This window comes from Lentzea alba (assembly GCF_011067745.1).
GTDB lineage: Bacteria > Actinomycetota > Actinomycetes > Mycobacteriales > Pseudonocardiaceae > Lentzea > Lentzea alba.
The window spans coordinates 238,117-294,694 of record NZ_JAAMPJ010000011.1 but is presented as its reverse complement, the minus strand read 5'-3'; the positions used below and the strand labels follow the sequence as shown (position 1 = coordinate 294,694).

General features: G+C 68.4%; 56 protein-coding genes (2 of these 56 running past the window's edge). 25 read left to right on the top strand and 31 right to left on the bottom strand.

Features of this window, described 5'->3' with window-relative positions; genetic code table 11:
• Positions 1-870, bottom strand: partial view of a chitobiase/beta-hexosaminidase C-terminal domain-containing protein gene (locus tag G7043_RS34495; RefSeq protein ID WP_207312092.1) — the beginning only. Its footprint begins 1,611 nt before the window's first position; only the first 870 of its 2,481 coding nucleotides appear in the window; it begins with the start codon at positions 868-870; its stop codon lies beyond the left edge, outside the window.
• 394 nt (positions 871-1,264) lie between these two features.
• On the opposite strand from G7043_RS34495, the gene G7043_RS34490 reads away from it, so the two are divergent.
• Positions 1,265-1,501 (top strand): hypothetical protein, encoded by a 237-nt coding sequence (locus tag G7043_RS34490; protein WP_166052836.1) that lies wholly within the window; start codon positions 1,265-1,267, stop codon positions 1,499-1,501.
• 663 nt (positions 1,502-2,164) lie between these two features.
• On the opposite strand, the gene G7043_RS34485 is transcribed toward G7043_RS34490, so the two are convergent.
• The 4 genes from G7043_RS34485 to G7043_RS34470 are packed head-to-tail and all read right to left on the bottom strand — an operon-like array spanning position 2,165 to position 6,283.
• Complete coding sequence (locus tag G7043_RS34485; RefSeq protein ID WP_166052835.1) at positions 2,165-3,829, bottom strand: PAS domain-containing protein; 1,665 nt, start codon at positions 3,827-3,829, stop codon at positions 2,165-2,167.
• A gap of 1 nt (position 3,830) precedes the next feature.
• Entirely contained in the window at positions 3,831-4,589 is a 759-nt protein-coding gene (locus G7043_RS34480) for an amino acid ABC transporter ATP-binding protein (RefSeq protein WP_207312091.1), read from the bottom strand.
• Positions 4,576-5,391, bottom strand: coding sequence for an amino acid ABC transporter permease (locus G7043_RS34475; RefSeq protein WP_166052833.1), 816 nt, complete (start codon positions 5,389-5,391; stop codon positions 4,576-4,578). The genes G7043_RS34480 and G7043_RS34475 overlap by 14 nt, the downstream gene beginning before the upstream one ends.
• Positions 5,381-6,283 (bottom strand): ABC transporter substrate-binding protein, encoded by a 903-nt coding sequence (locus G7043_RS34470; RefSeq protein WP_166052832.1) that lies wholly within the window; start codon positions 6,281-6,283, stop codon positions 5,381-5,383. Before G7043_RS34470 ends, G7043_RS34475 begins: the two co-directional genes overlap by 11 nt.
• 135 nt (positions 6,284-6,418) lie before the next feature.
• On the opposite strand from G7043_RS34470, the gene trxA reads away from it, so the two are divergent.
• The 8 genes from trxA (at position 6,419) to G7043_RS34430 (ending at position 10,952) form a co-directional block, all read left to right on the top strand.
• Positions 6,419-6,790: a thioredoxin gene (trxA, locus tag G7043_RS34465; protein WP_166052831.1), complete on the top strand. Its 372-nt coding sequence runs from the start codon at positions 6,419-6,421 to the stop codon at positions 6,788-6,790.
• 40 nt (positions 6,791-6,830) lie between these two features.
• Positions 6,831-7,220: a phage holin family protein gene (locus G7043_RS34460; protein ID WP_166052830.1), complete on the top strand. Its 390-nt coding sequence runs from the start codon at positions 6,831-6,833 to the stop codon at positions 7,218-7,220.
• Positions 7,217-7,504, top strand: a complete 288-nt coding sequence (locus G7043_RS34455; protein WP_166052829.1) for a DUF3618 domain-containing protein — start codon at positions 7,217-7,219, stop codon at positions 7,502-7,504. The genes G7043_RS34460 and G7043_RS34455 overlap by 4 nt, the downstream gene beginning before the upstream one ends.
• A complete protein-coding gene (locus G7043_RS34450) occupies positions 7,501-7,770 on the top strand; it encodes a DUF4235 domain-containing protein (RefSeq protein WP_166052828.1) in 270 nt (89 codons plus the stop codon). Before G7043_RS34455 ends, G7043_RS34450 begins: the two co-directional genes overlap by 4 nt.
• 75 nt (positions 7,771-7,845) lie before the next feature.
• Entirely contained in the window at positions 7,846-8,694 is an 849-nt protein-coding gene (locus G7043_RS34445) for a chorismate transformation enzyme, FkbO/Hyg5 family (protein WP_166052827.1), read from the top strand.
• 38 nt (positions 8,695-8,732) lie between these two features.
• The gene (locus tag G7043_RS34440) at positions 8,733-9,251 is read left to right on the top strand and encodes a VOC family protein (RefSeq protein ID WP_166052826.1); all 519 of its coding nucleotides are present in this window, start codon (positions 8,733-8,735) and stop codon (positions 9,249-9,251) included.
• Positions 9,252-9,264: 13 nt separating this feature from the next.
• Entirely contained in the window at positions 9,265-10,353 is a 1,089-nt protein-coding gene (locus G7043_RS34435) for an S-(hydroxymethyl)mycothiol dehydrogenase (protein ID WP_166052825.1), read from the top strand.
• Positions 10,353-10,952, top strand: a complete 600-nt coding sequence (locus G7043_RS34430) for an MBL fold metallo-hydrolase (RefSeq protein ID WP_166052824.1) — start codon at positions 10,353-10,355, stop codon at positions 10,950-10,952. Before G7043_RS34435 ends, G7043_RS34430 begins: the two co-directional genes overlap by 1 nt.
• 7 nt (positions 10,953-10,959) lie before the next feature.
• On the opposite strand, the gene G7043_RS34425 is transcribed toward G7043_RS34430, so the two are convergent.
• Positions 10,960-11,718: an enoyl-CoA hydratase/isomerase family protein gene (locus G7043_RS34425; RefSeq protein ID WP_166052823.1), complete on the bottom strand. Its 759-nt coding sequence runs from the start codon at positions 11,716-11,718 to the stop codon at positions 10,960-10,962.
• 103 nt (positions 11,719-11,821) lie between these two features.
• Here G7043_RS34425 and G7043_RS34420 point away from each other — a divergent pair, with 103 nt between their 5' ends.
• The gene (locus G7043_RS34420) at positions 11,822-12,790 is read left to right on the top strand and encodes a DUF2332 family protein (RefSeq protein WP_166052822.1); all 969 of its coding nucleotides are present in this window, start codon (positions 11,822-11,824) and stop codon (positions 12,788-12,790) included.
• Between the two features lie 5 nt (positions 12,791-12,795).
• Here the strand turns inward: G7043_RS34420 and G7043_RS34415 are convergent, their stop codons facing one another.
• The gene (locus tag G7043_RS34415) at positions 12,796-13,752 is read right to left on the bottom strand and encodes a serine hydrolase domain-containing protein (RefSeq protein ID WP_166052821.1); all 957 of its coding nucleotides are present in this window, start codon (positions 13,750-13,752) and stop codon (positions 12,796-12,798) included.
• Positions 13,749-14,618 (bottom strand): alpha/beta hydrolase, encoded by an 870-nt coding sequence (locus G7043_RS34410; RefSeq protein WP_166052820.1) that lies wholly within the window; start codon positions 14,616-14,618, stop codon positions 13,749-13,751. Before G7043_RS34410 ends, G7043_RS34415 begins: the two co-directional genes overlap by 4 nt.
• 95 nt (positions 14,619-14,713) lie before the next feature.
• Here G7043_RS34410 and G7043_RS34405 point away from each other — a divergent pair, with 95 nt between their 5' ends.
• Positions 14,714-15,703 (top strand): helix-turn-helix domain-containing protein, encoded by a 990-nt coding sequence (locus G7043_RS34405; RefSeq protein ID WP_166052819.1) that lies wholly within the window; start codon positions 14,714-14,716, stop codon positions 15,701-15,703.
• A gap of 76 nt (positions 15,704-15,779) precedes the next feature.
• Positions 15,780-17,159: a glycoside hydrolase family 28 protein gene (locus tag G7043_RS34400; RefSeq protein WP_166052818.1), complete on the top strand. Its 1,380-nt coding sequence runs from the start codon at positions 15,780-15,782 to the stop codon at positions 17,157-17,159.
• Between the two features lie 77 nt (positions 17,160-17,236).
• On the opposite strand, the gene G7043_RS34395 is transcribed toward G7043_RS34400, so the two are convergent.
• On the bottom strand, positions 17,237-17,932 hold the full coding sequence (locus G7043_RS34395) for an esterase/lipase family protein (RefSeq protein WP_313888216.1): 696 nt from the start codon (positions 17,930-17,932) through the stop codon (positions 17,237-17,239).
• 341 nt (positions 17,933-18,273) lie between these two features.
• On the opposite strand from G7043_RS34395, the gene G7043_RS34390 reads away from it, so the two are divergent.
• A complete protein-coding gene (locus G7043_RS34390; RefSeq protein ID WP_278185938.1) occupies positions 18,274-19,836 on the top strand; it encodes a WS/DGAT/MGAT family O-acyltransferase in 1,563 nt (520 codons plus the stop codon).
• 185 nt (positions 19,837-20,021) lie between these two features.
• Entirely contained in the window at positions 20,022-20,390 is a 369-nt protein-coding gene (locus G7043_RS34385; RefSeq protein WP_166052815.1) for a hypothetical protein, read from the top strand.
• Here the strand turns inward: G7043_RS34385 and G7043_RS34380 are convergent.
• Genes G7043_RS34380 through G7043_RS34370 form a run of 3 tightly spaced genes read right to left on the bottom strand, consistent with a single transcriptional unit; the run spans position 20,300 to position 22,720 of the window.
• Positions 20,300-21,214 (bottom strand): alpha/beta fold hydrolase, encoded by a 915-nt coding sequence (locus G7043_RS34380; RefSeq protein WP_166052814.1) that lies wholly within the window; start codon positions 21,212-21,214, stop codon positions 20,300-20,302. The two genes, G7043_RS34385 and G7043_RS34380, sit on opposite strands and share 91 nt — an antisense overlap.
• A gap of 40 nt (positions 21,215-21,254) precedes the next feature.
• Positions 21,255-22,148, bottom strand: coding sequence for a hypothetical protein (locus G7043_RS34375; protein WP_166052813.1), 894 nt, complete (start codon positions 22,146-22,148; stop codon positions 21,255-21,257).
• Positions 22,145-22,720, bottom strand: coding sequence for an RNA polymerase sigma factor (locus G7043_RS34370; protein WP_166052812.1), 576 nt, complete (start codon positions 22,718-22,720; stop codon positions 22,145-22,147). Before G7043_RS34370 ends, G7043_RS34375 begins: the two co-directional genes overlap by 4 nt.
• 82 nt (positions 22,721-22,802) lie before the next feature.
• On the opposite strand from G7043_RS34370, the gene G7043_RS34365 reads away from it, so the two are divergent.
• Complete coding sequence (locus G7043_RS34365) at positions 22,803-23,708, top strand: phosphotransferase (protein ID WP_313888215.1); 906 nt, start codon at positions 22,803-22,805, stop codon at positions 23,706-23,708.
• Here G7043_RS34365 and G7043_RS34360 read toward each other — a convergent pair.
• From G7043_RS34360 to G7043_RS34345, 4 genes are all read right to left on the bottom strand, one after another.
• Positions 23,705-25,834 carry a discoidin domain-containing protein gene (locus G7043_RS34360; protein WP_390828756.1) on the bottom strand — a complete coding sequence of 710 codons (2,130 nt, stop codon included), beginning with the start codon at positions 25,832-25,834 and terminating at the stop codon, positions 23,705-23,707. The two genes, G7043_RS34365 and G7043_RS34360, sit on opposite strands and share 4 nt — an antisense overlap.
• 163 nt (positions 25,835-25,997) lie before the next feature.
• Positions 25,998-28,178 (bottom strand): hypothetical protein, encoded by a 2,181-nt coding sequence (locus G7043_RS34355; protein ID WP_166052811.1) that lies wholly within the window; start codon positions 28,176-28,178, stop codon positions 25,998-26,000.
• 109 nt (positions 28,179-28,287) lie between these two features.
• Positions 28,288-29,148, bottom strand: coding sequence for a patatin-like phospholipase family protein (locus G7043_RS34350; protein WP_166052810.1), 861 nt, complete (start codon positions 29,146-29,148; stop codon positions 28,288-28,290).
• An 11-nt stretch (positions 29,149-29,159) separates the two neighbouring features.
• Entirely contained in the window at positions 29,160-30,251 is a 1,092-nt protein-coding gene (locus tag G7043_RS34345) for an alkaline phosphatase family protein (protein WP_313888214.1), read from the bottom strand.
• A 48-nt stretch (positions 30,252-30,299) separates the two neighbouring features.
• Here G7043_RS34345 and G7043_RS34340 point away from each other — a divergent pair, with 48 nt between their 5' ends.
• Positions 30,300-32,624 carry a Tex family protein gene (locus tag G7043_RS34340; RefSeq protein ID WP_166052809.1) on the top strand — a complete coding sequence of 775 codons (2,325 nt, stop codon included), beginning with the start codon at positions 30,300-30,302 and terminating at the stop codon, positions 32,622-32,624.
• A 51-nt stretch (positions 32,625-32,675) separates the two neighbouring features.
• Here G7043_RS34340 and G7043_RS34335 read toward each other — a convergent pair whose 3' ends face one another.
• The gene (locus G7043_RS34335; protein ID WP_166052808.1) at positions 32,676-33,629 is read right to left on the bottom strand and encodes a hypothetical protein; all 954 of its coding nucleotides are present in this window, start codon (positions 33,627-33,629) and stop codon (positions 32,676-32,678) included.
• 107 nt (positions 33,630-33,736) lie between these two features.
• Entirely contained in the window at positions 33,737-34,975 is a 1,239-nt protein-coding gene (locus G7043_RS34330; protein WP_166052806.1) for an ABC transporter substrate-binding protein, read from the bottom strand.
• A 206-nt stretch (positions 34,976-35,181) separates the two neighbouring features.
• Between G7043_RS34330 and G7043_RS34325 the strand changes: the two genes are divergently transcribed.
• The 3 genes from G7043_RS34325 to G7043_RS34315 are packed head-to-tail and all read left to right on the top strand — an operon-like array spanning position 35,182 to position 38,127.
• Positions 35,182-35,718, top strand: a complete 537-nt coding sequence (locus tag G7043_RS34325; protein WP_166052805.1) for a hemerythrin domain-containing protein — start codon at positions 35,182-35,184, stop codon at positions 35,716-35,718.
• Between the two features lie 10 nt (positions 35,719-35,728).
• Complete coding sequence (locus tag G7043_RS34320; protein WP_166052804.1) at positions 35,729-36,592, top strand: NAD-dependent epimerase/dehydratase family protein; 864 nt, start codon at positions 35,729-35,731, stop codon at positions 36,590-36,592.
• Complete coding sequence (locus G7043_RS34315; RefSeq protein ID WP_166052803.1) at positions 36,589-38,127, top strand: phytoene desaturase family protein; 1,539 nt, start codon at positions 36,589-36,591, stop codon at positions 38,125-38,127. The genes G7043_RS34320 and G7043_RS34315 overlap by 4 nt, the downstream gene beginning before the upstream one ends.
• A 10-nt stretch (positions 38,128-38,137) precedes the next feature.
• On the opposite strand, the gene G7043_RS34310 is transcribed toward G7043_RS34315, so the two are convergent.
• From G7043_RS34310 to G7043_RS34295, 4 genes are all read right to left on the bottom strand, one after another.
• Entirely contained in the window at positions 38,138-38,575 is a 438-nt protein-coding gene (locus tag G7043_RS34310) for an SRPBCC family protein (protein ID WP_166052802.1), read from the bottom strand.
• Positions 38,576-38,596: 21 nt separating this feature from the next.
• Positions 38,597-39,226: a DUF4041 domain-containing protein gene (locus G7043_RS34305; RefSeq protein WP_166052801.1), complete on the bottom strand. Its 630-nt coding sequence runs from the start codon at positions 39,224-39,226 to the stop codon at positions 38,597-38,599.
• 75 nt (positions 39,227-39,301) lie between these two features.
• A complete protein-coding gene (locus G7043_RS34300) occupies positions 39,302-40,060 on the bottom strand; it encodes an LLM class flavin-dependent oxidoreductase (RefSeq protein ID WP_166052800.1) in 759 nt (252 codons plus the stop codon).
• Positions 40,061-40,106: 46 nt separating this feature from the next.
• Positions 40,107-40,574: a hypothetical protein gene (locus G7043_RS34295; protein WP_166052799.1), complete on the bottom strand. Its 468-nt coding sequence runs from the start codon at positions 40,572-40,574 to the stop codon at positions 40,107-40,109.
• A gap of 145 nt (positions 40,575-40,719) precedes the next feature.
• On the opposite strand from G7043_RS34295, the gene G7043_RS34290 reads away from it, so the two are divergent.
• Positions 40,720-41,271 carry a hypothetical protein gene (locus G7043_RS34290; RefSeq protein WP_166052798.1) on the top strand — a complete coding sequence of 184 codons (552 nt, stop codon included), beginning with the start codon at positions 40,720-40,722 and terminating at the stop codon, positions 41,269-41,271.
• Positions 41,272-41,274: 3 nt separating this feature from the next.
• Here the strand turns inward: G7043_RS34290 and G7043_RS50095 are convergent, their stop codons facing one another.
• On the bottom strand, positions 41,275-44,103 hold the full coding sequence (locus G7043_RS50095) for an AfsR/SARP family transcriptional regulator (protein ID WP_166052797.1): 2,829 nt from the start codon (positions 44,101-44,103) through the stop codon (positions 41,275-41,277).
• Positions 44,104-44,294: 191 nt separating this feature from the next.
• Positions 44,295-44,789: a G/U mismatch-specific DNA glycosylase gene (gene mug, locus G7043_RS34280; protein ID WP_313888213.1), complete on the bottom strand. Its 495-nt coding sequence runs from the start codon at positions 44,787-44,789 to the stop codon at positions 44,295-44,297.
• A 37-nt stretch (positions 44,790-44,826) separates the two neighbouring features.
• Here mug and G7043_RS34275 point away from each other — a divergent pair, with 37 nt between their 5' ends.
• Positions 44,827-45,288, top strand: coding sequence for an HAD domain-containing protein (locus tag G7043_RS34275; RefSeq protein ID WP_166052795.1), 462 nt, complete (start codon positions 44,827-44,829; stop codon positions 45,286-45,288).
• Here the strand turns inward: G7043_RS34275 and G7043_RS34270 are convergent.
• From G7043_RS34270 to G7043_RS34255, 4 genes are all read right to left on the bottom strand, one after another.
• Positions 45,285-45,593 carry a sunset domain-containing protein gene (locus G7043_RS34270; RefSeq protein WP_166052794.1) on the bottom strand — a complete coding sequence of 103 codons (309 nt, stop codon included), beginning with the start codon at positions 45,591-45,593 and terminating at the stop codon, positions 45,285-45,287. The two genes, G7043_RS34275 and G7043_RS34270, sit on opposite strands and share 4 nt — an antisense overlap.
• A gap of 10 nt (positions 45,594-45,603) precedes the next feature.
• Positions 45,604-46,059 carry a hypothetical protein gene (locus G7043_RS34265; RefSeq protein WP_166052793.1) on the bottom strand — a complete coding sequence of 152 codons (456 nt, stop codon included), beginning with the start codon at positions 46,057-46,059 and terminating at the stop codon, positions 45,604-45,606.
• Positions 46,060-46,133: 74 nt separating this feature from the next.
• Positions 46,134-47,786 carry a bifunctional metallophosphatase/5'-nucleotidase gene (locus G7043_RS34260; protein WP_313888212.1) on the bottom strand — a complete coding sequence of 551 codons (1,653 nt, stop codon included), beginning with the start codon at positions 47,784-47,786 and terminating at the stop codon, positions 46,134-46,136.
• An 89-nt stretch (positions 47,787-47,875) separates the two neighbouring features.
• The gene (locus tag G7043_RS34255; protein WP_166052791.1) at positions 47,876-48,397 is read right to left on the bottom strand and encodes a hypothetical protein; all 522 of its coding nucleotides are present in this window, start codon (positions 48,395-48,397) and stop codon (positions 47,876-47,878) included.
• A 109-nt stretch (positions 48,398-48,506) separates the two neighbouring features.
• Between G7043_RS34255 and G7043_RS34250 the strand changes: the two genes are divergently transcribed.
• Genes G7043_RS34250 through G7043_RS34235 form a run of 4 tightly spaced genes read left to right on the top strand, consistent with a single transcriptional unit; the run spans position 48,507 to position 54,158 of the window.
• Positions 48,507-49,232, top strand: coding sequence for a response regulator transcription factor (locus G7043_RS34250; protein ID WP_278185936.1), 726 nt, complete (start codon positions 48,507-48,509; stop codon positions 49,230-49,232).
• Entirely contained in the window at positions 49,210-50,598 is a 1,389-nt protein-coding gene (locus G7043_RS34245; RefSeq protein WP_166052789.1) for a sensor histidine kinase, read from the top strand. Before G7043_RS34250 ends, G7043_RS34245 begins: the two co-directional genes overlap by 23 nt.
• An 18-nt stretch (positions 50,599-50,616) precedes the next feature.
• Positions 50,617-52,338, top strand: a complete 1,722-nt coding sequence (locus G7043_RS34240; protein WP_166052788.1) for an ArnT family glycosyltransferase — start codon at positions 50,617-50,619, stop codon at positions 52,336-52,338.
• On the top strand, positions 52,335-54,158 hold the full coding sequence (locus G7043_RS34235) for an ArnT family glycosyltransferase (RefSeq protein ID WP_166052787.1): 1,824 nt from the start codon (positions 52,335-52,337) through the stop codon (positions 54,156-54,158). The genes G7043_RS34240 and G7043_RS34235 overlap by 4 nt, the downstream gene beginning before the upstream one ends.
• Here the strand turns inward: G7043_RS34235 and G7043_RS34230 are convergent.
• The 3 genes from G7043_RS34230 to G7043_RS34220 form a co-directional block, all read right to left on the bottom strand.
• Positions 54,134-54,904 carry an SGNH/GDSL hydrolase family protein gene (locus G7043_RS34230; protein ID WP_313888211.1) on the bottom strand — a complete coding sequence of 257 codons (771 nt, stop codon included), beginning with the start codon at positions 54,902-54,904 and terminating at the stop codon, positions 54,134-54,136. The genes G7043_RS34235 and G7043_RS34230 overlap by 25 nt on opposite strands.
• A 53-nt stretch (positions 54,905-54,957) precedes the next feature.
• Entirely contained in the window at positions 54,958-56,130 is a 1,173-nt protein-coding gene (locus G7043_RS34225; protein WP_166052786.1) for a hypothetical protein, read from the bottom strand.
• A gap of 102 nt (positions 56,131-56,232) precedes the next feature.
• Positions 56,233-56,578, bottom strand: partial view of a DUF389 domain-containing protein gene (locus G7043_RS34220; protein WP_166052785.1) — the 3' portion only. The gene runs 596 nt beyond the window's last position; the window shows 346 of its 942 coding nt (coding positions 597-942); the start codon falls outside the window, past its right edge; its stop codon occupies positions 56,233-56,235.

Below are 56,578 nucleotides of genomic sequence, written 5' to 3'. Positions count from 1 at the left end.
CGCGGACATGCTCGGATCGAAAACGCGCGTGTTCGGCCCGAAGTTCGGGTTGTCCGGCTGCGTGCAGCCCGGCTGCGTGCCGATCGTGTAGGTCGCGCTCGCCACCGCCGAGTTCGCCAGCCCCGACTTGATGCCGATCGCGCTGACAGTCCTGTTGCTGGACACGGAAATCGGCCCGCTGTACACCGGCGAACTGGCCGTCGGCGTCGATCCGTCCACTGTGTATCGAATCGTCGCACCGGACGTCGTGGTCGAGATCGTCACCGTCTGCGCGGACGCGTACGCCCCACCCGGCGGACTGAACGTCGGCGTCGCAACCGGCGTCCCGATCACGTACGACGCACTGCCGACCGCCGAGTTGGGCTGGCCGGCCTTGATGCCGATCGCGTTGACGGTCCTGTTGCTGGGCACCGAGATCGGCCCGCTGTAGACAGGCGAGCTAGCGGTCGGCGTCGACCCGTCCGTGGTGTACCGGATCGTCGCACCGGACGTGGCGGTGGAGATCGTCACCGTCTGCGCCGTCGCGTACGTGCCACCCGGCGGGTTGAACGTCGGCGTCGCGACCGGTTGCGGCGCGCTGTTGTGGGTGTAGCTGAAGTGCGGCGTGTCGTACTGCGGCCCGCTCTTCTCGTAGGTGAACCAGTAGTCGATCACCGTGCCGGCCGACAGCGACCCGACGGTCTTCTGCCAGGTCCCGCCGTTGTTGGTCATCCGGAAGTTCTGCTGCGGCGTGCCGGTGATCAGGTAGTGCACGTCGACGTACAGGGCAGGGGTCGTCGGCGTGAAGTTGATCCGAGCTTGAGTCGCGTCGATCGCGGTCACGTTCTGCGTGTAGTCGTCGGCTGCCTGGGCAGCCCCGACCGTCGCCAATGACGACAGGGCAATCGCTACGGCGGCAAGTCCACGCCGCCATCTCACCTTTGAGAGCGCTCTCACACCTTGAACGGTAAAGCCCGGATGCCGGGGAAGGGAAGACAAAAGTTTCAGGAGAGGCCCAGCACTCCACCGGAACCCGAACCGGAACTGTTTTCACCCGAACGAGCAGAGGCTTGAACCGAATACAAGCCATAGCGTTGGCGTATGACTGCCTCCACGGCTTACAGCAGGGACCTGGGCGACCAACTCCGGCACCTGCGCGAGACCTGCACGGGCCTCAAGGGTCACGAACTCGCCAAGAAACTCGGCTGGGACCCAGCAAGATCTCCACGGTAGAGCACGGCAAAGCGCGCGCCAGCGAGGTCGACCTCACCCCCAGTACTTGTCCATGTGCGGCAAGGACATCGACTTCGTCAACGACTTCAAGAGCCGCTACCAGCACGCGTTCGACGAGTACATCGTGCAACTGCCCGGCAACCTCCGCACGCGCGTGTTCGTCCAGGACCTCGGCGCGATCGCCAAGGCGAGGCAGCACTTCAAGCAACTGTCGAAGGTCGCGTTGGACGTGGAACGAACACGCCAGAAGCTGAGCCAGTACATCAACCGGCCGATCAACATGGGTTGAGTCCGCCGGCTGCAAGGCCCACCGCCACAACGACATCAATGCCCCGTGACTCAACCTGCGGGAATCCGAGAAGGCGAGCGGCGACGTCCTCGCGTTCTCGCCCCCCACCTGGCAGCAGCTACTCGGCTTCATCGCAAAGCAGTGACCGCGGATGGCCCTGTTGGCGTCTGCAAGTACCGAGCCTTTTCCATCCTGTTTCAGCTGGTCATGCCATCGGAGCGGGAGTGTCGGGCTGGTCGCGCTCTCATGGTGTTGATGAGGGAAGTTGGTAGTAGCTGACGTGATCAGCAAACGCTTGCGTCGGCAGTTTTCTACTACCAACTCGCCATCAGCGTGTGCGTGGGAGCGCGTTCATCACGTGCGGAATCCGGCTCGTGGGCCGCGGTGACGCCAGAGGTGCCGCGCGGCCGATCTGCTGGTGAGGGAACATCGCGGACCAGCACGAACAAGTTGGAAAAGGCTCACCACCAACTCATGATCCAATCGCCGCTAACTACACCCAACTGCCCTGCGAACCTGGCAGCCGCCACGAACCGGCCGCCACGGCGGCCAGCGAGTTGGCTGTAGGAAAACGCTGGCTGATCTTGAGTTGGCGGTACTTGCAGACGCCATCGGCAACAGCGGGGGTGCGGGCACACTCCTTGGAATCAGCCATCTGGTCGCTCAGGTCCCTCGGTTCTCGTTGAGGTAGTTGTAGATCGTGTAGCGGGTGACCCCCAGGACGCCCGCCAGGTGGTCGACCGAGTCCCTGATCAGGAAGAACCCGGCCTCGTCCAACACCCGCACGACCTGCGACTTGTGCACCTTCTTCATCAGCTCAACGGGCACACCCACGTCCGCGATCGCCTTCTCCACCAACACCCGTTGCAACGTGTCCACGTCCTGCGGAAACGACTCCACCGGCCCGGAAGCCTCGTGCGCCGCCAGCTTGTTGACGCACAAACAGCCCACCGCAACCCCAGCCGCATCCCGCACGAACGTCGTCGAAGACCAGATGGCCCGCCCGTCCGGCGCGTACGTCTCGTAGCCGGGCATGTCGGTGGTGGTCCCGCGCCGCACCAGCCCCAGCAACAGGTCGGTCATCGGCCCGCCCACCTGCCGGCCGGTCAGCGACCCGGCGATCGCGATGATCGAGTTCGGCAGCCGGGACAGGTCGTGCACCACGACCTCGGTGTCCGGTCCCAGAGCCGACGCCAACGAGTCCACCGTCGGCACCAGAGCCGACAACGCTGCCGGCACCGGCGACACTGCCGAGCCGGACAGCGACTTCAAGGCCGCGCGCACTCGTTCCACCGTGCCGCGCGAGGTCGTGGCGTGCGGCGACAACCGGACGTGCTCGGGGCGCACGGTGGCCGCGATCCCGAAGGCGTTCAAGGCTTCACCCACCACCGAAGCGGCCTCGGGCATGGTGAACGCCAGGATTCCGCCCCGGCGCTCGCGGGCGGACACGATCTTGCCGCCGCACGACAGCACGATCTCCTCCAGCTCCGCGACCACCGCGGAAACCGCGGACTCCAAAGCCGAAACCCCGGCGAGCTCGACCAGTTCCAGCGCCTCCGCGAAGGCACCGGACACGACCGGCGAGAGGTTCGTGATGTTCCAGGAGGCGGCATCAGCAGCAGCGTCGTGCACCGAGTTGTCGAACAAGCCCGCGTCCACAGCGCCGGTCCAACCCGACAAAACAGGCGACAACCGTTCCAAAGCCCGGTCCGACAGCACCACGAAACCGGTGCTCCACCCTGCCCGCAGCCACTTCTGGCCACCGACGACCAGGACGTCGGCGAGCTCCCACGGTTCGTCGACCACGCCGAAGCCCTGGATGCCGTCCACGATCAGCAGCCGGTCGCCGACGACCTCGCGCAACGCCGCCAGATCCGCGCGATAGCCGGTCCGGAAGTCCACAGCGGACACTGACAAAGCCGAAACCTCGTCTGTCAAGCGAGTTGCGACCGCGGCCGGGGCGACCGGCCCCTCGAACACCACCGACGGCAGGCCCGCCCGCACCCACGGATAGGTGTTGGACGGGAACTCCGACGCCGAGTACATGACCGTGCCGGACAACCCGAACGCCGCCTGGAACAGGCCGATCGACGTGTTCGGCACCAGCGCGACGTGGTCGGTGTCCGAACGGGTCAACCGCGCGACGGCGGCCTTCACCCGTTGTTCCTCGCGCATCAGCGTGTCCACTGTGGATGGACCGGCCAGCGAGGCCTGTTCCATCAGGCGCGAGGTGGCCGTCACCACCGGGAGCGACGGCGGGCCGAAGCGGGCGAAGTCGAGGTACCCCTCCGGTTCGCGGAACTGGGCGAGGTACGAGGCGTCGATCAACTTAGAGCACCTTTGCGAGGAACTGTTGCGTGCGCGGCTGCTGCGGATTGTCCAACACGTCGGACGGGGTGCCGCTCTCCACCACGGCTCCGTCGACGAGGAACACCACGCGGTCGGCGACCGAGCGGGCGAAGCCGATCTCGTGAGTGACCACGATCATCGTCATGCCGTCGCGGGCCAACGAGGTCATCACGTCGAGCACCTCGCCGACCAGCTCCGGGTCCAACGCGGACGTGGGCTCGTCGAACAGCATCAGCTTGGGCTTCATCGCCAGAGCGCGCGCGATCGCAACACGTTGCTGCTGGCCGCCGGACAGCTGTGCCGGGTAAGAACCAGACTTTTCGGCCAGGCCCACCCGTTCCAGCAGGGCCAACGACTCGGCGCGCACCTCGGCGCGGCCCCGGCCCAGCACCTGGACCGGGCCTTCCATGACGTTCTCCAGCGCCGTGCGGTGCGGGAAGAGGTTGAACCGCTGGAACACCATCCCGACGTCACGGCGCTGCGCAGCGACTTCGCGTTCGCGGAGCTCGAACAACTTCCCGCCGGACGAACGGAACCCGACGGGCACGCCGTCGACCCAGATCCGGCCGGCGTCGATGGTCTCCAGGTGGTTCACGCAGCGCAAGAACGTCGACTTGCCCGCTCCGGACGGCCCGAGCAGGCAGACCACCTCACCGCGGTCCACGGTCAGGTCGATGCCGCGCAACACCTCGGTGTGACCGAACGACTTGCGGACCCCGACCGCCTCAACGAGGGCCATACGCACGCTCCAGGTAGTGCTGCCCGATCGACGCGAGGGACACCATCACGAGGTACCAGGCCGCGGCGGCGAACAGGGTTTCCATGATCTCCAGGTTGCGCGAGGAGATGTTGTTCGCGGCGTGGATGAGCTCCAGGAAAGCGATCACCGACGCCATCGAGGTGCCCTTGATCATGTTGATGAAGTTGTTGCCGGTCGGTGGGATGATCACCCGCATCGCCTGCGGCAGCACGACTCGGCGCAGCGTGGTCAGCGGCGTCATGCCGATCGACTTGGCGGCTTCGGTCTGGCCGGGGTCGACGCTGCTCAGGCCCGCGCGGACGATCTCGGCCATGTAGGCGCTCTCGTTCAGGCCGAGCCCCAGCAGCGCCGCCACGAACGCGGTCATCACCACGTTGGTGGGCACGGAGAACAGCATCGGGATGCTGATGTTCTGGAACACCAGCGCGAGGTTGAACCAGATCAGGATCTGCAGCAGCACCGGCAGCCCGCGGAACAGCCAGATGTAACCGACGGCGAACCACCGCGCGACCGGGTTCGCGGACAGCCGCATCAACGCGATGATCACGCCGAGCACGATCGCGCCGCCCTGCGCGGCCACGGCGAGCACGATGGTGTTGAGCAGGCCTTCGAGCATCACGGGGTGGGTGAAGAACCCCGGCACGTCCTCCCACTGGATCTGCGCCTCGGCCATCGCCCAGCCGAGACCGACGATGACCAGCAGGATCACCGCGCCGCTGAACCACCGCCAGGGGTGGCGCAGCGGCACGACCTCCAGATCAGAGCGCACATCACTTGCCATTGATCGCGGCCTTGGTGATCGCACCCTGCTTGATGTCCCAGGTGGTGAGGATCTTGTCGTAGGTGCCGTCGTCGATCAACGACTGCAGCGCGCCCTTGATCGCCTCGGACAGCTTGGCGTTCTGCTTGTTCACGCCGATGCCGTACGGGCCGCCGTTGATCGGCGCGAGCGGCACGACCTCGAAGTACTGGCCGTCACCCGCGGTCTTCGCGACGTACACGGCGGTCGGCAGGTCGTTGAGGATCGCGGCGACGCGACCGGTGCGCAGCTGGTTCTGGTTGCCGGTGTCGCTGTCGGTCACGCTGAGCTGGACCTCCGGCTTGCCCGCGGCGACGCACTTCTGGCTCTGCTCCTTGCCGAACTGCTCCTGGGAGCTGCCCAGGTTCACCGCGATGCCCTTGCCGCACAGGTCGTCGGGGCCCTTGACGCCCTGCGGGTTGCCCTTCTGCACCATGATCGTGATGCCGGAGGTGAAGTAGTCGACGAAGTCGATCTTCTGCTGACGCTCGGCGGTGTCGTTCATCGCGGCCATCGTCACGTCGACGCGGCCGGTCTCCAGGCTGGTGATCAGGGAGCTGAACGCCATGTCGCTGTGCTCGGCCTTGAGCCCGAGCTTGGCGGCGATCGCCTTGATCAGGTCGACCTCCGACCCGAGCGGCGTCTTGCCGTCCTGGTCGTAGAAGTTGTTCGGCGGGTTCTGGATGTTCGACCCGACCTTGAGCGTGCCGGCCGACGCGATCGCGGGCGGCACCAGCGCGGCGAGCGCGTCGTCCTTCTTGACCGAGCCCAGGTCGGACGGCGGGGGCGTGGACGTCTGCGTGGTGTCAGACGTGGACCCGCAGGCGGCGAGCCCCAGTACGAGCAGCGAGGTCACGAGCAGGCGCGGCATCATGGCGGGGACCGTACAACGTCGAGTTGAAGACGTCCACAAAAAGTTGAAGCGATGGGTGACCGGCGGCACGCGGGGGAATTCCGTTGACACCTGCTTCGTTGGAAGCAAGTACCCCCAGCAAACGAGGAGGACCACATGGCGACGGTCGAGCTGACCACGGAGAACTTCGACGAGGTGGTCGGCGGATCCGACATCGTCCTGGTCGACTTCTGGGCCGAGTGGTGTGGCCCGTGCCGCGCGTTCGGGCCCACCTACGAGGCCGCGTCGAACAAGCACGACGACCTCGTGTTCGGCAAGGTCGACACCGAGGCGCAGCAGGAACTGGCCGCGACGTTCGGGATCCGCTCGATCCCGACGCTGATGATCGTGCGCGAAGGCGTCGTGCTGTTCTCGCAGCCGGGCGCGCTGCCCGGGAACGCGCTGGACAGCCTGATCGAGCAGGCGCGTGAGGTGAACATGGAAGAGGTTCACGCGAAGGTGGCGGAGGCTCAGGCCCAGCAGGGCTGACCAGGGATTGCGCCCGATCGGCTTTGGGTAGCCGATCGGCATGAACACCGACACGTCGACGGCGCAGCTGGTCCACCAGCTGTCCGAGCAGGTGAGCAGGCTCGCCCGCGATGAGATCCGTCTCGCGGTCGCGGAGCTGAAGGACAAGGGCAAGCACGCCGGTGTCGGCGCCGGGATGTTCGGCGCGGCCGGCGTGTTCGCGTGGTGGGGCGGGCTCAGCGTCGTCGCTGGCCTGATCCTGCTGCTGGCACTCGTACTACCGCCGTGGGCGGCCGCGTTGATCGTCGCGGCCGCCCTTCTGCTGTTCGCGGGCATCTTCGCGCTCGTGGGCAGGAGCCAGGTCAAGCAGGCAGCTCCGCCGGTGCCCCGCCAGGCGATGGACAACGTCCAGCAGGACATCGCGACGATCAAGGAGAGTGCCCACCGATGAGCGATCCCAAAGACCAGCTGCAGCGCGACGTCGAGCAGACCCGCCGCGAGCTCGGTGAGACCGTGGAAGCGTTGGCGCACAAGGTGGACGTGCCCGGACGGGTCAAGGAGCAGGCCCACGAGACGGTCGTGCGGATGACCGCCGCGACCAACCAGGCGGTCGACGCGCTGCCCGAACCCGTGGCCGCGCAGATCGAGAAGGCGCGCCGGCACCCCGCGGCCATCGCGGCCGTGCTGATCACGGTGCTCCTCGTGATCTGGAAACTTTCCAGGAGGAATGGATGAAGTTCCTGTACCGCCCGCTGGGAATGTTGTTCGGCGCGTTGGGAGGCTTCCTCGCGACCGCGATCTTCGGCCAGGTGTGGAAACTCGTCGCGGGCGACGAAGAAGCACCCAGCGCCACCATGCGGAACCGCACCTGGCGTGAGGTCCTGCTGGCCGCGGCGTTGCAGGGAGCCATCTTCGGCCTGGTGAAAGCCGCGATCGACCGCGGCGGCGCCAAGGGTTTCCAGAAGCTCACCGGCGAATGGCCCGGTGACGAAGAGGATTGAGCGCCGAGCATTGAGCGCCGCGAAACGAGACGCGAAGGTTCACACCACCGGTCCGGCGACCTAACCTGACCGGCGATGACTCGTCAGCTGCGGGCTCGCGCGCTGTCCTCGACGTTCGAGCCGCTCACCGTCGTTCCGGACGACCCGGCTCGATCGCGGCTGGGTGTCGTGCGGTTCGCCGGCACGTCCTTCAACCCCGTGTTGACGGCCGGGTATCCGGAACTGACGGTTTTTCTCGCGGAAGAGGGCCACGGTTTCGCTGAGGTCTGGACCAGTTCGCGCAGCGTGGAATCCGGCGAGCACAAAGCGATCGCCTACGCGCACGACGGCGAATACCTGTTCTGCGCCGGCCGGATTCCACCGTGCGACGAACACACCTACGCCGGCCGGCTCGCGTACCGCGCGGCGCTCGAACTCGCCGGAAAACTCGGTTATCGCCACGTCTTTCGCATGTGGAACTATCTGCAGGACCTCACTCCGCAGAATTACCGCGACTTCCTGCTGGGCCAGGCAGAGGCGTTCGCGCGGCGGCCGGTGACGTGGAGCGGCCTGACCGCGGCCACGGTGGTCGGCTCGCGCGGCGGCGGCATCGCGTTCCACTTCCTCGCGTGCCGCACGGGCAGGCCGGTCACGATCATCTCGCCGAGCGGCGCGCGCGGCGTCTACCTGAACGGGCGGCTCTACTTCTCTGCGCCGTCGCTGGACGACGCGGAGAAGCTGATGAGCGCGGCGAACCTCGCGAACTGGGGCGTCGACGACGGGTTCGGGCTGCACGACATCACGTCGCTCAAGATCTACGGCCGCCAACCGGGTGATCTTGTGCTGGCCGACCCGCGGCTCGATCCCGGGACGAACGTGGCATATCTGCAGGCCACCCTGCTGCAGGACGAGCCGGCGATGGAGTTCGAGGGCGTCGCCGGTTAGGCCTGCGGACGCTTGAACACTCAACTATTCTAGCTCGCATGCCACAGCCAGAGGGTGCCGAGCTCGAAGCCATCAGAGCCAAGCGCGACGAGCTCCGCAAGCAGTTCGTGAAGCCGCTCGAGGAGCGAGGTGGCTCGCCCACTCGCGGCGTGCACCACATCGCGTTGATCTGCAAGGACGTCGAGGAGACGATCCGCTTCTACCAGGAGTTCCTCGGCTTCCCGCTGGTCGAGCTGGTGGAGAACCGCGACTACCGCGGTTCCAGCCACTTCTTCTTCGACCTCGGCAGCAAGAACCTGCTGGGGTTCTTCGACTTCCCGGGGCACGACCACCCGGCGTTCATGGAGACGATCGGCGCCGTGCAGCACCTGGCGCTGTCCATCTCGCCCGAGCGGTTCGACGAGATCAAGTCCAAGCTGGACGAGGCCGGGATCGAGTACCTGGGCCCCGACCGCGGCGTCGAGGACAGCCTGTACATCCGCGACCCCAACGGTGTAGGGATTGAGTTCTACCGGGAAGAACTCGGCGAGTTCGAAGGTACGACCCTGATCAAGTGAGGACGGATCCGCAGTGGCGCAAGAGGTCAAGGGCATCGTCGCCCGGGGCAAAGGTCAACCCGTCGAACTGACCTCGGTGCTGGTGCCCGATCCCGGTCCGGGCGAGGCCGTGGTGAAGGTCCAGGCGTGCGGCGTCTGCCACACCGACCTGCACTACCGCGAGGGCGGCATCAACGACGAGTTCCCGTTCCTGCTGGGCCACGAGGCCGCGGGCGTCGTGGAGTCCGTCGGCGAGGGTGTCAAGGACCTGGAGCCCGGCGACTTCGTCGTGCTGAACTGGCGCGCGGTCTGCGGCACCTGCCGGGCGTGCAAGCGGGGCAAGCCCTGGTACTGCTTCTCGACGTTCAACGCCTCGCAGCCGATGACTCTGGCCGACGGCACCAAGCTCTCGCCGGCTCTGGGCATCGGCGCGTTCGTCGAGAAGACCCTGGTCCACTCAGGACAGTGCACCAAGGTCGACCCGTCCGCCCGCGCCGCCGCCGTCGGCCTGCTGGGCTGCGGCGTGATGGCCGGCGTCGGCGCCGCCATGAACACCGGCGGCGTCACCCGCGGCGACTCGGTGGCCGTGATCGGCTGCGGCGGTGTCGGCGACGGCGCCATCGCGGGCGCCCGCCTCGCCGGTGCCGCAAAGATCATCGCCGTGGACACCGACCCGCAGAAACTGGAGTGGGCCAAGGGTTTCGGCGCCACCCACACGATCAACGTCCGCGACGTCGACGACGTGGTGACCGAGATCCAGCGCCTGACCGACTCGTTCGGCGCGGACGTGGTGATCGACGCCGTCGGCCGCCCCGAGACGTGGAAGCAGGCCTTCTACGCCCGCGACCTCGCCGGAACCGTTGTCCTGGTGGGCGTTCCGACGCCGGACATGCAGCTCGACATGCCGCTGATCGACTTCTTCTCGCGCGGCGGCTCGTTGAAGTCCTCGTGGTACGGCGACTGCCTGCCCAGCCGCGACTTCCCGATGCTCGTCGACCTGTACCAGCAGGGCCGCTTCGACCTCGACGCGTTCGTGAGCGAGGAGATCCCGCTGGACGGCGTGGAAGCGGCCTTCGAGAAGATGCACCACGGCGAGGTGCTGCGATCGGTCGTGGTGTTCTGATGTCGCTGCGGGTCGATCACACCGTCACGTCCGGCACCTTCTCGTTGGACGGCGAGACCTTCGACGTCGACAACAACGTGTGGGTCGTCGGCGACTCGTCGGAGTGCGTCGTCATCGACGCGCCGCACGACGTCGACGCGATCCTCAAGGTCGTGGACGGCCGCCGCGTCGTGGCGATTCTCCTGACCCACGCACACGACGACCACGTCCGGGTCGCGCCGGATCTCGCCCACGCGACGGGTGCGCCGCTGGCGTTGCACCAGGACGACCACGTCGTCTGGTCGCTGACGCACACCGGCGTGATCCCGCACCAGGCGTTGGCAGACGGTCAGGTGCTGACCGTCGCCGGTGAGGAGATCCGCGTGATCCACACGCCTGGGCATTCGCCGGGCGCGGTGTGCTTCTACGTGCCGTCGCTGGGCGCGGTGTTCACCGGGGACACGTTGTTCCAGGGCGGGCCGGGTGCGACCGGGCGGTCGTTCTCGGACCGGCCGACGATCGAGAAGTCCATCCGGGAGAAGCTGTTGACGCTCCCCGGCGAGACCGTGGTGCACACGGGCCACGGCCCGGACACCACGATCGCCGCAGAGGTGTTCTAGTGGCGCACTAGAACCGCGGCGGCCGCTTCTCCAGGAACGCCGACACGCCTTCCGCGTAGTCGGCACTGGAGGCGGCCTCCGCGTACAACGCCCGCACGAAGTCGTCCTCGTGCCCGCCGTCGGTGATCGAGTTGATGATCTTCTTCGCGCCTCGGACGCTGACCTGCGCCCGCCCGGCGATCTGCTCCGACAACTCCTTCACCCGAGCCTCGACCGACTCGACGACCTCGTTCACGAGCCCGATCCGCAGGGCCGTCGCAGCGTCGATCAGATCGGCGGAGAACAGGATCTGCTTCGCCCACGCCGGTCCGACGGCGTCCACCAGCGCCTTGGTGGACGTGAAGTTGTAGATGATGCCGAGTTTCGCGGGCGTGATCCCGAACCGGGCGTTCTCGGCAGCCACCCGGATGTCGCAGGCCAGGGCGATCTCGCACCCACCGCCGACGCAGAAACCGGAAATCGCGGCGATCGTCGGCTTGCCCAGCTGGGCGATCGCGCGTTCCCCGTTGTGCACGGCCTCGCCGTAGTGAGCGGCGCCCTCGGCACCGCGGCGCAAGGTCGAGAACTCGGCGATGTCGGCGCCCGCGGAGAAGTGCTCGCCGCCCCGGATGACCAGTACACGAATGCTCTCATCAGCGGAAACACCGGCGAGCAGGCCTGGCAGGGCCGACCACATCTCGTAGCTCATCGCGTTGCGCTTGGCCGGTCGGTTGATCGTCAACGTGGCGACCGGGCCGGTCGCGGACAGTTCCAGGAACTCGCTCACCCGCCGCACGATACCCACCGCGTTCCGGCGGCTCGCCCGGTCTCAGTTGGGCGGAAGTACCTTCCTGCCCTTGTAAGGTCCTTTGCCGAAGAGGGGAGGAAGTGTGACCGCGGCCGGCATCGGTGCTTCCACCCTCCGCACGTTCGCGGTGCGGTTGCGCACCAGCGCGCCGGTCTCCGCGCGCATCCTCTCCGAACTCGCGAGCGAGCTCGACCGCGGCGGGCCGGTGGCGGACCTGCTCTGCTCGCACAGCGCCGTGCACAGCCCGTTGTTCGGCATCCAGGCGCTCGCCGGGGTGCGGTTGCTGATGTTGTCGGGCAGGGCGCCGGAGCTGAGCCAGCGCTTCGCCAGCGCGCACGCGGCGGCGATGGCGGGCGAGTCCGACTCCACGGCGCTGCTCGCCTGGCTGGCCGCCCGCCGGGCGATCGTCGAGAACCCGGGCGAGATCCTGGCGGCGCTGGACCGCACGGTGCAGCAGCACCAACCGAAGACCGCCGGGTTCCTGTTGAGAGGCCTGACGATGATCGGGGCGCCCAAAGTGCGGCTGCTCGAACTCGGGGCGTGCGCGGGGCTGAACCTGATCCTGGACCACTACCGCTGGTTCGGCCTCGGCTGGGAGTGGGGCGACAAGGACTCGCCCGTGCGCCTGGCCGCCGTCGGGCCGCAGCCGCCGAAGCTCGAGATCGTCGACCGGGCGGGATGCGACCTGCAGCCGCGCGACCCCGGCGACGCCAAGCACGCGATGATCCTGCACTCGTTCATCCCGCCCGAGCACGACGCGCTGCGGTGGGACCTCGACGACGCCATCGAGCTCGCCGCGAAGGTCGGGGTGAAGGTCGAGCGCTCGCCGGCCGGACGGTGGCTGCGCGAGAACCTCGTGCCGCCGGACGACCGCGGCACGTACACGGTGATCTGGCACAGCTCGTTCTGGCCGTACCTCACCGAGGACGAGCGCAACGAGATCGAGACGACGCTGACGGCCGCCGCGGGCTCGATGCCGCTCGCGCGCGTTTCCTACGAGTCGATCGATTTTCGTTCAGACCCGCGGCTGACCGTCACCATCTACAGCTAGCCGGCCTACCCGAGCAACGCCTTGCGCTGAAACGCCGCCAACGCCTCGTCGATCGCTTTGTTGTTCCAGCGCTGAAGGTTCACGGCGAGCGACGCCTGTCGTGTGCCGTCCGCGCTGTGGAACGACCACGTGCCCGCGCCCCACGCCGACCCGTCGTGCCCCCAGAAACCGCTGTGCTCGTGCAGGCCGAGGCCGTACTGCACCGTCGAGCCGTCGAAAGCGACCACCGGACCCGTCTTCTGCATCAACGCCAACGACTCCCGCGACACGATCCGACCGTCGAGCAGCGCGGCGAAGAACAGGTTGAGGTCCTCCACGGTCGAGATCAGGGAAGCCGACACGCCGACCCACGACATGTCGTAGACGCTGTAGTCGCGCGGCGGATCGAGCAGCCCGAACAACGCCTCGAACATCTGCGGATGCGGCCCTTCGATCCGCGTCCCGGTCGGGAACATCGTGTTGCGCAACCCCGCTCGTTCGATGACGTTCCGGGTGATCCACCGCTCGGCCGTCATGCCGGTCACGCTCTCGATGAGCCGGCCCAGCAACAGATAACCGGTGTTGGAGTAGGTGCCGGGCGGGACAGCGGGCGCCTCGACGCCCAGTTTGATCAGCTCGCGCGGGTAGAAGTGCCGGAACTGGTTGTCCTCCAAGCTCTTCGGCGAGCCCTCCAGCAACGACGGGAACGCGAGGAACCGGTAGTCGGCCAGGCCGCTGGTCATGCTCAGCAGCTCCCGGACCGTGCTGGTGCCGTGGACCGGCGTGTCCAGGTCGATCTTGCCGCGTTCCACCAGCAGCATGATCGCGGCGGCGGTGAACGTCTTGGTGACGCTGCCGACGCGGTGCCGCATGTCCGGTGTGGCCTCGCCGGCGGCACCGCGCCACACCTGGCCGTTGTCCCGCACTTCCGCCCACACGCCCGGCACTCCGGCGTGGTGGATCTTCTCCAGCGCGGCCCTCATGCCAGCGCCCGGCGCAGTACGTCACCGATCTCGGCGAACTGGCGTTGCGACACGTCGGCGGACAGCAGCGCCTGCGAGCCGTGGAACGTGCCGGGCCACTGGTGCAGCTCGACCTGCACGTCCGACTGCATGAGCCGCACCGCATAGGCGATGTTCTCGTCGCGGTTCGGGCAGAACTCGGCGCTGGCGATGTACGCGGGCGGCAGGTCGGACAGGTCCTCGGCCCGCGCTGGGGCCGCATAGGGCGTAGCGGGCTGTCCGCCCAGGTAGTGCGTCCACGCCTGAACGGCCTTGGCGCGGTTGTACCAGGGCGTTTCGGTGAAGTGCCGGGCCGACCACGTGGTCAGCCGGTCGTCGAGCCCCGGCTGGTGCAGCAGCTGGAACCGGATCGGCGGGCCCTGTTCGTCGCGCGACCTCAACGCCAGCGCCGCGGCCAGCCCGCCGCCCGCGCTGTGCCCGGCGACCGCGATGGAGTCAGCGCGCTCGTGCGCCCACCGCAACACCGTCCAGGCGTCGTCCAGCGCGGCCGGGAACGGGTTCTCCGGAGCCAACCGGTACCCCACGGAGATCACGACCGCTCCCGATCGCGCAGCAACACGGGACGCCCACGGGTGTTCGGTCTCCACGTCACCGATGCACCATCCACCGCCGTGCATCCAGATGACGGTGCCGTGCGCCTCACGCGGCCGATAGATCCGCACGGGCACCTCGGGGTCACCGGGCACCAGCAGGTCCTCGATCTCCATGTCGTCGGTCTCGGCGGGGATGCCGGCGGCGAGCTTGGCGAGGAACTCCCGTTCCTTCGCCACATCGGTGAGCTCGGCTTTCGGGAAGAACGGGATGAACGCTTCCAACTCGGGATCCATGCGTTCCATCCTCACGATCTCCCTGCCTCCGTTCAGCCGACGGATGTCGCGCAATCCGCTCCGGTCGCGCGACGTTCGTCGCTATCGTCGTCCACATGGAGGCGTTGGCGACGCGGTTGTCGAACCTGGACTCGCACGTCGAGGGCGCGATCAGGGTCGTGATGTTCTACGACACGCTGATGCGCCGCCGGGTCGACCTCCCCGCCCTGGCACGGGCGTCGGCGGGCCTGGCCGAGTGCGTCGCCGGGATCCGGTTGCACAGCACCGGCAAGGTGATCCGCAGGTCGCCGTGCGGCACCGAAGCCGCCGCGACCAGCCCGATGTCCTCGCGGAGCCCGATCACGCTCGACGACGAGGAGATCGGCGAGGTCTGGCTGGAACGCGCGGAAGCCGGTCCTCTCGACGAAGTGCTGCTCGACCGCCTCGCCATCGCCGTCGCCGCCGTGGTCGAGCGCTACGGCCCGGCGCGCACGACGATGGCCGATCCCGCGCTGGTCGAGCTCGTGATCAGTGCCGACAGCGACGAGGCGGGCCGCGCACGGGCGTTGCGACTGCTGGGTTTCGCGCCGGATCAACGGGTCAACGTCGCCGCGGTGAGCTCGGACCTCGCGCTCGACCGAGTCGCGGCGGCCGTGTGCCCCGCGCACCTGGTGAAGGCCGCGCCGATGGCGAACGTGGGCGTCCTGCTCGCCACCAAGCTGAACGACTTCCCTCCCGGCGTCCGCGCGGGCGTCGGTGCCGATCCGCACCCCGCCCGAGCCTGGGCAGAAGCCCAGGTCGCCCTCCGCTTCACCACCGCGCGCACGCCCGTCATCCACCACCCCGACCTCGGAGCGCTGGCCCTGCTCGCCCACCTCCCCGCCGAAACGCTGCGCGCGAACGCCGACGTGGCCGCGGTGGCCGCGTTGTCCGCCGAAGACCTGGAAACCCTGGACGCCTACTGCGCCACCGGGTCGCTGCGCCGTGCCGCCGACCTGCTGCACCTGCACCACAGCAGCGTCTCCCGCCGCCTGGAGCAGATCAGCCTCGACGTGTCCGACCTGGCACGGGTCAAGCTCGCGCTGGCGGCCTTCCGGCTGTTGTGAGGCCCGTCGCAAACGTTTACAGTCTTTCTGTAACGCCGCCGCTCAACGTTGCCTTCACTGTGGAAGAGGACGTCGAATGGACGGCAGGATCAACCGTCGGCTGCTGATGAAGTCCACCGTCGTGGCCGCGGTCGCCACCCCGGCGCTGACCCGGACCGCGCTCGCGGCTGTGCGTCATTCGGTCGCGGTGCCCGACCTGCCCTGGCCCGCTGCCAACGAGATCGTGCGGAACACGAAGCTCCCGTCGTTCCCCGACAAGAACTTCGACGCCACCGCGTACGGCGCCAAGGGCGACAACAAGACCGACAACACCGAAGCGTTCAAGAAGGCCATCGCCGCCTGCAACGCGGCCGGCGGCGGCCACGTGATCGTCCCGAAGGGCACCTACGTCACGGGCGCGATCCACCTGCTGAGCAACGTCGACTTCCACCTCGAGGACGGCGTGCTGCTCAAGTTCTCCGGTGATGCCTCGAAGTTCCCCACCGTGCTCACGCGCTACGAGGGCATCGAGTGCATGAACCGCTCCCCCATGGTCTACGCCCACAAGCAGACCAACATCGCGCTGACCGGCAAGGGCACGCTCGACGCGGGCGCCACCGGCAGCTGGAACAAGGGCAGCGACCGCTCGTACCTGGAGTCGTTGGTGGCCAAGGGAACCCCGCCGGAGAAGCGGGTCGTTCCGGGCTCCGGCAAGAACATGCGCTCGACGTTCATCGAGCCCTACTCGTGTGACACCGTGCTGATCCAGGGCGTCACGCTGAAGAACCCGAAGTTCTGGCAGATCCACCCCACGCTCTGCAAGAACGTCACGGTCGACGACGTGCACACCGACCCCACGACGTCGGCCAACAACACCGACGCGTGCGACCCGGAATCGTGCGACCACGTCGTGATCTCCAACAGCGACCTCGGCGCGCACGACGACAACGTGGCGATCAAGTCCGGCCGCGACGAGGACGGCCGGCGGATCAACGTGCCGTGCCAGAACCTCGTCGTCGTCAACTGCCGCATGAACGGCAACTGGGGCGCCATCACGTGCGGCTCCGAGCAGACCGGCGGCATCCGCAACGTCTACGGCTACAAGCTGAACTGCGTCAACGCCACCAAGTTCGCCCTGTACGTCAAGTCGAACACCAAGCGCGGCGGCTTCTCGCAGAACATCAACCTGGACAGCGTGTCCGGCACGTTCGCGCGCGCGTTCGTCTACGTCACCACGACCTACAACTCGCAGACGGGCAGCAACGTGCCGAAGTTCGGCCCGTTCTTCATCTCGAACTGCGGCAGCACCAAGGCCGCCAAGGTCCTCGACGTCTCCGGCCTGCCGCAGGAACACGTGAAGGGGTTGGAGCTGCGGGACTCCAAGTTCACCGTCAGCTCCACCACCAACACCGTCAAGAACGTCGACGGCCTGAAGTTCACCAACGTCACCGCGAACGGCAAACCGATGACCAAGTGACCAGCTCTGGGCAGCCGGCCGGCACCCCGGCGACGCGCGGTTCACCCGCCTGATCGACGACCTGACCCGAGGCCCTGCTAGGCGGCCCTCGGGTACATGCGCGCCATCCCCGGTGGCGCGGCGAAGGGCGCCCACGTGCCCTCCGCCTGCGCCAGCCGGTCGGCCACCACCCACAAAACGGTGGCGTTGAAGCCATATCCGAGGTGTGACGACGACACCTGCACGTTCTCCCGCCGCGCTCCCGGCTCCTCGATGCACGACTCCCAGGACACGATGCCGTCGGTCTTGGAGTAGATCGACGTGGCGGGCACCGGGATCGGCGGCCGCGTCGACTCGAGCGGCGGGAACTCCTCACGCGGGATGTGCAGGCGCGAGAACAGTGCGAAGGCCGGCATCGCCCGTGACTGCACGGGATCCGACATGTTGTACGGCGATCCGAGCGTGATCACCTGGCGCACGCGGTGCGGGTGGTCGCGCGCCATCTCGCGCGCGAAGATCCCGCCGAGTGACCAGCCCACAATGGAGACCGGGCCGCCGTGCGCATCGGAAACCTTCTTCACCAACGCGTGCATGCCGTCGACCGCGCGGCGCGTCGGGCCGATGTTGCGGCCCAGGCCCCAGCGGTGGACGTCATAGCCCAAACCGGACAGGAACCGGCGCAGCATCACCGTCGACGAGTCCGCGGCTCCGAGGCCGGGGAACACCAGGACCGGGTGACCGTCACCGGACGGGGCACCGCGCAGCATCGAGCGCGTGGCGACGAACTCGCTCACGTCCAGAGCGCAGCGGGTGGGTTCGGTGAGGTACCAGAACAGGCTGGGCGCGCTTCCTCTGACGAGGTGCAGTGGAGAAGCGGGAACATCGAAGACTTCGTCTGATGGTACGGCAGACATAGGAGCCTCCCCACACGTCGACAACCCCGAGCCGGCGTCCTGGGCGGCGTTGCCCAGGTACTCCATGATGTTTCGTGAACGATCTTTTCGCCAGTACTTTCGAGTCTCGATTCGCCACCTCCAGGTAACACGTTGGCAACCTCACACCTGTGCAGTGCCTCTCACCTGCATGGACGTCGATTCAGACACAAAGCTGCTCTACCCTTTTTCGAGTGGATCGGATGAGCTCTCTGGACGCTGGCTTCTACTTCATCGAGGACGAGAACGTGCCCATGCACGTCGGTTCCGTCCTGGTTTTCGACGGCCCGGTGCCGTCCTATGGCGACGTGATCCGCCTCTTCGTGTCGCGGCTGGACCAGGTCCCCCGCTACCGGCAGAAGGTGAAGGCCCTGCCGTTCCACGTGGGCCGTCCGGTCTGGGTCGACGACGACCACTTCAACATCCTCTACCACGTGCGGCACACCGCGGTGCCGTCGCCGGGCGGTGAGGACCAGCTGCGCAACCTCGCGGGCCGGCTCTTCGCGCAGAAGCTCGACGACAAGAAGCCGCTGTGGGAGGCCTGGCTCGTCGAGGGGCTGGAGGGCGGCCGCTGGGCCATCATCTCCAAGGTCCACCACTGCATGATCGACGGAGTGTCCGGAACGGACATGCTGCAGCTCATGCTGGACTTCAAGAGGGAAAGCGTTCTCCCGGAGCCGCAGGAGTGGAAGCCGGCGCCGCAGCCGTCGACCCTCGACCTGGTCGTCGACGGTGTCCGCGACGCCGTCGTGACGCCGGTGCAGCACCTCTCCGCGTTGCCCGCTCTCGCGCGGAACCTGCGGTCGTTCAACGAGATCGTCGACTTCGGCAAGACCGTGCTCGGTTCGCTTCCCGGCACCGCGCGCCGTTTGGTCACGCGTGCCGCCACCTCGTTGAACGGTCCTATCGGGCCACACCGCCGTTGGGTGTGGGCGCGCGCGAACCTGGCTGAGATCAAACAGGTCCGCAAGGCCGCCGGTGGCACGGTCAACGACGTCATCCTCACCGCGATCACGCGTGGTTTCCGGGATCTGCTGGAGAAGCGCGGCGAGCTGACCGAGGGCATGGTCGTGCGGACCATGGTGCCCGTGTCGATGCGCAAGGCCGACCAGCACAACGAGCTGAACAACCGCGTCAGCGCCGTGCTGGTGAACCTGCCCGTCGGCGAGGCGGACCCGGTCAAGCGCCTCGCGTCGATCCGCGCGCAGATGGACGACCTGAAGAGCTCGCGCCAGGCCGCCGGTGCCGACGTGATCACGAACCTGTCGAACTTCGCCGCGCCGACGTTGATGGCGCTGGGGTCGCGGACCGCGATGCGGTTCCCGCAGCAGATCCTGCAGACCGTCACCACGAACGTGCCGGGCCCGCGCATCCCGCTCTACATGCTCGGCCGCCCGCTGGTGGAGATGTTCCCGTACGTGCCGGTCGCCTCGACGATCCGGATCACCGTCGGCATCTTCTCCTACCTGGACAGGTTCACCTTCGGCATCAACGCCGACTTCGACGGCGTGCCGGACGTCCAGCTGCTCGCCGACGGCATCCGCGCCGGCTTCGACGAGATGGTCGCGCTGGCCGCCGAGGCCGAGGAGAAGACCGAGACCGCTCAGAAGGTCGTCGAGGCCAAGCCTGCTGCGAAGCCCGCTGCCACGAAGCCCGCTGCGAAGGCCGCTGCGAAGCCCGCTCCCAAGCCGCGGACCGTTCGCTCGACGACCAAGGCCGCACCGAAGACCTCGGTGAACGGAGTGAAGCCGGAGACGACGGCCTGAGACACGATCTGACGGTTCAGGCGGGCGCGCACGACCTGCACCTGACCGTAGTAGGACTCGACGCACGGCTGGGCGCCCTCGGACTGGCGCTCGGCCAGGTCGACGACGTCCGCATCGAGCTGGAGAACGTGCGATGGTCGCGCTGGCGTGCCCGCCGCGCGACCGTCGTGTGCCGGGATGTGCACGTGAACCCGCCCGCGGTGCTGGTGTCGTCCCCGGTCGAGTTCCGCGTCGAAGTGAACTTTTCCGACATTCCGGAGTTACAACCGGTCAGTTGGTTGCCGTTGACCGTCCGGTTAGTCGGCTCAGAGCTGCACGTGAAGCTGCATAAGTGGCTGCCGGCGCGCGTTTTCGCCGTGCCGGAACTCCCGCGCGGGATCGAGCTAACGGGCGTGGAGCAACTCGACGACCACTTCGTGCTGACCGGAGCCGCCCCCGTCCTGCGGGAGCGGCTCACGCTCGGTCAGCTCGCGGAGGTGCTCAAGCGGTTGGCGTCGATCCAGTCCAGGACCCGCTCGGACACGACGCCGGGGATCTCCATCTGGGGCACGTGACCGATGCCCGCGTACTCGTCGTAGCGCCAGTGCGGGTGCCTGCGGGCCACGTACCGGGCCGCGGCCACGTTGACCAGCCGGTCCCGGTCGCCGCTCATCAGGAACACCGGCACGCGCACCTTCGACATCGCCGCGTAGTAGGCACCGCGCTTGGACGTCGTGAACACGGTGCTGCGGGCAGCCGCGAGGAACGCCGTGTCCAGCCCCTGCACCTTCGCGCGTTCGCCGATCAGGTGCTCCGACGCCAGCTTGAGCTCCTCGGGGATGCCCGACGGGTCCACGCAGACCAGTTCCAGCAGGCGGTCGACCTGGGCACGGGGCGGCGCGGTCTTCGCCTTGGCCAGGAACCGCTCCCCCAGTCCGGGCACCGAGTACATGAAGAACGTGGCCAGCATCGTCGGGTCCGGGCGCGTCCCGAACACCATCGGCAGCGCCGGGTCGACCAGCACCAGGCCCCTGACCAGGCCTGGGTTGTGGGCGGTGTGGAACAGGGAGATCATCCCGCCCATCGAGTTGCCGACCAGGATCACCGGCTCGCCCACGACGTCGGTGATGAACCGGCCGAGCAGCCGCGAGTTGGCCTGGACCGTGGTCTGGCGGCCCTCCGGGTGCGTCAGCCCGTGCCCAGCGAGGTCGACGGCCGCGACGCGTGCCTTCTTCGCGAGCAACGGCGCCAGCAACGCCCAGTTCAGGTGAGAGCCGCCGAGCCCGTGCACGAGGACGACCCGCGGACCGTCTTCCGGTCCGCCGAAGTCGACCCAGTGCACGGGCCCGTCGAGGTCCGCGTAGTGGCTGGTGCCGCCGAAGTTCGCCACAGTCGTCATACCAACCAGTATGTCGCTTGGGGCTACTGATCGGTAGCGCCTACTGGAGCCACTCCCAGCGCGGGGCCGGCTGGCACTTCTTGGTAGCGGTCTCCACCTTCTCGATCGGATCGTGGTCGGGAAGCGTGATGTTGGTGCCGGGCATGGTCCAGCACTTTTCCTCTTGTTCGAAGCCGGTGCCGCCGAGCAGGTTCCCGGCCGCGTCGTAGACCCGCATCTCCGAACTGCCGTTCTCGTCGCCGGTGGCCTTCCACGTCGACGGGTACATCATGCGCACGAGGTAGGTGCCGTTGGCGATCTTGGCTTCCGCCGTCTTGCCGTCCGGTGCCCGGTACGTGATCCGTGCGACGGACGAGTCGACGCGACCTGCGAGGACGCGGTAGCCGGGGGCACCCGCGAGCTCCGGGAAGTTCGGGTTCGTGTCACCGCCGGGATAGCTGCCGCCGGCGTCCATGGCGAAGTGTCCGGCCAGATAGCCGATGTACATGGGCTGGTAGCCGCCCGCCTTGTACTGCTTTCCGCCGCGGTCGATCTGGCACGCGACATAGGCCTTGTCGGTGTAGAGCAACGCGAACCCGTCGGTGCCGACGAGGTCGAACTGGTGCAACGTCAGCTTGCCCGGCACGCCCGAGGACTTGGTGCAGCCCTCCTCGATCGCCGCGATCCGCTCCGGCGCGAGGCCGAAGGTTTCGCGCACCTTCTGCGCCGAAGTCGGGGACGGGGTGATCTGCACAGCCGGCGTGGGCTCCGAGGTCCCCGGCCTGAACAGCATCACGCCCGTCGCCACGACGGCCACCGCGGCAGCGGCGGCGAGGATCGGCACGGCGAGCCGGGACGACTTGCGGCGACCGGTGACAGCCCGTTCGAGCTCGGCGCGGATCTGGATGTGCCGGCCCGGCGGCAGGTCGCGAGTGGGTGGAAGCATGCTGGTCATCGGTCCTCCCCGGTGTGCACGAGCTCGCGGTCCTGCTGGAGCTTCGACTTGGCCTTGCTGACCCGCGCCCGCACGCTGCCCTCGGTGATGCCGAGCACCGCCGCGGCGTCCGCGTACGACACCCCGGACCACACGCAGAGCGCGAGCGCCTCGCGTTCGTTGCGCGGCAGCTTCGCCACAGCGTTGAGCAGGGCTTTCATCCGCAGCTGGTCGTCGAGCCGCTCGGCCACCTGGTCCGCGTGGTCGGGCATCGGCCGCTCCTCGCCGACGCGCCGCAGGTGGCGCAGCCGTCGCGTCAGGGACCGCTGGTCGTTGCGCACCACGTTCGTCGCCACCGTGAGCAGCCACGGCAACGCCGACTCGCGCTCCAGCCGCACGTCGGCGCGCTTGCGCCAGGCCAGCAGGAACGTGGCCTGCAGGTGGTCCTCGGCCTCGGCCCAGGAGGCGGTCAACCGGAAGCAGTGGTTGTAGACCGCCTTCGCGTGCCGGTCGAACAGCACCCCGAAGGCGTGCGCACCGCCCTCGGCGGCCTGCGACCACAAGGCGCGGTCGTCAGGGTCTTCGGTTGTCATACCTGTTCGTGTCCGCTCGCCCGGTCGGTGTTGGCACCTTTCTGGCACTAGTTTCACGCGCCGCTCTCTAACGTTCCCGAGCGTGGCACATCTGGGGGTGGCCGACCTGACGGACATCGCGCACGCGGCATACGGCCGTGAGCTGCGCGATGTGGCACGTCTGCGCGGCGGCAGCAAGAAGGGCGTCTACCGGCTGACGCTCGACGACGGCACGACGGGCGTCGCCTACGTGTGGCGCGCGTCCGAGGACTACTGGCCGGAGCACGAGCACGACCCGTTGTTCGGCAACGCGAGCGGACGCGACCTGTTCCTCACGGCGCACACGACGCTGTCCGAGGCCGGGGCGTGCGTGCCGCGGCTGGTGCTGGTCGACCGTGACGTGATCGTGGTCGAGGACCTGGGCGGCGACTTCCTGGAGAAGCTGCTCGACGACGACACCGAGGTGCTCGAACGGCTGTGGGACGACGTGCAGGCCATGCACCAGCGACTCAGCCCGCGCTACGGTCGCCCGAACGCCCTCCAGCCCGCCGACGCGCCCCCGGTGCCGGACGTCGTGCTGCAGCGCGCTCTCGGGCACCTCGACGCGTGCTGCGAACGGGTCCCACGCATCGCCGCCGAACGCTCACGACTGGAAGCCGAGCTGCACCAACGGCACGCGCTGATCGAGCCGCGCACGTCGTACGGCCTGCTCCACGGCGAGCTGGGCCCGGACCACGTGCTCGTCGCCGACGGCAGACCGGTGCTGATCGACATCGAGGGCGTGATGTTCTTCGACGTCGAGTGGGAGCACGTGTTCCTCGAACTGCGGTTCGGCCCGCACTACCGCCCGGTCCCGGGCCTCGATCCCGCCCGTCTCTCGCTGTACCGCCTCGCTCAGTACCTGTCCCTCGTGGAGGGTCCGCTTCGCTTGCTGGACGGTGATTTCCCGCACCGCGAGGCGATGCGGGAAATCGCCGACCACAACATCGAGCGCGCCTTGTCCTGCTAGATCTCCAGGTAGTCCAGGTTCGGGCCGCCGTTCGCGGTCGTCGCGGCCGCCCGGATCATGTTCTCTCCGGCGTCGAGGTTCAACGTCACGGTCACCGACTGCCACGTCGTCCACGCGCCGGTGCCCGCGAACGCCTGCTCGTCCACCGCGAGCCGGCCGTTGACCAAGAGGTCCAGCGGCCGGTTCGCCGTCGTGCCGTTGGCGAACCGCAGCGTGACCTGCCGCGGTCCGGCGACGTCGCTGGAGACCTTGAACTCGACCGCGGACCCCGCGACGTTGTCGTAGTTGACGAACCCGGTGCCGGAGAACCCGGCGTGGTTCGACTCCACGACCCCTTGCGACACAACGCCGTTCTCGGCCTCGTACCGCGACTCCGGCGTGGGCCCGCCCGCACCCGGATACGCCGAACCCAGCCATGCCTCGTCGATCCGCAACTGCGCCTTGCCTTGCGTGGACGTCTTCTCCACCCGGACGTGGCGCGCGGTCGTGTTCGCGGGCAGGTCGATGAACTGCACCCCGCGGTGGTTCGCCAGCGACCCGGACTTCACGTTCGTCCAACTGGAACCGTCGTTGGACATGTAGACGTTGTAGTTCTTGATGCGCGCGGAGTTCGACGCCGGATAGGTCGTCGAGTCCTCGCGCTGGTTCAGCGCGACGTACGAGACCTTCTTCGCCGAGCCCAGGTCGAACCGCAGCGACACCGTGCCCGCACCCGTTGCGTCCCAATAGGTCTGGTAGTTGCCGTCGGCCGCGTGCGAGGCGGGGTGGCCGGAGCCGGACGCCGACGCGCTCATCGTGTAGGACGAGGCCGGGATGATCCCCTCACGCCCGGTGGTCTCGACCTTGAACACGGTGTCGTACTGGTCCCAGTTCGTGATGCCGTTCAACGTGATCGTGCCGCCGGACTGCGCCCAGTTCACCGCCGCGCCCGTGCGCAGGTTCGTGACTTTGCTGACCTTGTAACCGTTGTCCCGCACCTTCAACGTGCTGCCGGACGGCTTGGTGATCACGTGCACGTAGTGGTTCTGCGGGTTGCTCTTGGACACCGTCGTGACGCCGTGCGCGCCGTCGTTCCAGAACCCCGGCTTGAGCCCGCCGTTGAGGTACCCGCCGCCGTACGTGCCGCCGATCGACTCCCAGATGTCGCCGAGGTAGGTGTTGGTGAAGTTGTTGAAGGCAGCCTGGTTCGACGGGAACTTGCCGTTGACCATCGCGGTCTCCGCCATCAACGCCTTGACGTCACTGCCGGCGTTGGTGATCAGCCGTCCCAGTGTGAGCTTGTAGTCGACGGCGGAGTTGGAGCCGGAGTACCACCACGCCCCGGTGCTCGGCAGCTTGAAGCACGCCTCGATCAACCGCGGCGCCGCCGTGTAGACCGCCTGCGGGTAGTCGTAGTTCGGCGTCATGCCGGTCTTCTGCTCGTTGCTGATCGTGTCCATGATCGCCGTGTCCTCGTTGTTGTTGCTGAGGACCATGTCCGGACGATCACGCCGGATCCGTTCGTACAGCCCGTTCTGCTCCCAGTAGGCGTTGTCGTTGTCGATCCAGAACCCGGCGAGCTTCGGGTACCGCTGCATGACCTCGACGAAGTTGTCGTAGCTGAACTGCCCGAACCCGGGCCTCTCCTGCAGGTTGACCGTCTTGCCCTTGTACTTCGAGTACCCGGCCGAGTCGAGCCACTCGTGCCCGCCCTCGTCGTGCCACTGCGGGTCGTCGGTCATGTAGTTGATGACCTTCAACCCCTCGGCAGACGCCGCGTCGATCAACTCGCCGAGAAAGTCCCGCTTGGTCGAGCAACTACCGGGAATCGCGCTCGGCCACGCCCGCGCGTACCCGAGCCTGCTGTGGAACGACGCCAGCACCAGGTACTGCGCGTGCAACTTCTTCGCCTCGTCGACCCAGTACTTCGCGGTCCAGCCGCCGTTGGTGACAGCGGCCTCCCAAGCGCTGCAACTGGTGTAGCCCGGATTCGTCCGCATCCCCCAGTGCAGGAACAACCCGGAGGTCGACGCCCGCAGCCAGTCCTGCCGGGGATGCAGCACCTCGGCGCGCGCCGGAGTGCTCACGCCTGCAACGAGTAGAGCGGCGGTCATCAACACGCCGAGACGACGCAACGTTTTGCGCACGAGCCAGCCTCCTGGTGGACGCCTCCTGCGGCGGAAGGAAGACGTGCTCGGTGTTACCGCGCAAAGGTCTACGCCAATCTGCGGCGACGTTCAATAGGTCCTCGGAGGTATGACCGGGTTAAACACCAAACCGAATCGATAAAGGCTCCAAATGAGCCGATGTCTAACGCTCGTCTCGCTTGAAGAGCCGACCAACCCCGGTCACCAGACAGACGGCGAGCACCCAACCCAGCACGGTGAAGGCCAGCGACGCCCACCTCGCACCGTGCAGCGGCACCCAGAGCTCACTGTGGTTCAAGCTCATGATCGGTAGCAGCAGATCGATCGTGTAGAGCCACGGGTCGAACCAGTAGGCCTCCAGCCCAGGCCTCGCCCTCGCGAAGTTGTCCGGGTTCTGCCGGAGGAAGTGGAAGATCACGCCTCCTGCAGCGGTGAGAACGCCCAGCCACCACACGATTCGGAGCGGCCGGTACCCGTACCCGACGGTGGGGTTGAGCACCCACCACACCATCCGGTGCAGCCTGCCGAAGATCCCGTCCAGTGAGCGGCGCCGGGCGTCTTCCTTGGCCATCAGCACGTCGGTCGCCTCATCGTGCTGGCCGGCGTTCGCGTACGTGGAAGCGAGCTGCAGGTAGACCTGCGGAACGTAAGCGTGACGGTCACGCAGCCAGGTGAGTCGTTTGTCCAACTCCATCGAGTCTTCGCGCAGCGCGCCGTAGACGAAGCCGTCGAGCCTGCTCTTGTGCGCCCAGTCACGCTCGCTGTCACCGAACGACCCCGCGCGCACGAGGCGCAGGTCCACCGAGCCCGACGGGCGCTCCGCGAACCCCAGCCGCAACGACCCCACGACCTGGGTGCCTTTGAGCTTCAACGACGGCTTGCCCTGCAGGACGGCCTTGAGGAACGTGATCTCGGAACCGACTCTCGCATCGCACATCCGCACGCATCCAGTCGCACGCACCTTGTCGAACTTCACGGCGTGCTTGACCCGCACTCGATCGCATCGCACCGCGTCGCCGTTGTGCTCCAGCCTGGCCCCAGTGAAGTCGAGTTTGCCTTCGACCGACGCTCCCGCGAGATCGACCTTGCCACGCGCGAAGAACGATCCGCAGAGCTTCGCGTCCCCGGCCACGTTGATGCCGTGGGCGACCAACGCGTCTCCCTCGTCGATTTCGAAGCGCCCGCCTGTGCAGTCGAGGTTGCCGCCTACGTGCGCTCCGCTCAGCACGACCTGGCCGCGCGCTCGGAAACGCTTGCGATCACGGACGGACAGGCTCAGGTCGTTGCGCACTCTCAACCCGGTGGCGTTGATCGCCACGCCGCCCTCGTTCTCGAAGTGAGCCCCCTGGGCGCCCAGCAGACCGTTGATCCGCGCCCCCGCCAGGCGGAGCTCGCCGCGCACGGCAGTTCCCCTGCGCAACACCAGGTTCAGAGAAGTCACCGAGCGGGTGAGGTTGATCGCGACGCCACAGGGGTTGATGAACTTCCCGCCGGTGAACTTCAGCCAGCCGCCGAACTTGCAGCCGACGAGGTTCAACTCGCCCCTCACCACGCAGGTCTCGGAGAACTCCACCTCCTGCCGCACGGTCATCCCGATCGCACTCAGCGCCGTCCTACCCGGATTGGTGAAGCGAGCACGGTGACAGACCAGTCGTCCGGCGATGTCCGCACCGTTCAGGTTCACATCGCCCTGGACCGAGAAACCGTTGCGCCAGAAGACGTGCTCTTGCACGACCAGACCACTCAGCTCCAACGTCCGGTCCTCACCGGGATTGCGGAAGGTCGCACCGTCGCAAATGAACTGACCGCCGATGTGGGCACCGATCATGTGTGTCAGTCCGGTCACCTGAAACTTGCGCGAGCAGTAGAAGTCCTGCTCCACCCGCAGCCCGTCGGCCTTCAGCGCGCCGTCCGGCGGACCGTCGATCACGCAGTCCTCCATGTCCAGTTGTCCGGCCACATGAGCACCGTTGAGCTGCACACACCCCCTCACAACACAACCGTGCAGCGCCAAACCATCCCGAAACCGGGCTTGTGACGCACTCAGCCCGGGCAGTCGGCAGTCGACCAGGTACAGGCCCGCCAGAGCCGCCTGTTCGACGTTGGGCACGTCGTCGAAATCGCACCCCTCGAACTCCACCGGGAAACCGACGTCCGCCGCCTCCAGGTCCAGCTTTCCCACCACGACCACGTTGAACAAGGACAGCTTGCGCGGTCGCTCGCCCATCACACGGATCAGTTGCCGCGCAAGAAACTCGGCTCCGATCTCCCGGCCACCGCCGTGGAACTCGACCCGCTTGTCCGGTTCGATCTCTTCGAGAAGCTCCAGCTCCGCTGGCGTCATGTCGCGCGCACTCCAAGGCCGCGACCGCGGGTGATGGACGCGATCTGATGTGTCGGGTTAGTCCGCCCCAGGTGACGAGTTGTTAGCCGACAAGCGAATGTTCACCCGATCAGCCGTGAGAGGGGTGACCGTAAAGCCCCGCGCCGGCGATCTCCAGCGTCGTGAGGAACGCGGACGACGCCTGGTAGGAGGCCTCGACCAGTTCCGCGGTGTGCGAGAAGTCCAGCGGCGTCACGGCCTGCACCGGCGGCCCCGGCAGGTACAGCACGGGCGCGTGCTGCGAGGCGAGTTCGACCTCCAGCACCGCCTGGTTGCGCATGCCCAGGGTGGCCCAGAACAACAGCGTCTCGGCGAGCGTCTCGGGCACGGTCGGCAGGTGGCCGGGGAACGCGCAGTCCAGCACCACCAACGACTGCGCGCCCATCGCCAGCGCCTGCCGGATCGGCACGTTCGCCAGCACACCGCCGTCGTAGAGGACGCGCTCGCCGATGCGCACGGGCGGATAGATGCCGGGAATCGCCGCGCTGGCCATGATCGCCGGAACCAGCTCGCCGGACGTGATGTTGACCGCCTCGCCCGTCACGCAGTCCACCGACACCGCGCCGAACGGCAGCGTCAGCTCCGCGAACGACGTGGCCCCGTCGAGACCCTCGGCGAGCACGGCGGCCAGACCGGTGTTGGGGAACAGGTAGGTCTTGTTGGTGCGGAACGACCTCAGCTGCGCGATCGGCCCGCCGGGGAACACCCGCTGGCGCGTCATGCCCTCCCACATCACCGCCAGCCGTTCCGCCGCCTTCTCCGGGTCCAGCGCGAGCAGCGAGCCGTTGACCGAGCCCACGGACGTGCCGACGACCAGGTCGGGCTTGACGCCGTGTTCCTGCAGCGCGCGCAGCATGCCGACCTGCGAGGCGCCGAGGCTGCCTCCACCTCCGAGTACGAAGGCGATCGGTCCGGGCAAAGAGATCGTCACGTCGGATGATCCTAAGGCGAGACGTGCCAGAGCACCGGGATGGACAGTTCCGGCGGCGTCCGCGAGCCGTGGATGCCGATCAGCTTGCTCAGCACCGGTTCCGCCTGGCTGCGCACGACCACCGCCGTGTCCTTCATCGCCACGACGACGTCTCCGATGCGGTCCAGCGCGAGTGGACCGACCGGGCCGAACCAGCCGGCCTCCACCGCGTCCTCCCGCGACAGCACGTCGGCCCGGTCGCCGAGGAACTCCCGCCACACGTGCAGGACCTCGTCGCTCTCGGTGTGCAGGTAGCGCACCCGCGGTTCGCCGGCGATCACCCGGACTCCCTGCCACAGCAACGGTTCGGTGTCGAAGTCGATCCGCTCGCCCGTGGTGATCATGCCGTGGTCCGCCGTCACCGCGAGCACGGCGCCGGACGGCAGGCGGGCCGCGATGCGTTCTGCGAGCGAGTCCACGAACTCCAGCTGCAGCAACCACTCCTCGGAGCCCGGGCCGTAGAAGTGCCCGATCGTGTCCAGGTCCGGGTGGTAGGCGTAGCAGAACGAGCGGTCCTGCCGCAGTGCCGCGGTCGCGGCCAGCGCGAGGTCGCCGAAGCCCACCACGCCCCGGTACCACGAGCCGCGCAGCGCCGCCCGGGACAAGCCGCTGCCGCGATGATCGCGCGGCGCGACCGCACTCACCGCGACCCCGGCCGCCGCGGCGCGTTCGAACAGGGTCGGGTGCGGCTGGACGACCTCGGGCACGAGCGCCTTGCGCAGGTCGTGGCGGTGGTCGCCGACGCGCGACCAGGTCAGTGCGTTGAGCACCTCGTCACCGACGCAGAACGTGTAACCGACGATGCCGTGCTCGCCGGCGAGCAGGCCGGTGCCGATCGAGGCGATGCTCGTGGCGGTGGTCGACGGGAAGCCCGCCGAGGTCTCGCGGCCGGCCATCGACGACAGGAACGGGGCGTGCTCGGCGTGTTCGCGCAGCAGTTCGTGCCCCAGCCCGTCGACGAGCAGCAGCACGACACGCCGGGCGACCGGCAGGTTCAGCGTGTTGTCCACACCCGGCACTTCCAGGCCGGACAGCAGCGACGGGACGACCTCGGCGATGGTCACCAGGACACCGTGCCACGTCGAATCCGACAGCGGGCAGAATGGCGCGCTGTGACAACGCTCATCCACCAGAAGATCGCTGACGAGCTCGGCGTGGCCGCGGGCCAGGTGAGCTCCGCTGTCGAACTGCTCGACGGTGGCTCGACCGTCCCGTTCGTCGCCCGCTACCGCAAGGAGGCGACCGGCGGTCTCGACGACGCGCAGCTGCGCACGCTCGAGGAGCGGCTCGGCTACCTGCGCGAACTGGAGGAGCGCCGCGCGGCGGTGCTCGAGTCGATCCGGTCGCAGGGCAAGCTCGACGAGGCACTCGAAGCGCAGATCCTCGCCGCCGAGAACAAGGCACGGCTCGAGGACCTCTACCTGCCGTACAAGCCGAAGCGCCGCACGAAGGCCCAGATCGCGAAGGAAGCCGGTCTCGAGCCGCTGGCCGACGCACTTCTGGGTGATCCTTCGCTGAACCCGCAGGAAGAAGCCGCGAAGTTCGTCGACCCCGCGAAGGAGGTCGCCGACGCGGCGGCCGCCCTGCAGGGTGCGCGGGCCATCCTGGTCGAGCGGTTCGGCGAGGACGGCGACCTCATCGGTGAGCTGCGCGAGCAGATGTGGACGCGCGGCCGCGTGGTCTCCAAGGTCCGCGAGGGCAAGGAGACCGAGGGCGCCAAGTTCGCCGACTACTTCGAGTTCGACGAGCCCTTCAACAAGCTCCCGTCGCACCGCATCCTGGCGCTGTTCCGCGGCGAGAAGGAGGAGGTCCTCGACCTCGTCCTGGAGCCGGAGGAGCCGGTCGAGGACGGCCCGTCGTCGTTCGAGGTGCGCATCGCCGCGCGCTTCGGCATCGACGACCGCGGCCGCCCCGGCGACAAGTGGCTCACCGACACCGTGCGCTGGGCGTGGCGGACCCGGATCCTCGTGCACCTGGGCATCGACCTGCGCGGACGCCTGCGCGCGTTCGCCGAGGACGAGGCCGTGAAGGTGTTCGCCTCGAACCTGCGCGATCTGCTGCTGGCCGCCCCGGCCGGCACCCGCGCCACGATGGGTCTCGACCCCGGCTACCGCACCGGTGTGAAGGTCGCGGTCGTCGACGCCACCGGCAAGGTCGTCGCGCACGGCGTCATCCAGCCGCACGTGCCCGCGAACCGCTGGGACGAGTCGATCGCGAAGCTCGCGGTGATGGCCAAGCAGCACAACGTCGACCTGATCGCGATCGGCAACGGCACGGCCTCGCGCGAGACCGACAAGCTGGCCGCAGACCTGATCAAGCGCCACCCGGAGCTCAAGCTCACCAAGATCGTGGTGTCCGAGGCGGGCGCGTCGGTCTACTCGGCTTCCGCGTACGCGTCCTCGGAACTGCCGGGGCTCGACGTGTCGATCCGCGGCGCGGTCTCCATCGCGCGCCGCCTGCAGGACCCGCTGGCCGAGCTGGTGAAGATCGATCCGAAGTCCATCGGCGTCGGCCAGTACCAGCACGACCTGGCCGAGGCGAAGCTGTCGCGCTCGCTCGACGCGGTGGTCGAGGACTGCGTGAACGCGGTCGGCGTGGACCTCAACACGGCGTCCGTGCCGCTGCTGACCCGCGTCTCCGGCATCACCGCCGGTCTCGCGGAGAACATCGTGCTGCACCGCGACGCGAACGGGCCGTTCAAGACCCGCAAGTCGCTCATGGAGGTCGCCCGGCTGGGCCCGAAGGCGTTCGAGCAGTGCGCGGGCTTCCTCAAGATCCGCGGTGGCGACGAGCCGCTCGACGCCTCCTCGGTGCACCCCGAGGCGTACCCGGTCGTGCGGCGGATGCAGGCCGAGGCGGGCGAGGAGCTGATCGGCAACACGGCCGTGCTGACCAAGCTGCGGCCGGAGAAGTTCGTGGACGAGCAGTTCGGTCTGCCGACCGTCACGGACATCCTGCGCGAGCTGGAGAAGCCCGGCCGCGACCCGCGCCCGGCGTTCAAGACGGCGACCTTCGCGGACGGCGTCGAGAAGATCGCCGACCTCAAGCCCGGCATGGTGCTGGAGGGCGTCGTGACGAACGTGGCCGCGTTCGGCGCGTTCGTGGACATCGGCGTGCACCAGGACGGTCTCGTGCACATCTCGGCCCTGTCCAACAACTACGTCAAGGACCCGCGCGACGTCGTGAAGTCCGGCGACGTGGTGCGGGTGAAGGTGCTGGAGGTCGACGAGGCCCGCAAGCGGATCGGCCTGACGCTGCGGCTGACCGACGAGCCGGGCAAGCCCGCGCCGAAGCAGCAGGGCGGCGGCGGTGGCGGTCGTGACCGCCGGCCGCAGCGCGGCGGACAGCCTCAGCGCGGCAACCAGCAGCGCAACTCGCCTCCGCCCGCCAGCGGCTCGATGGCGGACGCGCTCCGCAAGGCGGGCTTCGGCAAGTAAGGCAGACCATGAACGGCGCTTTTGTGGACCACAGGTCCACAAAAGCGCCGTTCATGCCTTAATGTGAACGGGCGGACGGGGACGCGCCAGCGCGACGGCATAGGCGGCTCGCAGTTCAGCTATCACTGCCTCAGGTTCGGTGCGTAGACGCGAAGGAAGCGTCTGCACTACGCCGATACCGTTCGCCGCGTACCTTGAGTTACGCGCAAGCGTCTTCGCGTACGACTGCTTGCTGTAGTGAAACTCGTTGCTGTCGATCTCCCAGGCGAGTGCCACCTCATCACACCAGGCATCAGGCATGGCCACATAGCCGCCTGCGGCATCGACGACAACCGAGTTGCAGTGAGGCGTGGGCAGGCCGGCCAGACGCCAGATCTCCAGCGCGTCGGCCTCTGCCACGGAGCGCACACCAAGATCGATCTCGTTCAGCACTCGTCTCGCCAACGCGGTCCCACGTTTGGTGCCGGTGTCCAGCTCACGGCGTAGCTCAGCCACATCCGTCAGCCCGCTTTGAACTGATTCGATCAGCACCGCTCGAACAACATCAAGGTCCCGTACGCGACGCACGCCGTCCAGAACAGCACGTGTGGGAGGGGCAAGCGGTATGCCGTCGCGAAGGACCGTACGAGGAAAGAACACCGTACGTTCGACAACCGCAAAACCCGAGCTGAGCACGCGATACCTGTTGGGTATCAGGAGATGTACGAACTCCGGATCTGGGCCAGTGCGGAGGTGATAGCAGCGCGCCGCCTGAAAACCGGTGACAACGGCTTCGTGCCGGGCGAACATCAGCGCGGCCTCTATTCGCTGACGCGGGGTAGGTGGTGCTCGGTCGAGCATCACGATTCCCGGCAGCAGGTAGCGCCATCGACCACCTGGCTGACATTGCCTGTACGCGGTCTTCCGTCCTACGCCGAGCGCCTCGAGCTCCGACACTCTGACAACGCCGAACTTGCTGTGCTGCCACAGTTCGCCGTCAACGCGATCCCACTCTCCTCTGTCCATGCCCCCATCGTGCCCAGCACCCCTGACATTTCTGCCCTGCAGCTGCACGGGCAGACCATGAACGGCGCTTTTGTGGACCTGTGGTCCACAAAAGCGCCGTTCATGGCTTACTTGGCGCGGGTGCCCTTCGCCTTCACGAGTTCGGACTCGAAGAGTTCCTCCACGGTGGTGAGGCCGCCGGGCGCCGACCTGTCCACCTTGGTGACGTACGACTGGGTCGAGGACGGGCGGCCCACCAGCGAGTAGTGCAGGGCGCCGGTGAGGCCCTGGGTGTCCAGGCCGTTGGTGTCGTGGAACGCCTTCAGCACGCCGTCCCGCGTGAGGTCGCCGTTCTTGCAGGCCTTCTCCACCACCGACAGGAACACCTTCGCGACGGTGTAGCCGTGGTCGACGTAGATCGCGGGCTTGTCGTTGGGGTAGTTCTTGTTGAACGCCGCCGCCACCTCGCGCGGACCGGCCTGGGTGCCGGTGAACGGCGCCACGGACGTCACCACCGAGACCTGCTTCTCGACGGCCGCGCCGACAGGCGAGTCGAGGATCGCGGTGTCGAAGCCGACCACGTTGACCATGAACGGCACGTCCCACTTCAGCGCGGCGGCCACCCCGACCGCGGCGGCCGTCTGGGCGGGCGTGGTGCTCAGCATGACGGCCTTGGCGCCCTGGGCCTTCAGCGCGGCGATCTGCTGGGTGAGGTCGGCCGTGGTCTCACCGATGGGCTGTTCGGCGACCTTCATGTTCCACTGCGCCCCGACGAACCGGCTGCCCTCGACGGCGTTGTCGCCGTAGCTGCCCTGGACGAAGACGTGGCCGATGGTGTCGCCCTCCTTGATGACACCGCGGCGCTTGTAGTGGTCGAGTCCGTTGATCACGTCGAGGTCGTAGGTCGTCCCCACGATCATCATGTGCGGGTTGCCGAGCAACGACGCGGCCCACGACGCGGGAGCGGTCAGCGTGCGCGTCTGCATGATGTCCGGCTCGATGGCCGCGGTCATCGGCGTGCCCGCGAGCTCCAGCAGACCCAGAACCTGCGGCTCCAGGTCGAAGTACGCGTCGAGCGCCTTCTGCACGTCGTACGCGTGGTCCTTCTGCTTGAGCTCGACCCGCCGGCCGCAGATGCCCCCGCGGTCGTTGACCTGCTTCAGGTACAGCTCGTAGCCCTTCATGCGGGTCAGCGCGGAGGCCTTGAACGGACCGGTCATGTCGGTGAGGATGCCGAGCGAGATCGTGTCGGCGGTCACGCCCGGTCCGGTTTTGACCTGGGCTTTCTCGTCGTTCTTGGCGCCACAGCCGGCCACGAGCAAGGCGAGCGCCAAGGCGGCGGGCGGTACACGGCGGCGGAAGGGCATGCAGCAGTCCTTGTCCCAGTGATCTCGACATACTAAGCGGTAGCTCAGTATTGATTTCGTCGTCACATATTGCGTCTCTATGTGGTACGGAACACAGATACGTAAGGTTCATGTGACTACCGCTCGACTACTCGGTGTGCTAGCTCTTCGGTGCCGAACGAATTGAGATACGGCGTGATCGCCCACATTTCGGGTATACGGACGGCATGGCTGACGTGATCACATTGCTGCAGAAGCAGCACGAAACGATCCGCACGTTGTTCGCCGAAGTCGAGACCGCCAGCGGCGCCGAACGCAAGGACGCGTGGCATGAGCTCGTGCGGCTGCTCTCCATCCACGAGACCGCGGAGGAGGAGATCGTGCATCCCGCCGTCTCACGCGTGAGCGGTGGCGAGCCGATCGTGGACGCACGCGTGGCGGAGGAACACCGTGCGAAGGAACTCCTCAGCACGATGGACGACATAGGGCCCGACGCGGAGGGTTTCGACACTCTGCTCGTGCAACTCCGTGACGACGTGCTCGCCCATGCAGCCCACGAGGAACAGATGGAGTTCCCGCTGCTGCGCGAGGTGCACGACCAGGAGCGCCTCGAACGCATGGCGCGCGCGGTGGAAGCCGCCGAAGCGATCGCGCCGACCCGCCCGCACCCCGGCGTCGAGAGCCCGATCGCGAACCTGGCGCTCGGCCCGGTCGTGGCGGTGGTGGACAAGGCACGGGACGCGATCCGCAAGGTGCTCGGGTGAGGGTCCTCCGATGAAGATCGTCGTCACCGGTGGCTCCGGCAACGTCGGCACCGCGCTGCGCCGTCACCTCGACTTCGAGGACGTGGGTGTGGACGTGCGCGAGTTGTCGTCGTTGAGGGACGCCATCCGCGGTGCCGACGTTGTCATCCATCTCGCATTCGCGATCAAGCCGACCGATCAGGCGACGAACGTCGACGGCAGCGAACACCTGCTGACGGCGTGCGTCAAAGAAGAGGTCGGCCACCTGGTCTGCGCGTCGTCCGTCGCCGCGTACGAGCCGGCGCCGCGCTATCAACGCGTGGACGAGTCGTGGCCGCTGAACGGCATCCCCGGCAACACCTACAGCGCGCACAAGGTGCGGCTGGAGGAGATGATCAAACGCTATCCGTTGCCGTGCGCGGTGATCCGGCCGTGCTTCATCGGGCAGGCCTCCGCCGCCGACCAGGTCCGCCGCTGGTTGCTCAGCCCGTTGTTCCCGACGCGACTGCTGCCGTTGCTGCCGATCCCGTTGTGGAACGACCTGCGCCTACAGCTCGTGCACTCCGACGACGTGGCGCGCGCGATCGTGCAGATAGTGCGCCGCAGGGCGTTGGGCGCGTTCAACCTCGCCGCCGAACCGGTGCTGACCGCGCCGATGATCGCCGAACGCGTGGGCGCCGGTCGGTTGTCCGTCCCCTACCCGCTGGTCGAGAAGCTGGCCGGGGCGACGGCACGCCTCCGGTTGCAGCCGTTGACCCCGGAGTGGGTCCGGATGGCCGATCAGGCACCTCTCGTGCGGACCACTCGCGCGCACGATGATCTGGAATGGTGGCCCGAACACGACGCGCGTGATGTGCTGCGCGAGGTCGTCACGGCAATGGGAGGGCGTGCGTGAACGAGGTGGACGCGGTCGTCATCGGCTCCGGCCCGAACGGCCTGGTCGCGGCGACACTGCTGGCGGACGCGGGCTGGGACGTGCTGGTGCTCGAACAGCGCGGCACCCCCGGCGGCGCCGTCACGTCGGCCGAGATCACCGCACCCGGCTTCACCAACGACGTCTACAGCGCGTTCTACCCCCTCGGACTGGGCTCGCCCGTCCTCGGCGCGTTGAACCTCGACGTGCAGTGGCAACACGCACCTGTCGTGCTCGCTCATGTGCTGCCCGACGACCGGGTGGCGCTGCTCTCGCGCGAGGTGGAGACCACGGCGAAGTCCGTCGGCGCGTTCGCCCACGCCGACGCCGACCGCTGGCAGGCGGAGTACGCGCGCTGGCGCGGCGTACGCGACGCCGTGCTCGGCTCACTGCTGCGCCCCTTCCCACCGGTGCGTGGCGCGCTGTCTCTCTTGAAGGCCGCCGGAATCGGTGACGCCTTAAGGCTCGCGCGCACCCTCACGCTGCCGGTGCGCCGTCTGGGCGAGGAACTGTTCGACGGCGAAGGCGCCCGTGTGTTGTTAGCGGGCAACACGATGCACACGGACCTCGGCCCGGACCAGGCCGGCGGCGCGGGCTTCGGCTGGCTGCTGGCCATGCTCGGCCAGGACGTCGGCAACCCGGTGCCCCGCGGCGGCGCAGGCGAGCTGACCGCGTCTCTCGTACGCCGCTTCAGTGGCCGCATCGAAACCAACGCGCGTGTGGCCTCGGTGCTCCACGCGCGCGGTGTAGCCGTTGGCGTGCGTCTGGCAGACGGTTCGGTCGTACGCGCACGCCGCGCCGTCCTGGCCGACATCCCCGCACCGAACCTGTACCTGGACCTGATCGGCGGCGACGCCCTGCCCGGCAGGCTCGCCGACGACCTGAAGAAGTTCCAGTGGGACGGCGACACGATCAAGGTCGACTGGGCGCTGTCCGGCCCGATCCCGTGGGCCAACCAGGAAGCCGCGCGGGCGGGCACCGTCCACCTCGGCGGCGACGTCAACGGCATGGCCACCACGGCCCACGAACTCGCGTGCGGCAAAGTCCCGCGCAACCCGTTCATGGTCATGGGCCAGATGACGACGACCGACCCGTCACGCTCCCCCGCCGGCACGGAGGCCGCCTGGGCGTACACACACGTACCGCTCAACGGCAACTGGACCTCAGACCGCCTGAAGCGCCGAGCCGACCGCATGGAGCTGATGATCGAGGAACGCGCCCCGGGCTTCCGCTCCCGCATCCTCAAGCGATCGGTGCTCGGCCCGGACGAGATCGGCACGGTCAACGGCGGCACCGCGGCCATCCACCAGCAGCTGATCTTCCGCCCGGTACCGGGCCTCGGCCGCGCGGACACCCCGTTCGACCGCCTCTACCTGGCGGGGTCGTCGGCGTGGCCGGGCGGCGGCGTGCACGGCGCGGCGGGCGCGAACGCGGCACGGGCGGCCCTCACCCGCTGGGGTGCCGCTGGTGAGCTGTACCGGACCTTGATCCAGGGCCTGCACAAAGCGATCTGCTGACGCGCCGGCATCAGACCCGGCCACGAGCCAGCGCGTCGAGGCGCCGCAGGGTCTCCTTGTTGCGTGGAGTGAGCAGCAGGTCCTGCAGAAACGCCGGCAGGAGCGCCGTCGGACCGCGCACCACGCGCTCACCCATGTGCACGTGCGTGATCGACTCAGACCGCGCCCGCAGGGTGATGGTGATCCGCGCGGCACCCGCCGGCCACAGCCGTGCGTCCAGTTCCAGCATCTGCCCCGGTTCGCAGCGCACCACCTCGGTGGTGTCCTGGATGACCAGCGGCCACGGTCCCACGCTGTGGTGAATGCGCGTGCCGCACTTGGGCCAGCCGGTGTCCACGTCGCGGATGTGCGACGCGCCCACCACCCAGCCCGCGTACGACCAGCCGTCGGCGAGCACCGTCCACACGGCGTCGATGGGCGCTTCTACGTTCAGGGAAACCTCAGCCACGCCCACGAGGTACCCCGTGAGTCAGGAGGCAATCCGGCGCGTGCGGCGGCTTTCGGCCTTGCGTTGCAGGTGGTCGGCGGTGAGCTCCAGCTCGTACGACCGCAGGGCCTGGTAGCGCGGCGAGATCCGGAGGGCGAACGTGCCGCTGAGCCGCTCGATCGCCGACGCCGCGCGATCGAGCCGCCTGCGGGCGGCGTCCAGGCCACCGGCTCGCAACATGCGCAGGCAGTTCTCGGCCTCGCAGTTGTACGAGCGGAGCATCAGCGCCGACCAGTCGTCGACGAGCCGGCGCCCCGTGGCGTCCGACCCGTTGTAGGTGACCTGCCCGCCACCCTCGACCGCCGCGCCGTTCTTGATCAGGGTCTTCATCTCGTCGTGGATCAGGTCGAGCTGGGCCTGGTGGTCCGCGTTCGCGTCGGTGCGGAAGACACCGGCCCGCTGGAAGGTCAGCTCCTCCTTCAACGGCTGCAGCTCGGCCCGCGCGTTCTTGATGCGGTGCCGCAGCGCGACGAGCTCGGCGCCGGCCCGGTCGACCTCCTCCAGCGCGTGTGTTTGCGCTGTTCGGGCGTCACCGATTCGAGCGAGCAGCTCCTGCAGGCCTTCCACGGCCCGCTCCAGCTCAGCGATCCGGCGGTTCTTGCGCCCGAGCATGCTTACCTCCCCGAACAGCGACGAAAGGCCCATGCCCGTTCCATCGCAAGGAGGTATCCGCCGTTATCTAGCGCGCTATGCACTCACTCCATCGAGTGATCCCACGAAACGAACGAATCCTTCGGGGTCCTCGCTCGTGGCGGACTGTTGCAAGATCACGCTGGTGGCGCCCGCTCCGGCCACCGACGCGACGAGATCCGTGACGAACGCGCGGTCCCGGGAGTCCGTCTCGACGTAGACGACCACGGGGTGCTCACGGGACGCGCTGATGGCCCGGATCTGGTCGAGATCGGCCGACGCGTCGAGGATCGTGCCGTCACCGACCTCGCCTGCCAGGTCCAGCGTCTTCACCCCGAACCCGCCGACGTGGATCGGCACGGGTTTCGCCGGTGGCCAGCCCAGCGCGACGTCGGTCAGCCGCACGTACCGGCCGGCGCGGGTGACCCGTTCGCCCGCCAGAAGTGCTTTCAGCGCTTCGGTGTACTCGCGCAGCAGCGTCAGCGGCGACGCCACCCGCCCGCCGACCTGCTCCATCCAGTCCTGCACGCCGTGGCCGACGCCGATCGTGACGCGTCCGGGGAACAACCGGTCCAGCGTCGCGATCTCCATCGCGGTCAGCGCGACGTTGCGCAACGGCACGGGCAGCAGCCCGACACCGACGTTCAAGCGGGAAGTCCAGGCCAGCGCGGCGGAAGCGGTCGCGATGCCGCTCTCCAGGAAGCAGTCCTCCCACAGCCACAACGAGTCCACACCGGACTCCTCGGCCGCGAGGACGACGGAACGCAGGTTCTCAGGCGGAAGCTGGGGCCGGTAGACAGCGCCGAGTGTGGTCACCCGACAACTACTACCTGCCCCAGCCGCGGTCAGCAACAGAGTTGGCTCAGCCGGCGCTGTGGTAGGTGACGTCCCAGTGGTTCGACTCGCGGTAGTAGATGTTGCCCGCGGCCGACTTCCACTTGTTGCCACCGATGGACGTGAAGGTCCGGGTGATGTAGTTGGTGACGCAGCTCGACAGCCGGTAGTCGACCTTGTAACCGTTCCAGTGCGAGTAGGTGCCCGACGCGTGGCCGGTCTCGGTGCCACCGGTGATGGTCAGCGCGCAGCCCGACGCCCGCTTGAACGTCTTGGCACCCGCGATGGTCGTCTGGTTGATCTGCTCGAACGACGTGCAGTTCGGACGGTTGCGGTCGCTGCAACCACCGCTGGACGTCCAGGTGATGCCGGCCGCGCGCAGCTGCGCGGTCGCCTGCGCGTGGGTGTACTTGGCTGGGGCCGCCGAGGCGATGGACGCGCCCATCAGCAAAGCGGCGAACATCGCGACCACAGCGGCGATCGTGCGAACGAACATGCTCTCTCTCCTTATGCCCAAAGCAAGGTGCGGCGAAGTTAGGGAGAAGCGGTAAAGAGACGCCTAAATCGACCTTTGGCCGATCTTTGGCGCGCCCGTGGACAGTCCCGGTCACCAACAAGGCAAGTCGATCGGAGCTACAACGATGCGCATTCGCCACGCCGTCGCGGCGACCGCTATCTCTCTCGGGCTGCTGGGCGGCCTCAGTGGAATCGCCCAGGCCGCCCCGGAGGGCCCCTCGGAGCCGGAGGGCTCCATCTCGCAGGTCGAGGCGGCGGCCGGATATGGCGGCTCGATCACCCGCACCGAGGTCATGAAGCGGGCCAAGGACTGGTGGGACCGCAAGATCCCGTACAGCCAGAGCAAGTACGCCTACGACATCAACAAGGGCAAGAAGTACCGCACCGACTGCTCCGGTTTCGTGTCCATGGCGTGGAAGCTCACGTCGAGCCGCAACACGTCCACTTTGGACGAAGTCGCCACGAAGATCTCCTGGGCGAACCTCAAGCCGGGCGACATGATCCTGCGCAACGGCCACGTGAAGCTGTTCGAGAAGTGGGCCAACGCGGCGCACACCTCCGTGTGGATCTACGAGGAGGGCAGCACCGCCACCGACATGGACCACGAGACGGTGTCGCTCGCGACGCTGAAGGACGGCGGCTACGCCCCGTGGAAGTACAAGAAGATCACCGGCTGATCGTCAGCTGATCGCGAGGCCCCATTGCGCTGGCCACTGGCGCACCTCCCCCACTTCGCGGGTGCCCAGTCGCGTGAACAGCCCGGCAGCCTCGTCCCAAAGGCGGTCCGCGCCTGCCATGTCCCCCAGGCAGGCGTGGACCGCTCCCAGGTCCCTGAGCGTCCGGGCCCTCCACAACGGCAGTCCCAGGTCGGCGAACGACGTCAGGGCCTCGGTCAGCACGATCGTCGCGCCCGGCAGATCACCGGACGCGAGCCTCCACTCCCCCAGCGTGCGGCGCACGAGCGCCTCCCCGAACCGGTCACCGACGTCGCGGCAGCCGTTCATCGCGGTGGCGATCAGCTTCTCGGCTGGGTCGAACAAACCCTTGCGCAGCAACACCTTCGCCCACGCCTGGGCGGTGTAGCAGCCGAGCAGTTCGTCGCCGGTGCCCGCCACCATCTCGTAGGCACGCACGATGTGCTCCTCGGCCAGGTCCAGCTCGCCGCGAGCGCGGTGCACGAGCCCGATCCCGCGGGCCGCCAGCGCTTCGCCGCGTCTGCTCTTCGCCTCCCGGTACACCGATTCCGCGTGTTTCAAGGTGTCGAACGCACCCTGGTCGTCGCCGAATTCTCGTTTGATGGAGCCGATTCCGTAGAGCGCGTGCGCCATGCCTTCCGGATCCTGCGACTCCAGCAGCTCGCGGGCTCTGCCGAGCGCCTCCAGCGCGCACGGGTACTCGCCGAGATCGCGGCACACCATGCCGATGCCGTTCATCGCGACGGCCTCGCCGTGCTTGTCGCCCAGGTTCACGAACAACGTCTGCGCGGTGTCGAACCACGACCGCGCCTCGATCAGGTTGTCGCGCTTGTAGTGCATCTGCCCGAGGCTGCAGCGCAGGACCGCTTCGAGCCGCACGTCCCCGGCCTGCCACACGGCTTCCAGCGCGGCTGTGTGCGTTCGTTCCCAAGCCTCGTACCGGTTTCGCAGCCCGAACCAGGCGAACACCAGCACTTCGGCGAGCTGGCAGGCCACTTCCGCGAGCCCGAGCTCCGCCGCGCGTTCCACGAGCCTCGTCAGCAACGACTCCTCGCGGGCGAACCAGGCGTCCTTGTCCGCGGGACGCACTGCCGTCGTGACGACACCGAGCGAGTCCTGCATGCGCGGCACGGCGAGGAAGAGCTGCTCGGTCAGTCCATCCACAGTGGACAGCGCCGCGACCACGGCCCTCCGGACGACGTCCTCGCGTTCGTGTTGCGGGTCTTCGGCTTCGGCGAGCTCACGGGCGTGCAACCGCACCAGTTCGTGCATCCGGTACCGCGCACTGCCGATGACGTCGAGCAACCGGGCGTCGACGAGCTGGTCGAGCACGTCCTCGTCGAGCAGGTGTGCCCACAGGAAACTCGGCAGCTCGGGCAGCCCGAGGAACCCGAACATCCGGTAGGCGCTGCGCACGTTCTCGTCGAGCGCCCGGTACGTCAGCTCCAGACTGGACCGCACGGCGAGGTCGTCCGCGACCAGCTCGTCCAGCCTCGACCGCTCATCGGAGAGGCGGCGCACCAGCTTGGACACCGGCCAGTGCGACCGCCCGGCCAGCCGCGCGCCGGTGATCCGCACCGCGAGCGGCAGGTACCCGCACAGCCGCGCGACCTCCTTGGCCTGGTCGGGTTCGTCGGACACCCGGTCGTCGCCGAGGATGCGCTTGAGCAGCGTGACTGCCTCGTCGCCGCTCAGCACGTCGAGCGGGACGCGGCGCACGCCTTCCAGCCCGCACAGCCGGCTGCGGCTCGTGATCAGCGTCAGACACCCGGGACTGCCCGGCAGCAGCGGCCTGACCTGCGACACGCTCGTGACGCCGTCCAGCACGATCACCACGCGCCGCCCGCCGACCGTCGCCCGCCACAGCGCCGCGCGTTCCTCTGCCGACTCCGGAATCCGTTCGCTCGGCACGTCCATGGCCCGCAGCAACGCGTCCAGCGCCCCGGACGGCGAGTGCAGGTCGACGAACAGCTGCCCGTCCGGATACCGCTCGGCGAGCCGATGCGCCGCGTGCACGGCCAGCGCCGACTTGCCCACGCCCGCGGGCCCCTCGATCCACCAGACGCCACCGTCGCTGTCGAGCAGCCTGCTCAGCTCCCGGTCCCGCCCGGTGAAGTCGCCGGCGTCGCGCGGCAGGTAGTTGCGCCGGCTGTCCCGCGCGCCCTCCAGCACGTCGCGGTAGAGCTGCTGGAGCTGCTCGCCAGGCTCGACCCCCAGCTCGTCGACGAGCACCTTGCGCGTCTCCCGGAACACCCGCATGGCGTCCGCCCGCCGTCCCGCCCTGGCCAGCGCGGTCATCAGCTGCCCGCGGAGCCGTTCGGCGAGCGGGTACTCGGCGACGAACGTGCCGAGCTTCTCGATCAGCTCGGCATGCCGGCCCAACGCGAGCTCGACGTCGACCAGCTGTTCAGCGGCGGCGAGCCGTTGCACGTCAAGCGTCTGCGCGAACACCACCGGCACGCCCCGCCAGAGCTGCAACGCGTTGTTGAGCGCCTCGGCCTTGACCTTGAGGTCGGTCTCGTCGTGCGCTTTCGCCACCAGCTTGCGGAACAGGTGCAGGTCGACGCTCTCGAGTTCGGCGTTGAGCACGTACCCCGCCGCCCGGTGCTCGACCGGCAACCCGGCCCGCCGCAGGCTGGAGATGTGCACCTGCAGCGACTTGCGTGCCTGCGGCGGCGGCTCCTCACCCCAGATCAGATCGATGAGGCGTTCGACCGGCACGATCTTGCCGCATTCGACCGCCAGGACCGCTAGGATCTGCGCGGGCTTCGGCGGCACTGACGGCTCGACCGGCCCGAGAATCCTGACCTCCACTGTGCCCCCACCAGTGTTGAAGATTCACAAAGTTCTCCGCGGAATCGCCAAATTCTGACGCAGGCCGCCGTGACCAGGTTCCACTTCTGGGTGAATGCACTCGAATGGACGCAGAGCTGGATGCAACCAGACCAGAGCAGGTTCCGTCCAGCCCACTTTCAGTGGGCATGAATGTGAACCTTTGTTCTGTTTTAGAGACTTGCCTTGAGTCGCGCGAACTCCTCGGCCAACGCCGGAAGCTGCCAGTGCGCGTTCAACCCGCTCGGATTGGGCAGCAACCACACCCGCGCCCCACCCACGGTTTCATCCTGGGGCCCGACCTGCGCTTTCTTGCGGCCGAACGCCGCCCGGTACACCGTCACGCCGAGCACCGCGAGAACCTTCGGTGAATACCGCTCGACCTTTTCGGCCAGCTCGGCCCCACCGGTCTTGAGTTCGTCAATTGTTAATTCGTCGGCCTTGGCACTCGGCCGCGCAACGACGTTCGTGATGCCCAGCCCGAGCGCGAGCAACTCCTCCTGCTCGGCCGGCGCGAACTGCCGAGGCGTGAAACCGGACAAATGCAGGGCGGGCCAGAACCGGTTTCCGGGCCGCGCGAAGTGGTGCCCGGTCGCCTCCGACACGAGGCCGGGGTTGATGCCGCAGAAGAGCACGTCCAGCCCAGGCCTGATCACATCGGAAATCACTCGCCGAGCCTACGAGACGCGGCTTACCGTGCCCGCCATGGCCGGGCTCCCCATCCTCTTCCTCGACGTCGACGGCCCGCTGCTCCCGTTCGGTGACGGCGTCGCAGGCACTCCAGGCCTCTCCCGCCTCGACCCGATGCACGGCCCGTGGCTCGCATCCCTGCCGTGCGAGCTGATCTGGGCCACGACGTGGATGGACAACGCGAACGAACACCTGGCCCCGTTGCTCGGCCTCCCCACCCTGCCGGTCGCGACCTGGCCGGACGACCCGGCCACCGAGGCCGCGGACCTCCAGCACGGCCTGCACTGGAAGACCCGCGGCCTGGTCGCGCTGGCCGGGGCCAGGCCGTTCGCCTGGGTGGACGACGAGCTCACCGAGAACGACTGCGCCTGGGTCACCGAGCACCACGGAAACGCGCTGCTCCACCGCGTCGACCCGCGCCACGGCCTGACCGACGCCGACTACCTCGAACTCGACGCCTGGCTCCGCGCCAACTAGGGCACCGCCGGCACGCGCGGCCGCGGCGTCCACATCGTGTAGCCCGCTCGCCGCGCGTCCTCCGGCGAGTGGAAGAACGCGTCGCCCTTCATCCGCTTGTAGTAGGGCGATTCAGGCGTGTGGTACATCATCGTGCGCGAGTTCGCCTTGATCGCGGGCACCGCCGGCGCCGGCTCCTCCATGATCGTCAGACGGGTCTCCGCCGGAGCCTCCACCCGCGTGCGCATGGTCAGCCAGGTCAGCAGCACGCCGGCGAGGAAGGCGCCCGCGCACAGCAGGAACATCTGGAAGAAGAACCCGAACAACGAACAGCTCCTAGTCCGAAGTGAAGTCCTCGTCGACGCGCAAGCCGGGGACGGCGGCGCGCAGGGCGTCGCTCAGGGCGCCCGCGCGGTCCGGGTCCGCCACGCGTGCCGACGCGGTCAGGTGTCCTTTGTGGACTACGCCGGTGAAGTCGGTGACGTCCTGGTCGAGCACCGCCTCCAGCAGGCCCGCTGCCGCCGACGCGCTGACCGGCATGCGTTCGCCCGCGTTCGGGGTGATCATGTCGGTGATCCGGTGGGCGGCGGTCAGTGCGCGCACGGCGTCCACGACCTCCTGCCGTTCCCGAGCGGACGCGGCGGTGCCGGCCAGCACGATCTCGGACGACCGCACGGCGAACACCAGGTGGCCGGGCGTCACGTCCGGCGCGGGATGGGCCGCGAGACCCACCGCGGCGAGCAACGCGGGCACGATGAGAGCGCCGACGAAGACGCGTTGCGGCAACTGCACGCGCCTGGCCTATCTCATCCGGGCGATCGGCTGCCACCACCTGCCGCGGAACGCCCTGGACAACCCGCCCGAATTCACCCGTTAGTGGAGATCACCACTGGTGTGCCGTCGGCCACCAGACGCCAGTCCGAACCGGCGAAGTCGGCGGGGTTCAGCACGCCCGCGGCCTTGACCCAGTCGATCAGCAGCTGCCGGATCTCCTGCTGCTGGTTGTGCAGCACGGGCGCGGACGCGATGTGCGGGAAGTCGCCACCGCCGGCCTGCCGGTAGTTGTTCACGGCCACCGCGAACTCGAAGGAATCCGCCACCGGCACCCCGCCGTACGCCAGCCCCACGATCCGCGACCCGACCGGCTGCGAGATGTCGATGTCGTAGGTCAACGGCGCGGACAGCCCGTACGCGATGTCGAAGTTGTAGTCCGGCACGTCAGCGGAGACCTCGTCGGCCGAGAACGGCCCCGGACCGTCCACCGAGACGAAGTACCGCGCCGACTCCTCCAGGAAGTCGCGCAGCTGGGCCCCGGTCAGCCGCACGCCCACCAACGTGTTGTCGAAGATGTAGAGCCCGGCGACGTCCCGGATGGACACTTCGCCGGACGGGATCGCCGCCGCGCGGTTGAACGGCGCGCACAGCGACACCACGGGCAGCGACGTGGACTTCGCGAGCTCCAACGCCTGCACGTGGTTGATGAACCGCAGCGCGGGCGTGTCCTCGAACCGCGACCGGGCCGCCGACATGGCCGCCGAGCACGTGCCGATGTGCGCGTTCACGTAGGAAACGACCTTCTCGTGGTCGTGCCGCAGCAACCGCACGATCCGCGGGTCCTCCTCCACCGAGGCGGAGGTGAGCACCGACGACCGCGACGCGACCAGCTCCCACCGTTGCGAGAACCGCAGGTCGAACTCCATCAGCGACAGCCGCTTGCCCCAGTACAACGGCTCGGTCAGCAGCACGGGCCGGCCGGTGACCTTGTTCGTGACGAACCGCTCCGGAATCTCCACGTGCGCGTGCCCGACCAGCACGGCGTCGATCCCCGGCACCGTCTCGGCCAGGAGCTCGGCGCAGTTCTCCGGGAACGGCACCTGGTCGCCCAGCGACGACGAGAGATCGGCCCCGGAATGCGCCGCCACGATCACCAGGTCGGACTTCGACCGCACCTCGGGCACCCAGTGCAGCGCCTGCTCCACCAGACCGGGGAACGTCAGCACGCCCTCGACGTGCGCGCGGTCCCACACCGCGATGCCGGGGTTGGTGAGCCCGAGGATCCCCACCCGCAACGGCGGCCCGTCCGTCCGCCACACCGTGTGGATCACGTACGGCGGAAAGGCCGGCTGGCCCGTGGTGACGTCCAGCGCGTTGGCCGCGAGCAGCGGGAACTCCAGTTGCCGCTCGAACGTCCGCAGCACGTCCAGCCCGTAGTTGAACTCGTGGTTCCCCAGCGCCGCCGCCGTGTACCCGATGGCGTTCATCGCGGCCGCCATCGGGTGCACGTGCGTACGCGTGATCGGTTCGACCTTCGCGTAGTAGTAGGCGAGCGGTGTGCCCTGGATGGTGTCACCGGCGTCGAGCAGCAACGTCCGATGGCGCCCCACGGCAGCACGCACCTCGTTGACCAACGTCGAGACCTTCGCGAGCCCGACGTCGTTGTGCGCGAAGTCGTCGAACTCGCGATCGAGGTAGTAGTCCCAGTTGAAGAGGTTGCCGTGCAGGTCGGTGGTGCCCAACACAGTCAGTGTGAACGTGCGCAGACCGCTCACCTCCGGTTGTGGTCGGGCATAACCCGACCATAACCACTCACACTTGACCAAGCAGCCAGCTACCGGGTCGGAGGCGTCTGCTGACCCTGCTGTCCCCGCTGGCCCTGTTGCCCGCGCTGACCAGGCTCGACGACGCTGGAAGCGACAGTCTTGCCGTCCTCTGTGGTGGCGATCACCGTCACCGTGTCGCCCTTCTCGACACCTTCGGCCACGGTGTCGGCGTCGATCACGTAGGTCTTCGTGTACCCGTCGGTCGACTTCACCTCGACGGACGTGTCGCTGATCGCGGTGACCTCACCGGTCTGGAACTCGCCGTGCGTGGCCGACCCGGCCCCGAGGCCGAAGCCAGGTCCGCCCTGCCGCATGCCGCCCATGCCGTAGCCACCGGGGCCCATGCCACCCATGCCGCCGGTCTGCTGGTTCGTGCCGCTGGCCGCGTAGATCGCGACGCCACCGGCCGCCGCGATGCCGACGGCGATGGCCACGGCGGCGACTGTCTTCTTCGCGGTCCACGCCGGCCGCTGCGCTTCCGACTCGGGTGCGGGTGCTGCGCCCCACTCCGGGGGCTGTTGTTCGGTCATGTCAGCCACCGTGTCGGCGTTGCCTGTGCCGAACCTGTGCCTGACGTAGGCCTGAGCTGTGCGGCTCCCTCACAGCTGGTACACAGGATCGGCGTTCACGATGGGAGCCATGCGCGCGATGAAAACCGAACTCCGCAGGCCCGACGGGCAGCCCGTGCGGGTGCTCGTGGTGGACGACGAGTCCACTCTGGCGGAGCTGATGTCGATGGCGTTGCGGATGGAGAAGTGGGACGTCCGCACGGCGCTCGACGGTCAGACGGCGGTGCGGACCGCGCGCGAGTTCCGGCCGGACGTCGTGGTGCTCGACGTGATGCTCCCGGACTTCAACGGCTTCGAGGTGCTGCGCAAGATGCGCGCGGACTTCCCCGCGTTGCCCGTGCTGTTCCTGACGGCGAAGGACGCCGTGGAGGACCGCATCGCGGGGCTGACGGCGGGCGGCGACGACTACGTCACCAAGCCGTTCTCATTGGAGGAGGTCGTGCTGCGGTTGCGCGCACTGTTGCGGCGCACGGGCGTGACCGACGCGGACGCGGGTGCCCGGCTGGTCGTCGGCGACCTGTCGTTGAACGAGGAAACGCGCGAGGTCAACCGCGGCGGTGCCGCGATCGAGCTGACGGCGACGGAGTTCGAACTGCTGCGCTACCTGATGAGCAACCCGCGCCGGGTGCTCAGCAAGGCGCAGATCCTGGACCGGGTCTGGAGCTACGACTTCGGCGGCCAGGCGAACATCGTCGAGCTCTACATCTCCTATCTCCGCAAGAAGATCGACGCCGGGCGCGCCCCGATGATCCACACGATGCGAGGCGCCGGATATGTCCTCAAGCCTGCGACCTAGAACCCTGCGGGCCCAGCTGGTCTCCGGCCAGATCGTCCTGCTCACCGCGCTGTGCCTGGTGATCGGCGGGATCGCGGTGCTCGCGCTGCACGCGTTCCTGATGGACAACCTCGACCGCCAGGTCACGACGCTGCGACCGCCACCACCGGGTTCGCCGTACTCCATGGGCCTCAACGCGGTCTTCCGCGGCGGCACCATCGAAGGCACGATCGAACTGCCCGGCTGGCAGCAGCCGCGCCCTCTCACCGACGACGAGATCGCGGCGCTGGAGGCGGGGCCGTCCGGCCTGCACACGATCGACATGGGCGAAACGGGCGAGTTCCGCGTGCTCACCGACGTGCGGGGCATCAGGGGCCTGCCACTGGCCCCCATCACGGGCATCGTCTGGCAGATGGTCTGGATCCTCGCCGGGCTCATCGTCGCGGGAGCGGCGGCGGTCGCGCTGGCCGGCCGGGTGGTCGTGCGGCGCGCGCTGGTACCGCTGGACCGGGTCGCCGAGACCGCCACCCGCGTGTCCGAACTCCCGTTGCACGAGGGCGAGGTCGCGCTCGCCGAACGCGTGCCGGAGGAGGACACCGACCCGGCGACCGAGGTCGGCAAGGTCGGCCTCGCGCTGAACCGGATGCTCGGCCACGTCGACCAGGCGCTGAAAGCCAGGCACGACAGCGAAACGCGCGTGCGGCAGTTCGTCGCCGACGCCTCGCACGAGCTCAGAACACCCCTCGCGGCCATCCGCGGTTACGCCGAGCTGACCAGACGGACCGGCGCGGACCTGCCGCCCGAGGTCACCCACGCGATGAACCGGGTCGAGTCCGAAGCGCTGCGGATGACCTCGCTGGTCGAGGACCTGTTGCTGCTGGCCCGGCTGGACGCGGGCCGTCCGTTGGAGCGTGAGGACGTCGACCTCTCCCGGCTGGTGCTCGACGTCGTCGGCGACGCCCGGATCGCGGGCCCCGACCACAGCTGGAAACTCCAGCTGCCGGGCGATCCCGTGGTCGTTCCCGGTGACGTGCAACGGCTGCACCAGGTGCTCGGCAACCTGCTGTCCAACGCCCGCACCCACACGCCGCCGGGCACCACCGTCACGACCGGGCTGTCCGTCCACAACGGACGGGTCGACCTGACCGTCACGGACGACGGCCCCGGCATCCCGCACGGCCTGGAAGTGTTCGAACGGTTCGCGCGCGGGGACTCCTCACGCTCGCGGGCGGCCGGCAGCACCGGGCTGGGGTTGTCGATCGTGTCCGCCGTCGTCGGCGCGCACAACGGTGACGTGTCGGTGACGAGCGTGCCTGGTCACACGACCTTCACCGTCACACTCCACACAGCTCGTTCACAGCGAGAGCACACGACCGACCCAGGGTGAGCCGCGATTCTCGTCCCCATGAGACGAGAACGCCTGGCGCTGGCGGTCCTGCTGATCGCGACCGGCGCGCTGTACCTGTGGCGGCTGGGGGACTCGGGCTGGGCCAACGCCTACTACTCCGCCGCCGCCCAGGCCGGTGCCGAGAGCTGGAAGGCGTGGTTCTTCGGTTCGTCGGACGCCTCGAACGCGATCACCGTCGACAAGACGCCCGCCTCGGTGTGGGTGATGGGCCTGTCCGCCAAGCTGTTCGGTGTCAACGCGTGGAGCATCCTGGTGCCGCAGGCGTTGATGGGCGTGGGCAGCGTGTGGCTGTTGTACGCGACGGTCCGTCGCTGGTTCTCCCCTGCCGCCGCGCTGATCTCCGGCGCCGTGCTCGCGCTGACGCCGGTCGCGGTGCTGATGTTCCGCTTCAACAATCCGGACGCGCTGCTGGTGCTGCTGCTGATCGCGGGCACGTACTGCGTGACCCGCGCGGTCGAGAAGGCCAGTCCGTTCTGGCTCGCGCTCGCCGGTGTCGCCGTCGGGTTCGGGTTCCTGACGAAGATGCTGCAGGCCTTCCTGGTGCTGCCCGCGTTCGCGCTGATCTACCTGATCGCCGCACCAGCCTCTCCGGGCAAACGCTTGCTGCACCTGCTCGGCGCGACAGGCGCGATGATCATCGCGGGCGGCTGGTGGATCCTCGCCGTCGAGCTCACGCCGGACCGGCCGTACATCGGCGGCTCGCAGACCAACAGCGTGCTCGAACTGGCGTTGGGCTACAACGGTCTCGGCCGGCTCACCGGTGACGAGGTCGGCAGCGTCGGTGGTGGCCGCGGCTGGGGTTCGGCCGGGTGGAGCCGCCTGCTGGGCGCGGAGATGGGCAGTCAGATCGCGTGGCTGCTGCCCGCCGCGCTGGTGCTGCTGATCGCCGCGCTGTGGCTCACGAAGGGCCGCGCCCGAACCGCGCTCGCGTTGTGGGGCGGCTGGCTCGTCGTCACCGCCGTGGTGTTCAGCTTCATGAACGGGATCATCCACTCCTACTACACCGTGGCGCTGGCTCCCGCGATCGCCGCGATCATCGGCATCGCGGCGACGGAGCTCTGGGCGCGCCGGAGCGAACCCGTTGCGGCGGCGGTGCTTTCGGGGTCCGTCGCACTGAGCGCGCTGCAGTGCTACGTGCTGATCAACGCCTTCTCCACGCCCGTCGCCCTGCTGGCGCTGATGGCGGGCCTGATCGCGGCGGTGGGCCTGGTGCTGTCGATGCGCTGGGCCATCCCGGTCGCGCTCGTCGCCGCGTTGCTCGGCCCCACCACGTACTCCTTCGCCACGGTGACCGTTCCGCACACCGGCGCGCTGCCGGTCGCGGGCCCGTCGAGCGGACGGATGGGCGGTATGGGCGGCGGACTGCTCGACGCGACGACGCCGGACGCCGAGGTCGTGACCCTGTTGCAGGACAACGCGGACGACTACCGGTGGGCCGCGGCGACGATCGGCTCCAACAACGCGGCGGGCCTGCAGCTCGCGAGCGGGGAGCCGGTGATGGCGCTCGGTGGTTTCAACGGCACCGATCCCGCACCGACCCTGGAGGAGTTCCAGGAGATGGTCCGAAATGGACAGATCCACTACTACGTCTCGGCCGGCCGGATGATGCAGGGCGAGACCGGCAGCGACGCCGCCCACGACATCGCCGCGTGGGTAGCCCAGAACTACACCGCGACCACCGTCGCCGGTACCACCCTCTACCAACTGGACGCCTCATGACCGCCACCCTCGCACCCGCGCCGCCCGCCGCGCCGGCACCGGCCGAGCGCCGGAAGGTGAACGCGAAGACGTTGCACCGCATCGCTTTCCTCGGGCTGCTCGCCGGCACCGCCGTGCTGTACCTGTGGAACCTCACCGCGTCCGGCTACGGCAACGAGTTCTACGCGGCCGCGACCCAGGCGGCTTCTCAGAGCTGGAAGGCGTTGCTGTTCGGCTCGCTCGACCCCGGCAACACGATCACCGTCGACAAGCCGCCCGCGTTCCTGTGGGTGAGCGGGCTGTTCGCCAAGGCGTTCGGCTTCTCCAGCTGGACCGTGCTCGCCCCGCAGGCCCTCGAAGGCGTCGCGGCGGTAGGACTGCTGTACGCGACCGTGAAGCGCACGTCCGGTCCGGTCGCCGCCTTGGTCGCCGGAGCGGCCTTCGCGCTGACCCCGGTGGCCACGCTGATGTTCCGGTTCAACCTGCCGGACGCGTTGCTGGTGCTGCTGATGGTCGCGGCCGCGTACTGCACGGTGCGGTCGCTGGAGAAGGCGAGCCCGCTCTGGCTGGCGCTCGCGGGCGCGGCGATCGGGTTCGCGTTCCTCACCAAGATGTTGCAGGCGTTCCTGGTGCTGCCCGCGCTCGCGCTGGCCTACCTGATCGCCGCGCCGACCTCGCCCCTCAGGAGGCTCATGCACCTGCTCGGCGCCGGTCTCGCCGTGATCGTGTCGGCCGGGTGGTTCATCGCGCTGGTCGAGCTGTGGCCGGCGGACAGCCGCCCGTACATCGGCGGGTCGACCAACAACTCGTTGTGGGAGCTGGCGATCGGTTACAACGGCCTCGGCCGCATCTTCGGCAACTCCGGCGGTGGACCCGGCGGCGGAGGCATGGGCGGCAACGGGAACATCGGTTTCGGCGGCTCGACGGGCATCGGCCGGTTGTTCGGCGCCAGCATGGGCCCGGAGATCTCGTGGCTGCTGCCCGCGGCGTTGATCGGGCTCATCGCCGGGTTGTGGTTCAGTCGCCGCGCGCCGAGGACCGACCGCACCCGTGCGGCGCTGGTGATCTGGGGTGGCTGGACGGTCGTCAGCGGTCTGGTGTTCAGCTTCATGAGCGGCATCACGCACCCCTACTACACGGTCGCCATGGCACCCGGAATCGCCGCGCTCGTGGGCGTCGCCGGACGTGAGTTGTGGCGCGGCAGGGCGCATTTCCCGGTGCGCATGGCGTTGACGGCGATGGTCGCGGCGACCGGTGTCTGGGGCTTCATCCTGCTCGACCGCACGCCCACCTGGATGCCTTGGCTGCGCTGGGTTCTGCTGGCCGTCACGGCGGTCGCGGTGTTCGCGCTGGTGTTCGGGGTGCACGCGCGCCGCTGGGTCGCCGCCACACTGCTGGTGACGGCGTTGCTCGGCACCTCCGGTTACGCGTTCGCGACCGCCGCCACCACGCACAGCGGGTCGATCCCGCTGTCCGGGCCGCGCAGCCAGCAGGGCGGCGGCATGCGCGAGGGCACGTCATCCACAGAGGTCGTGCAGTTGTTGAAGGCCACGGACACCCAGTGGGCGGCCGCCACGATCGGTGCCCAGAGCGCGGCGTCGTTGCAGCTGTCGTCGGGACGGCCGGTGATCGCGATCGGCGGCTGGAACGGCAGCGATCCCGCGCCCACGCTCGACGAGTTCAAAGCACTCGTCGCGCAGGGCAAGGTCCGCTACTACGTCGAGGGTGGACGCGGTGGACCCGGTGGCGGCAGCAGCGAGATCGGCGAGTGGGTCGCGGCGAACTTCAAAGCCGTCACGGCAGGCGGCGAGACGATCTACGACCTGACGGTCACCGGTTGATCATCGGCGCCGGCCGGGAACACCTCGGCCGGCGCTTCGTCGGCCCACAGCAACGGCAGCAGGTCCGCGCCCCGCTTCCACAGCCACGGAATCCCCTTCAGCATCAGCCACGCGACGTGGTGCCACACCGTGAGCTCGCGCCCGCCGGAGCAGTCCAGGCTGACCTCGCCGACCGGGTGCCCCAGCGCGCGCAACTCGCCGGCGAACGCCCGCGCCAGCATCCGGTGGCCGAGCTCGGACGGGTGCAGCCGGTCGACCGCCCACGTCTCCAGCTCGTACGCGCCCGGCAGGGTGTGCAGGTCGACGCACCGGACACCGTGCCGGGCGACCACGACGTCGATCACCCGGTTGTACTCGTCGATGCGGTCCTTCAGCACCCGCCGCAGCTTGCCGGGCAGTTTGAACACGCGGCCCTGGTCGTGGAACCGCACGGTGACGACGGAGGCCCCGGCGGCGGTCAGCTCGCGGCAGACGTGGTCGAGGTCCTCGTGCATCCGCCGCGCGGAGAAGTCCGAGCGCAGCGTGTCGTTGACGCCGGCGATGACGACGGCGGCGGTGGGCTTGTCCCGCAACGCCTGCGGCAGCTGGGTGCGCCTGACGTCGGCCAGCCGCGCGCCGGAGACGGCGTGGTTGCGGTAGCCGTTGTCCGGGAAGGCGGACGAGAGGAGGGGACCGAACCCGCGCCAGCCGCCGGGAACGAGGTCGCCGATCCCGACCGCTGTCGAGTCACCGAGTAACACCAGCACACGACTCAGGATCAGCGGGCCCGGTGAGCCGCGAATGACCGTGTGGGAACGGTTCAGCGAAATGCTGGGTAAAGCGGGAGTTCGAGCACCTCAGGGCCGTAGCGGTCGGCCAGAGCGCCGATCACCGCGTCGGCGTGCGAGGCGACCGTCTTCTCGCCCAGGATCAGCGCGTCGGACCGCAGCCTGACCCACCGACCGGTCAGCACGACGCTGCGCGGCGGCGCGTTGTCGACGCTCGGCATCGGCTTGGACAGCGCCCGCCACGTCGCGAGCCACACCCACAGCAGCTGGGCTTCCAGCAGACGCGGTAAGAGCACCGCGTCGTCGTCCATCTCGGGCCACACCGACCCGACCTCGGCCCGCCACGCGGCGACCATGGCCTCGGACATGCCCGGCGGCAGACCCCACCCGCACCAGCAGGACGGGAACGGCACGCGCAACGCGGCGGCGTCGAACACGATGTCGCGGACGCAGCCGCCCTCGAAGTCGACGAACCGGACACCGCGCGAGGTGACCAGGTGGTTGTCCGGACAGGACGTCGACGGGCTGAACGCACGACGGCGCGAGGTGCTGAACGCCCGTGCGGCGTCGGCGGCGAACTCGGTGGCGTGCGGGGACGTCTCGATGCCCAGTGTGGACGCGAGCAGCGCCGGTAAGCCCGCGATCGCCGCGTGCACGTCGACCGCGATCGGATCCTGGCAGCACTGCGCACCGGCCCGGCGCATCAACGCGTCGAAGTCCGCGTCACGGCCGGCCGTCGTGGCGTGCAGGCGGCCCATGGCATGTGCCCACGACAACAGCCCGCGTTCGGCGGCGCGCGCGTCCGGGGCGTGCAGCTTCTCGGACAGCCGCGGCGCACGGCCCAGGTCTTCCAGCACGACCAGACGCGCTTCGGCGTCGTGTGCGAACAGTTCTGGCGTAGCGCGCTCTTCGGACGGAAGCGCGGTGAGCAACTGGTGGCTGACGGCCTCGTGCGCCCACGGGTCGCGGTCGCCGCTGCCCGCCGGATACCGCTTCACGACCAGCGTGCGCGGCATGGAGAACGGCGAAGACGCGACTCTCACGCGAATGACGACGGAACGACCGGTACCCCCGAGAGCCTCGGGGTCCGCGAGACGCACCTGTGCGCCCAAACGCCTGGTCAGTACCCGCTCGGCCGCATCGACAGCTTCGGCGATCTCAGGTGAAGTCGTGTCAGGAGGGCCCGCGGTGATCTCCACGCTCATCCCCTCCGACCCTACTCCCCATGTCCGTGAGCCGAACCGACGCTAATCCGGCCAGGCTGCGACCACCACCACTCGTTGATAACGGCTCGCGCCGCTCCCCCATCACCCCTTGGACAGTGGACGTGTGGAAACACCATCCGTTGCCCGGCGCCTGCGGATCAACAGAACGAGCGCGGCGGCGACGACAATACCGATCAAGTTGATGCCCAACTGGGCAACCGCGGGTCCCACCCTGTCCCACACTCCGAGAATCGCGGCCAGCGCGGCGTACCCGGCGGCCGGAACCGTGGTCACCGAGATGAACACGCCGACGAGCGCCGCGGACTTCGCGGACGTCATCGACAGCATGCCCGCCGCGCCCGCCAGCAGTGCGACGATCAGCGAAAACGGTCCGAACTGGTAGATGAACTCCGACTCGGTGCCGTGCAGCAGCGTCTCGCGGTGCAGC

Excerpts from the sequence above, each read along its gene's own strand:
- G7043_RS34380 (WP_166052814.1), bottom strand. The coding sequence starts at position 21,214 with ATGACGACTGTGGCGAACTTCGGCGGCACCAGCCACTACGCGGACCTC.
- G7043_RS34450 (WP_166052828.1), top strand. The coding sequence starts at position 7,501 with ATGAAGTTCCTGTACCGCCCGCTGGGAATGTTGTTCGGCGCGTTGGGA.
- G7043_RS34490 (WP_166052836.1), top strand. The coding sequence starts at position 1,265 with ATGTGCGGCAAGGACATCGACTTCGTCAACGACTTCAAGAGCCGCTAC.
- G7043_RS34440 (WP_166052826.1), top strand. The coding sequence starts at position 8,733 with ATGCCACAGCCAGAGGGTGCCGAGCTCGAAGCCATCAGAGCCAAGCGC.
- G7043_RS34330 (WP_166052806.1), bottom strand. The coding sequence starts at position 34,975 with ATGCCCTTCCGCCGCCGTGTACCGCCCGCCGCCTTGGCGCTCGCCTTG.
- G7043_RS34290 (WP_166052798.1), top strand. The coding sequence starts at position 40,720 with ATGCGCATTCGCCACGCCGTCGCGGCGACCGCTATCTCTCTCGGGCTG.
- G7043_RS34305 (WP_166052801.1), bottom strand. The coding sequence starts at position 39,226 with ATGCTCGGGCGCAAGAACCGCCGGATCGCTGAGCTGGAGCGGGCCGTG.
- G7043_RS34445 (WP_166052827.1), top strand. The coding sequence starts at position 7,846 with ATGACTCGTCAGCTGCGGGCTCGCGCGCTGTCCTCGACGTTCGAGCCG.
- G7043_RS34320 (WP_166052804.1), top strand. The coding sequence starts at position 35,729 with ATGAAGATCGTCGTCACCGGTGGCTCCGGCAACGTCGGCACCGCGCTG.
- G7043_RS34295 (WP_166052799.1), bottom strand. The coding sequence starts at position 40,574 with ATGTTCGTTCGCACGATCGCCGCTGTGGTCGCGATGTTCGCCGCTTTG.
- G7043_RS34410 (WP_166052820.1), bottom strand. The coding sequence starts at position 14,618 with ATGGATCCCGAGTTGGAAGCGTTCATCCCGTTCTTCCCGAAAGCCGAG.
- G7043_RS34225 (WP_166052786.1), bottom strand. The coding sequence starts at position 56,130 with ATGAGCGTGGAGATCACCGCGGGCCCTCCTGACACGACTTCACCTGAG.
- G7043_RS34415 (WP_166052821.1), bottom strand. The coding sequence starts at position 13,752 with ATGAGGGCCGCGCTGGAGAAGATCCACCACGCCGGAGTGCCGGGCGTG.
- G7043_RS34460 (WP_166052830.1), top strand. The coding sequence starts at position 6,831 with ATGAACACCGACACGTCGACGGCGCAGCTGGTCCACCAGCTGTCCGAG.
- G7043_RS34475 (WP_166052833.1), bottom strand. The coding sequence starts at position 5,391 with ATGGCAAGTGATGTGCGCTCTGATCTGGAGGTCGTGCCGCTGCGCCAC.
- G7043_RS34250 (WP_278185936.1), top strand. The coding sequence starts at position 48,507 with ATGCGCGCGATGAAAACCGAACTCCGCAGGCCCGACGGGCAGCCCGTG.
- G7043_RS34245 (WP_166052789.1), top strand. The coding sequence starts at position 49,210 with ATGTCCTCAAGCCTGCGACCTAGAACCCTGCGGGCCCAGCTGGTCTCC.
- G7043_RS34470 (WP_166052832.1), bottom strand. The coding sequence starts at position 6,283 with ATGATGCCGCGCCTGCTCGTGACCTCGCTGCTCGTACTGGGGCTCGCC.
- G7043_RS34480 (WP_207312091.1), bottom strand. The coding sequence starts at position 4,589 with ATGGCCCTCGTTGAGGCGGTCGGGGTCCGCAAGTCGTTCGGTCACACC.
- trxA (WP_166052831.1), top strand. The coding sequence starts at position 6,419 with ATGGCGACGGTCGAGCTGACCACGGAGAACTTCGACGAGGTGGTCGGC.
- G7043_RS34275 (WP_166052795.1), top strand. The coding sequence starts at position 44,827 with ATGGCCGGGCTCCCCATCCTCTTCCTCGACGTCGACGGCCCGCTGCTC.
- G7043_RS34325 (WP_166052805.1), top strand. The coding sequence starts at position 35,182 with ATGGCTGACGTGATCACATTGCTGCAGAAGCAGCACGAAACGATCCGC.
- G7043_RS34405 (WP_166052819.1), top strand. The coding sequence starts at position 14,714 with ATGGAGGCGTTGGCGACGCGGTTGTCGAACCTGGACTCGCACGTCGAG.
- G7043_RS34335 (WP_166052808.1), bottom strand. The coding sequence starts at position 33,629 with ATGGACAGAGGAGAGTGGGATCGCGTTGACGGCGAACTGTGGCAGCAC.
- G7043_RS34240 (WP_166052788.1), top strand. The coding sequence starts at position 50,617 with ATGAGACGAGAACGCCTGGCGCTGGCGGTCCTGCTGATCGCGACCGGC.
- G7043_RS34235 (WP_166052787.1), top strand. The coding sequence starts at position 52,335 with ATGACCGCCACCCTCGCACCCGCGCCGCCCGCCGCGCCGGCACCGGCC.
- G7043_RS34370 (WP_166052812.1), bottom strand. The coding sequence starts at position 22,720 with ATGACAACCGAAGACCCTGACGACCGCGCCTTGTGGTCGCAGGCCGCC.
- G7043_RS34455 (WP_166052829.1), top strand. The coding sequence starts at position 7,217 with ATGAGCGATCCCAAAGACCAGCTGCAGCGCGACGTCGAGCAGACCCGC.
- G7043_RS34255 (WP_166052791.1), bottom strand. The coding sequence starts at position 48,397 with ATGACCGAACAACAGCCCCCGGAGTGGGGCGCAGCACCCGCACCCGAG.
- G7043_RS34375 (WP_166052813.1), bottom strand. The coding sequence starts at position 22,148 with ATGACCAGCATGCTTCCACCCACTCGCGACCTGCCGCCGGGCCGGCAC.
- G7043_RS34390 (WP_278185938.1), top strand. The coding sequence starts at position 18,274 with ATGAGCTCTCTGGACGCTGGCTTCTACTTCATCGAGGACGAGAACGTG.
- G7043_RS34355 (WP_166052811.1), bottom strand. The coding sequence starts at position 28,178 with ATGACGCCAGCGGAGCTGGAGCTTCTCGAAGAGATCGAACCGGACAAG.
- G7043_RS34400 (WP_166052818.1), top strand. The coding sequence starts at position 15,780 with ATGGACGGCAGGATCAACCGTCGGCTGCTGATGAAGTCCACCGTCGTG.
- G7043_RS34430 (WP_166052824.1), top strand. The coding sequence starts at position 10,353 with ATGTCGCTGCGGGTCGATCACACCGTCACGTCCGGCACCTTCTCGTTG.